The sequence below is a fragment of the Pseudodonghicola sp. genome (genome assembly GCF_048268305.1).
In the GTDB taxonomy this organism is placed as follows: domain Bacteria; phylum Pseudomonadota; class Alphaproteobacteria; order Rhodobacterales; family Rhodobacteraceae; genus Pseudodonghicola.
Genome location: NZ_JBLWVT010000007.1, coordinates 57672 through 114111, shown reverse-complemented (window position 1 = coordinate 114111; position 56440 = coordinate 57672). Strand labels below are relative to the sequence as shown.

Here is a 56440-nt window from a genome sequence, read left to right as displayed (position 1 = left end):
CGGCTATGACAACTCCGTCGCAGTGGTCACCGGCGGCTCGTCCGGCATCGGGCTGGCGACGGTGCGGGTGCTGCTGGAATCCGGCGCCCGCGTCGCGCTCTGCGCCCGCAACGAATCCCGGCTCGAGGACGTGGCCGAGGTGCTGCGCCGCGACTTCGGTGCCAACCGGGTGCTGGCGCGGGCGTTCTCCGTGCTCGAAGAAGATGCGGTCAACGCCTTCGCCAATGAGGTGCAGGACACCTTAGGGCGCTGCGACCTCCTGGTGAACAACGCCGGCCAGGGCCGTCAGTCGACCTTCGAGAATACCTCGAACCAGGACTGGCGCGATGAGTACGAGCTGAAGATCTTCAGCCAGGTGCTGCCGATCCGCGCCTTCCTGCCGATGCTGCGGGAGGCCAAGGGCGCCATCGTCGCCGTGAACTCGCTGCTGGCCTATCAGCCGGAAAGCCATATGGTCTGCACCTCCTCGGCCCGGGCCGGGGTGCAGAACATGCTGAAATCCCTCAGCCTGGAACTGGCGCCCGACGTGCGCGTCAATTCGGTGCTGATGGGTCTGATCGGATCGGGGCAATGGACCCGCCGCTTTGCCGCCCGTGAGGATCAGAGCGTCAGCCGCGAGCAATGGTATCGCGACCTGGCCGAACGCAAGGGCATTCCGATGAAGCGTCTGGGAGACGCTGAAGAGGCCGCCAATGCCATCGCCTTCCTCGGGTCGCGCGCGGCCAGCTATATCACCGGTGCCCAGCTCGACGTGTCGGGCGGCTTGAACCGGCACATCTAAGGGACACAGAAGAGACGTGAGCATGAAACACGAAAATATCCAGCAGGCCGCCACCGTTGGCGATTTCATCGCTCAGGCCCTGGCCGATGTCGGCGTGACGACGATCTTCGGCGTCATCTCGATCCATAACATGCCGATCCTCGACGCCGTGGCGCGTCAGGGCCGGATCCGCTTCGTCCCCGCCCGGGGCGAGGCCGGGGCCATGAACATGGCTGACGCCTTCGCCCGCGCCTCGGGCGGGCTGGGGGTCTGCCTGACCTCGACCGGCACTGCCGCCGGCAATGCCGCCGGCGCCCAGGCCGAGGCGCTGACCGCCGGCAGCCGGGTGCTGCATCTGACCAGCCAGGTCGACGCCAACTATGCCGACCGCGATCGCGCGCCGATCCACGACGTGCCGAAACAGGCCGAAATGCTGCGCGGCGTGTCGAAATCCGTCTTCCGCATCTGGGACGCCAATGGCGCCCTCGGCACCCTGAGCGCAGCGATTTCCGCCGCCCTCTCCGCCCCTTCGGGTCCGGTCAGCCTTGAGGTGCCGGTCGACGTGCAGCGCAGCCCGGTGACCACCACAGCGCGCATCCACGCCCCGGTGATCCAGCGCCCGATCGCCCCCGACAGCGTGATCGACGAGATCGCCGCGCATCTGAAGGCCGCCAAACGCCCGCTGATCTGGCTGGGCGGCGGCGCCCGCAACGCGGTGGCCGAGGCGACCGAGCTGATGCGCCGTGGTGTCGGCGTCGTCAGCTCGACCAACGGGCGCGGCGTGATCTCGGAGGAAGAGGCCGGCACCCTTGGCGCCTTCAACATGGGGCCGGATGCCTCTGACCTCTATCAGACCTGCGATCTGATGCTGGTCGTGGGCTCCCGCCTGCGCGGCAACGAGACGCGCAACAACCAGATGCCGCTGCCCCGGCCGCTGTTGCAGATCGACGCCGACGCCGGCCAGGGCGGGCGCAACTATCCGGTCGATGTCTTCGCCCATGGCGACGCCGCCGACACGCTGCGCCGGCTGCTGGATCGCCTGCCCGAAAAGCTGGACACCGATCCGCAGCTGACCTTCGACATCGCCCGCGCTCGGGCCACCGCCGAGGGCCGGCTGCGCGATCAGCTTGGCGCCTATCGCGTCGTCGCCGACGCGATCAGTGCCAAGGTCGGCGAAGGCAAGCACGTCTGGGTCCGCGATGTGACCATCTCGAACTCCACCTTCGGCAACCGCTATGTCCGGCTGGCCGAGCCGACCCAGGGCGTTCACGCGCTTGGCGGCGGCATCGGTCAGGGCGTGGCGATGGGCGTGGGTGCGGCGCTGGCCTGCGAGGGCCGCAAGGCGATCACCCTGATCGGCGACGGCGGCACCATGCTGGGCCTGGCCGAGATGATCACCGCCGTCGAAGAACGCGCGCCGCTGGTCTATGTGCTGATGAACGATCAGGCCTATGGGGTGATCCAGAACATCCAGGACGCGCAATACGACAGCCGCCGGCATTATTCGCAACTGCATGTCCCGGACTTCAAGGCCTTCTGCGGCTCGATCAACATGCCGCATGTTCGGGTGGACGACGTGGCCGATTTCGAAGCCACGCTCGAAGCCGCCATCGCCGCCGAGGGCCCGCGTCTGATCGAGGTCGACATGTGCGCGATCGGCCCCTTCGCCCAGAGCTTCGCCGGCCCGCCCGCCGGTGCCGCCGGCAAGGCGGAGTGATCGGCCATGCATCTTGGTGTGATCGGATACGGCAATATCGCCCAAACCCTGCTTGAGCTGCTGAGCCGGCCAGGCGCCCCCGCCGTCACCCGCGTGACGCTGCTGGTGCGCCCCGGCAAGGCAGAGGCCACGGCAGAGGCGACCGGCGGGTTTGCCCTGCCCGTCGCGGCGGTCGAGACCAGCGAGGCGCTGATCGCCGGTGCCCCCGATCTGGTGGTGGAATGCGCCGGCCACGCCGGCGTCACCGCCCATGTGCCCGCCGTCCTGCGCGCCGGGATCGACACGGTGGTCGTGTCGATCGGGGCGATGTCGGACGATGCGCTGACGGCGGAGCTGAAGGCCGCCGCCAAATCCGGCGGCGCGCGGATCGTGCTGCCGGCCGGCGCGGTGGGCGGGATCGACCTTCTGTCCTCGCTCTCCGCCTCGGGGCCCGTCGAGGTCACCTATCGCGGCATCAAGCCGCCCAAGGCCTGGGCCGGCACCCCGGCGGAAGCGGTCGCGGATCTCGATACCCTCGATCACGCGCTGGTCTTCTTCGAGGGCACCGCGCGCGAGGCCGCCTCGCAATTCCCGAAGAACGCCAATGTCGCGGCAACGCTGGCCCTGGCCGGCGCCGGCCTCGACGCCACCCGGGTCGAGCTGATCGCCGATCCGGCGGCAGCGGGCAATATCCATGCCTATGAGGTTCGCTCGAGCGTGGCGAACTACAGCATGAAAATCGAAAACCTGCCCTCCAAGGGCAACGCGAAGACCAGCGTGTCGACGATCTATTCCGTCCTGCGGGAGATCCGGAACCGGCTGGCAGTGGTGGCAATCTGATGGATACGACTTTCGACGGGATGCCGGACGGGCGGCTTTATCTGGCCGGCGAATGGCGCGAAGGCACCGGGGCCGAGATCACCTCGGTCTTCCCGGCCGACGGCAGCGTCAACCGGGTGCTCAAGGGCGCATCGCGCGCCGATGGGGAAGAGGCGATCGCCAAGGCCAAGGCGGCGCAGGCCGATCCCGCCTGGCAGGGACTGAAGCCGCATGAGCGCGCGCGTTACCTCTATGCCATCGCCGACGGGATCGAGGCGAATATCGACCGCATCTCGCAAATCCAGACCCGCGACACCGGCAAGACCCTGCGGGAGACCGCGGCGCTCGCCGCCTCCGCCGCCGGCACCTTCCGCTATTTCGGCGCGGTGGTGGAGACGATGGACGAGGATCTGACCGTGCAGCGCGGCACCGCGCTGACCATGTCGGTGCATGAACCGCTGGGCATCGTCGCCGCGATCACGCCGTGGAACTCTCCGATCGCGTCGGATGCGCAAAAGGTGGCCCCGGCGCTCGCCGCCGGCAATGCGGTGATCCTGAAACCCGCCTCCTGGTCGCCGCTGACGGCGCTGGAACTGGCCCGCATCGTCGATGAGGCCGGCCTGCCCAAGGGCCTGTTCTCGGTGCTGCCGGGCTCGGGCCGCGAAATCGGCAACCTGCTGGTGGAACACCCCGATATCGCTCGCGTCAGCTTTACCGGCGGCACCACGACGGGGCGGGCGCTGGCACGCCAGGCCGCCGACAAGCTGATGCCGGTCAGCCTGGAGCTGGGCGGCAAATCCCCCACCATCGTCTTCGAGGACGCGGATCAGGATCAGGCGCTGGCCGGCATCCTGTTCGGCATCTTCTCCTCCTCGGGGCAAAGCTGCATCGCCGGCTCGCGGCTCTTCGTGCAGAAAAGCATCTATGACAGCTTCGTGCCGCGCCTGGTCGAGGCGACCAAGCGGCTGAAGGTCGGCCATCCGTTCGACGCCGACACCCAGGTCGCGCCGCTGATCCACATGGACCACCGCGCGGAAGTGGCCGATCACGTCGCCCGCGCGATTGCCGAGGGGGCCGAACTGCTTTGCGGCGGCGCCATCCCCGAGGGCGATCTCTATGCCAAGGGCAGCTATTACCTGCCGACCATCCTGGCCGGCGTGAAGAACACCGATCGCATCTGCCGCGAAGAGGTCTTCGGCCCGGTGCTGGTGGTGATGCCCTTCGAAGACGAGGCCGAGGTGATCGCCCTGTCGAATGACAACGACTATGGGCTGGCCTGCGGCATCTGGACCCGCGATTTCCCGAAAGCCTGGCGGATCGGCCGCGCCATCCGCTCCGGCACCATCTGGCACAACACCTACAAGCAGTTCTCGATCTCCACCCCCTTCGGCGGGGAAGACGACAGCGGCGTGGGCCGGGAAAAGGGCCGTCAGGGGCTGCGCGCCTATATGGCGCAGAAGAGCTTTTACACCGATCTCACCGGCCAGATGCACCCCTGGGCCGCAGCGACCGTGGAGGGGTTATGAGCACAGGCAAGATCGCCATCGTCGGCGCCGGGCCTTCGGGCTGCTTTCTGGCGCAATCGCTGCTCAAGGCGGCGCCCGATCTGCAGGTCGATCTGATCGACCGGCTGCCGGTGCCCTATGGTCTGGTCCGCTATGGCGTGGCCGCCGACCATCAGGGCACCAAGGCCGTGGCCCGGCAATTCGCCCGCGTCTTCGGCCGGCAGGGGGCGGAGTTTCATGGCAACGTCACGCTGGGCGCGGATGTGACGCTCGAGGCGCTGCAAGGCGCCTATGACGCGGTGGTCCTTGCCGCCGGTCTCAGCAACGACCGGCCGCTCGGCGTGCCGGGGGCGGAACTGCCGGGCGTCTGGGGCGCCGGGCTGATCACCCGCGCGCTTTACGAGCACCCCGACGCCGGCACCCTGCCCGATCTGGGCCCGCGCCCGCTGATCGTCGGCAACGGCAATGTGGCGATCGACCTGCTGCGGCTGCTGGCGAAACAGCCCGACGAGCTGGAGGGATCCGACCTCGGCCCCGTCGCCACCGACTGGCTGAGCCAGAGCGGCATTGAGGAGATCACCATCACCGGCCGCTCGCCCGCCGCGCAGGCGAAATTCGACACGGTGATGATCAAGGAACTCTCCAAGCTCTCCGGCGTCACCATCCATGTCGAGGGCGCGGGGTCCAGCGAGGACGCTGCCGAGGCCAAGAAGATCGAGGCGGTGCTGGCGCTCCACGGTCATGCCACCGGTCCGCGCCGCGTCACCTTCCGCTTCGGCCTGGCGCCGCTGGCGGTCGAGGGCGACGACCATGTCACCGCCATGCGGTTCCAGACCGCAGCGGGAGAGGAAACCCTGCCCTGCAGCTCGGTCCTGACCGCCATCGGCTTTTGCGCCGACGGGCAATTGCCGCGCGACGCGCTGCTGTCGGAGGCGCAGGATGTCGAGGCCGGCGTACTGGCCCCGGGGCTTTACGCCACCGGCTGGTTCCGCCGAGGCCCGCGCGGCACCATCCCGGAAAACCGCGCCGATGCCCAGGCTCTGGCGGGCCGCATTCTGGCCGATCTCAGCCCCGATCCGGCGAAACCTGGCCGGGCCATCCTGGCCGATCTCGACGCCCGGGTGGACTATGCCGGCTGGACCCGTATTGATGCCCATGAAACCGCCACGGCGCCCGAAGGCCGCGTCCGTGCCAAGATCGCGCGCCGCGAGGAGATGCTGCGCCGCGCCCGCGAAGAGGAAAGCTGACCCATGAAGATCACCATTCTTTACGGCACCGAAACCGGCAACGCCGAGATGCTGGCCGAGGATATCCAGTCGGAGCTGGACAACGACCATGAGGTCGAATGTCTGAACCTGTCGGATATGGGCGCGGGCGATTTCGATCCGTCGCGGTTCTATCTGGTGGTCTGCTCGACCTATGGCGACGGCGAACTGCCGGCCTCGGCCAAGCCCTTTGCCGAGGCGGTGGCGGCGGAAAAGCCCGATCTCTCCGCCATCAAGTTCGCCATCTTCGGTCTTGGCGACAGCGAATATGAAGAGACCTTCAACTTCGGTCCGAAACATCTGGCCGAGCTGCTGCAAGCCCAAGGCGCCACCCAGATCGGCGAGCGGGTCGCGCATGACGCCTCCGGCCCCGACATGGCCGAAGATCTCGCCTTCCCCTGGGCGGAAGCCGTGATCGCCGAGGCCGCCGAGGCGATGGGCGAGGCTGCCTGATGACACCGGATGACATCCGCGCCCGGCTGATCGTTCCCTGGAAACACGGCGAATTCGTCGATCTTCGGGGCATCACCTGCGACGGGCCGCTCGATCTCAGGGACTGCCTGCTCACCGGCGTGGATTTCACCGGCGCGCATTTCGCCGGCGGCATCGACGCCCGCGGCGCCCGGTTCGACGGGATCAGCTGGTTCCGCGATGTCACCTTCGACGGCCCGGCCCGGTTCGACCATGCGAGCTTCATGAACGATGGCCGGTTCGAGGGCAGCCGCTTCAACGGGGCCGCCAGCTTCACCGGTGCGGAATTCCGCGGCATCGGCCGGTTCGATGCCACCCGCTTCGAGGATGGCGCCGATTTCTCCGGCATGGTGAGCTATGGCAACGTCTCGTTGCAGGGGATCGAGGCGCGTGGCACCGTCAGCTTTCACGGCAGCGAATGGCTGGGCGGGCTCTGGTGCCAGGATGCCCACCTGCCCGAGGGCACCGATCTGAGCGAGACCCAGGTGCATGGCCGGCTCTGGCTGCGCGACGCCCGACGCGGCAACGCCGCGCTCGAGACGCAGGATTTCGGCATGTCCTTCGGCTATACCTACCTGTAAACGACGGCCGCCTACGGGCGGCCTGTCGCCTAGCCGCGCCGCCCTGCGAAGAAATCCTTCAGCAGCGCCTCGGCCTCGCGCGCGGCGATGCCGTCATAGACCTCGGGCTTGTGGTGCGCCTGCGGGTGCGAGAACACCCGCGCCCCATGCGCCACGCCGCCCGATTTCGGATCCCCTGCCCCGTAATAGACCCGCGCAATCCGCGCCGCCGAGATCGCAGCGGCGCACATGGCGCAGGGTTCCAGCGTGACATAGAGATCGCAGCCCAGCAGCCGTTCCGACCCCAGCGCGGCGCAGGCCTCGCGGATCGCCAGCATCTCGGCATGGGCGGTGGGGTCGTTCAGTTCCCGCGTGCGGTTGCCGGCGATGGCCACAACGCGGCCGTCGGGGCCGATGACGACGGCGCCCACCGGCACCTCGCCCCGCTCGCCCGCCGCCCTTGCCGCCGCAAGCGCCCGATCCATATGAGAGGTAAATCGCATTCCCCTTCCCTGCCCCGCATTCCCCGCTTTCGCAAGCCCACGCGATGAGCTAAGGCGCAAGACATGAGCAAAGCCCCCGAGACCCCCGCCCCCGAAGGCGATCGCATCGCCAAGATCCTGGCCCGCGCCGGCGTCGCCTCGCGCCGCGAGGCCGAGCGCCTGATCGAAGAAGGGCGGGTCAACGTCAACGGCAAGCCGATCGACAGCCCGGCGCTGAACGTCACGGCGAAGGACAGCATCACCGTCGACGGCAAGCCGCTGGCAGAACCGGAACCGGCCCGGCTCTGGCTTTATCACAAGCCTGCGGGGCTGGTGACCACGGCGCGCGACGAACAGGGGCGCGAGACCATCTTCGATACGCTCCCCGAGGAGCTGCCGCGGGTGATCAGCATCGGCCGGCTCGACCTCAATTCCGAAGGGCTGCTGCTCTTGACCAACGACGGCGGGCTCAAGCGACAGCTTGAACTGCCTTCGACCGGCTGGCTGCGCCGCTATCGGGTGCGGATCAACGGCCGCCCCGCCGACAAGGATTTCGACGTGCTGCGCAAGGGCGTGGTGATCGAAGGCGAGAAATTCCAGCCGATGATCGTCAGCATCGACCGCCAGCAGGGCGCCAACGCCTGGCTGACCGTCGGCCTGCGCGAGGGCCGCAACCGCGAGATTCGCCGCGCGATGGAGGCGGCAGGTTTCACCGTGAACCGGCTGATCCGGATTTCCTATGGCCCCTTCCAGCTTGGCAATCTGAAGCCGGGCGAGGTCGAGGAGGTCCGCCGCCGGGTGCTGCGCGACCAATTGGGCCTTGAGGCCGAGGCGGAGCCCGAGGCTCAGCCGAGCGGTGCGCCCCGACCGGCACGCGGCGGCAAGCCCGCCCCGAAAGCCGGTGCCAAGCCGCGAGACCACGCGGGCGAGCGGCGCGAGGGCAAGCCGGGCGAACGGCCGCGCGGGCGGTCTGGCGACACGCCCTATCGCAAACCCGAGAGCGGCGCCAAACGCCCGCCGCGCGACGAGCGGGACGAGAAGACCAACGAAGGCAGGCCGCCGCGCAAGTTCACCGCCAAGACCGGCGGCAAGCCTTGGGATGTCTCGGGAGACCGCCGCGACGACCGCAAGGATCGCAAGCCGGCCTCCACCGCGGGGAAACGGCCACCACGGGGCGCCGGGACCGAGACCGAGGAGCGATCGGGCCGCACGTTCGCGGCGCGACCTGGCGGCAAGCCGGCCACGAAATACGCGCCGAAATCGGGATCGAAACCTTGGGAGAAATCCGGCGACCCGCGCGACGAGCGCGGCGGTGACCGGACCGAGCGCAAGCCGGCGACGCCCGGCGCGAAACGACCGTCGCGAGGTGGCGGCGGCGCCGCCGGAGAAACCTCGGCGCGTAAGTTCACCCCCAAGCCGGCGGCGAAATTCGCTTCGAAATCGACGGCGAAACCCGGTCAGACGGAACGCCCGACGGGGGGCAAGTCGGCGAGCAAGTCGGGGGGCGGCAAGCCCGCAAAGCCGTCGCGGAAACCCGATGCGACCACCGCCCCGAGCGGCAGGCCGCCCCGGTCCAATCCCGCCGCGAACCCTGGCGCCAGCCTGCGCGGGCATCGTCCGGGGAAGCCCAAGCGCGGCTGATCCGCCGGCACTGACGTGCCGAGCTGTCGGTTCCCCCTAGAATGCGCGCCGCGCATGACCTACCTTGCAGAGGTCTTTCACATCTCTGGGACGACCGATGTCACGGACGGGACTACAGAAATTCGCCTATATCGCCCTGCTGGTCCTGCTCTTCGGGGTAACGACCGGCTGGCTCGGGGGGCTCTGAGCCATGGCGCAGCGCTTTGGCGGCAAATACAGCCCCACCCCCGGCGCCGCCGGTGAGCCCGTCACATCCGACCCCAAGGCCGCGCTGCCTCCGCCGGGCGCCTATGCCGGCGCCAAGGTCGATCCGGCCGGGGCCCGGGTCAACACCCTGTTCCTGCCCGCCGTGGTATTGGGGCTGATGTCGCTGACCAGCGGCGCCATCGGCATGGCCACCGGGCTGATCGGCGCGGGCCTGCTGGCCGGGGCCGCCTTCATGACCCGCGAGGGGCTGAGGGCCGAGGCCGCCTATGATGCCCGCAAGGTCGCCCGTCGCCCCGCCCTGCCGCGCAAGATGATCGCGAGCCTCCTGACCGGGCTCGGCGCCGGGATGGCGGTCTGGCAGCACGAGGGCGGCGTGATCGCCCCCGCGCTCTATGGCGTCGCCGCGCTGGTGCTGCACGGGCTCGCCTTTGGCATCGACCCCTTGCGCGACAAGGGAACCGAGGGCATCGACGGCTTCCAGCAGGATCGCGTCGCCCGCGCGGTGGAGGAGGCCGAGGCCTATCTTACCGCCATGACCAAGGCGATCGCCCGCACCGGCGACCGGCAGATGGAAACCCGGGTGGAGCGGTTCCAGAAGACCGCCCGCGACCTCTTCCGCACGGTCGAGGAAGACCCGCGCGACCTGACCGGCGCCCGCAAGTACATGAGCGTCTATCTGATGGGTGCGCGCGACGCGACGGTGAAGTTCGCCGATATCTACACCCGCGGTCACGATGCCCAGGCGCGCAGCGACTACACCGCGCTGCTTGACGATCTGGAGCAGAATTTCGCCGCCCGCACCAAGGCGATGTTACAGAATGATCGTAGCGACCTGACCATCGAAATCGACGTGCTGCGCGACCGGCTGCAGCGCGAAGGCGTCCGGCTTGACTGACCGGCAAACATCTTCAACGAGGAACCCGTTACATGTCCGACATCATCCAGAAACAGGCCCAGAGCACGCAGACCGAGGTCGAACAGATCACCGGCACCGTCTTGCCTGAGCCCGGCGGCGAAATCGTGCCCCTGCAGGAGGCCAGCCCCGCAGCCGGCGCCGAAATCCGCAAGCGGATGTCCGAGATCAACATGGGCGACACCAATTCCATCGTCTCCTTCGGGTCGGGCGCCCAGGCCGAGCTGCAGGAGATCAGCCAGGCGATGCTGGCCGGCGTGCGCAACAAGGACGTGGGCCCGGCCGGCGATTCCTTGCGCAATATCGTCACCACGATCCGCGGCTTTTCGGTCTCGGAACTCGACGTGCGGCGCGAACGGACCTTCTGGGAAAAGCTGATCGGCCGCGCCGCCCCCTTCGCCAAGTTCACCGCCCGCTATGAGGAGGTGCAGAGCCAGATCGACAAGATCACCGACGACCTGCTGAAGCACGAACATACGCTGCTGAAGGATATCAAGTCGCTCGACCTGCTCTATGGCAAGACGCTGGATTTCTATGACGAGCTGGCGCTCTACATCGCCGCCGGCGAGGAGAAGCTGGCCGAGCTCGACCGCGCCGACATCCCCGCCAAGGAGGCCGAGGTGCAGGCGGCGGCGGAGAACGATCAGGTGATGAAGGCGCAGGAGCTGCGCGACCTGCGCGCCGCCCGCGATGATCTGGAGCGGCGTGTCCACGACCTGAAGCTGACCCGCCAGGTGACCATGCAATCGCTGCCCTCGATCCGGCTGGTGCAGGAGAATGACAAGAGCCTGGTCACCAAGATCAACTCGACCATGGTGAACACCGTGCCGCTGTGGGAAACCCAACTGGCCCAGGCGGTGACCATCCAGCGGTCGGCCGAGGCCGCCTCGGCGGTGCGCGCGGCCAATGACCTGACCAACGAGCTGCTCACCGCCAACGCCAAGAACCTGCGCGAAAGCAACAAGGTGATCCGCCAGGAGATGGAGCGCGGCGTGTTCGACATCGACGCGGTGAAGAAGGCCAACGAGGATCTGATCGGCACCATCCAGGAGAGCCTGCAGATCGCCGACGAGGGCAAGGCCAAGCGCGCCGCCGCCGAGGAGGAGCTGAAGAAGATGGAGGCCGAGCTGCGCGACACGCTGGCCGCCGCCAAGGCCAAGAAGACCGGGCTGGGCGATACCGCCGGCACCGCGGTTCCGAACTGAGGAACCGCCATGCGGCCGAGGCGCATAGAGAGGCGGCGGGGCCCGCTGGCCGGTCTGGGACTGGCCATGGCCCTGCTGGCCGGCTGCGAGCAGGAGCTGCCGCGCAGCTCTCCGCCGCCACAGGCGCGGCCGGTGGCGCTGCAGCCGCAGGCCCCTCACCCGCCCTCGGACAAGAGCCAGGCGCTCGCCCGCTATTATCGCAAGGTGCAGAACGATCTGCTGACCCGTGGCCTGCTGCGCACCGACGGCGGCGGGCCGGACACCCCGTTCACCGCCGACGATCTGGTGCGCGATTTCATCAATATCGCCTTCTTTGACGAATATACCCGCGGCCCGCTCTCCGGCGGGGGCCATGGCGCCGGCGCGCTCAGCCGCTGGGAAGTGCCGGTCCGGGTCAACGTCGAATATGGCGCCAACGTCCAATATGGTCAGCGCACCCGGGACGCCAACAACATCACCGCCTATGTCAACCGGCTGGCGCGGGTCAGCGGCCATTCGGTCAGCATGGCGTCCAGCCCGGCAGCGGCGAACTTTCACGTCTTCGTCGCCGGCGAGGATGACAGCGTCTTCATGCAAACCCGGATCAAGCAGTTGATCCCCACCATCAGCACGCCCGAGCTGGACCTCTTCGCCGATCTGCCGCGCGGCTTCTATTGTCTGGTGATCGCCGTGGCGGCGCAGAACAATCCCAATACCTATGTCAACGCCGTCGCCCTGATCCGGACCGAGCACCCCGAGCTGGTGCGCCAGGCCTGTATTCACGAGGAGCTGGCGCAGGGCCTCGGCCTGCCCAACGACAGCCCCGAGGCGCGGCCGTCGATCTTCAACGACGACGACGAATTCGCCCTGCTGACGCGGCACGATGAACTTCTGCTGAAAATGCTCTACGATCCCAGGCTGAAACCCGGCATGACCCCGGACCAGGCCCGTCCGATCGCCCGGATCATCGCCCGCGAACTGATGGGGCAGGCACTGTGATCGCCGCCCCCGCCCGTTTTTGACGAAAGGACTGAACGAATGGGTATCTTCGATTTTCTCTCCGGCCAGTTCATCGACGTCATCCATTGGGTCGATGACACCCATGACACCATGGTCTGGCGGTTCGAGCGCTACGGGCATGAGATCAAATATGGCGCCAAGCTGACGGTGCGCGAGGGGCAGGCCGCGGTCTTTGTCCACGAGGGGCAGATCGCCGATGTCTTCACCCCCGGTCTCTATATGCTCGAGACCAACAACATGCCGATCCTGACGACGCTGCAGCATTGGGATCACGGGTTCAAATCGCCGTTCAAGTCCGAGATCTATTTCGTCAACACGACGCGGTTCAACGATCTGAAATGGGGCACCAAGAACCCGATCATGCTGCGCGATCCGGAGTTCGGCCCGACCCGCATCCGCGCCTTCGGCACCTATACGATCCGGGTGAAGGATGCGGCCCGCTTCCTGACCGAGATCGTCGGCACCGATGGTGAGTTCACCATGGACGAGATCAGCTTCCAGATCCGCAACATCATCGTGCAGGAGTTTTCCCGGGTGATCGCCGGATCGGGGATCCCGGTGCTGGACATGGCAGCGAACACTGCCGATCTGGGCAAGCTGATCGCCACCCAGGTTTCCCCCACGCTGGACAGCTACGGGCTGGAGATGCCCGAATTCTATATCGAGAACATCTCGCTCCCCCCCGCGGTCGAGGCGGCGCTCGACAAGCGGACTTCGATGGGGCTCGCCGGCGATCTGGGCCGGTTCACCCAATATTCGGCGGCAGAGGCGATGACCTCGGCGGCCACGAACCCGGCGGGTGGCGGCATGGCCGCCGGCCTTGGCGCCGGCATGGGGATGGCGATGGGCAGCCAGATGGCACAGCAGACCGGCCCCTGGGGCGCCGCCCCGGCCCAGCAGCAGCCGGCGCAGCATGCCGCCAGCCCGGTGCCGCCGCCGCCCCCGGTTGAACATGTCTGGCACCTGGCCGAGAACGGCCAGACCAGGGGGCCGTTCTCGCGTGCCGATCTGGGCCGGATGGCCAGCGCCGGAGAGCTGAAGCGCGACACCTATGTCTGGACCGCCGGACAGGACGGCTGGAAGCGCGCGGAAGAGGTGCAGGAACTGGCGCAGCTTTTCACCATCCTGCCGCCGCCGCCCCCGCCGGGCGCCTGAGCCCCGACCAGCCCCCTGCCCCTTTCGCAAGACAAGACCCGCCATGACCGCAACCCCGCCCCCACCGCCTCCGCCCGGGGTGCCCCCCGCGCCGCCGATCCCCCCGGCGGCGTCCGCCCCAACGCCCGAGGCCCAGCCCGGCGGCGAGCATCGCTTTCCCTGCGAACAATGCGGCGCGGATTACCGGTTCGACCCGGCTCAGGGCCGGCTGGTCTGCGACCATTGCGGCCATAGCCAGGCGATCGAAACCAGCCCCTGGGGCAAGGCCAAGCTGAAGGAGCTGGATTTCGAGGCCGCCCGCGCCCATCGGCTGCCGGCCTCGGACAGCGAGGAAACCCGCACCGTCACCTGCCCCAACTGCGGCTCGCAATTCGAATTCGACCCGGCGACCCATGCCGCCGAATGCCCGTTCTGCGCCACCCCGGTGGTGACCGATACCGGCGTCAGCCGACAGTTGAAGCCGCGCGGGGTGCTGCCCTTCGCCCTGGCCGAACGCGACGCCCACAAGGCGATGACCGACTGGCTGGGCCGGCTGTGGTTCGCGCCCAATGGGCTGAAGGATTATGCCCGCAAGGGGCGCAAGATGCAGGGCATCTATGTGCCCTATTGGACCTTCGACGCCGACACCCAGACCAGCTATCGCGGCGAGCGTGGCGATACCTATTACGAGACCCGCACCGTCATCCGCGACGGCAAGCAGGTGCAGGAACAGGTGCCGCGCATCCGCTGGACACCGCGATCGGGCCGGGTGGCGCGGTTCTTCAACGATATTCTGGTGCTGGCCTCGAAAAGCCTGCCGAAACGCTATACCGACGCCTTGGAGCCCTGGGATCTGGCCTCGCTCGAACCCTATCGGCCGGAATACCTGGCGGGCTTTCGGTCAGAGGCCTATACGATCGGGCTGGAGGAAGGCTATGATCAGGCCCGCGCCTATATGGCCCAGGTGATCGAACAGGACGTGCGGATCGACATCGGCGGCGATCAGCAGCGGATCCATGCGCTGAATACCCAGATCTCGGACGTGACCTTCAAGCATGTGCTGCTGCCGGTCTGGCTGGCGGCCTACAAGTACCGTGGCCAGACCTATCGCTTTGTCGTCAACGCGCGCACCGGCCGGGTGCAGGGGGAACGGCCCTGGTCGGCGATCAAGATCGCCATCGCGGTGATCCTCGGGCTGATCGTCGCGGGCGTCGTCGGCTATATCGCGTCGCAGAACCAATAGCCCCGCGAACAAAGGCGGCGGAGCCTGCCGCCGCCTTGCCGAGCGGCTGGCTCACTCCTTGGCGATGTCGATCTTGCGGGCGGCTTTCGCCTCGGCCCCGGCCTTTTTCGGCACGCTCACATGCAGCACGCCATCGACCATCTTGGCGCTGGCCTTGTCACCATCGGCGTCCTCCGGCAGGCGGAAGGACCGGCGGAAGGCGCCATACTGGCGTTCGCTGAAATACCAGGTGTCGCCCTTCTTCTCTTCCTGGGTCTTCTTCTCGCCCCGGATGGTGACGACGCCATCCGCCACCGTCAGTTCGATATCGTCGTCCGAGACCCCCGGCAGCTCCATGCTGATGTCATAGGCATCGCCGCTGCTCGATGCCTCGGTCGCCGGGCTCAGCCAGTCGGCGATCCTGGTCCCGAACATGCGGAATGGATCGTAGAGACTGGGCCAGAGCCCTCGGTGTTCGGATTTTTCGATCGTTTCGGACTTTTCAACCATGATCAATTTCCTCCTGCTAACACGCGGGAAACGCCCCTCGTCGCCTCGACTCATCGGGGCCCGATTTCCCGCAAAGATTGTATAGCAAAAATTTCGCTCTCCCCCAATCCGACTTCGCCCCCCCCTGTCGTCCGCCCCTTGCGCCCGCCTTGCGCCAAGGCCATTCTGCGCCGCATGACCACGGAAGACTTGGGGGCGAAAATGACCTTGGATGAGCTGGACGCGCTGATGAAAGCGCGGTTTTCCTGCCGCGCCTATCGCCCCGATCCGGTCCCGCGCCAGACGATCGAGGCGATCGTCGACACCGCCCGGCGGGCGCCCTCCTGGTGCAATGCCCAACCCTGGCAGCTCACCATCACCTCGGGGGCGGAAACCGCGGCGTTTCGCACCGCCTTGAGGCAACAGGCGATGTCCGGAGCGCATGACCCCGACCTGACGTTCCCGGCCAGCTATCCCGGGGTCTATGGCGACCGCCGCCGCACCTGCGGCTGGCAGCTTTACGATGCGGTCGGGGTGAAGAAGGGCGATCGCGAGGCCTCCGCCCGGCAGGCGATGCGCAATTTCGATCTGTTCGACGCGCCGCATTGCGCCATCGTCTCTTCTCCCGCCGAACTGGGCGCTTACGGGGCACTTGACTGCGGCGGCTTCGTCACCGCCTTTTGTCTGGCGGCAGAGGCCGCCGGCGTCGCCACCATCCCGCAGGCGGCGGTGGCCAGTTTCGCGCCCTTCCTGCACAGCTATTTCGGCATTCCCGAAGACCGGCTGATCCTCTGCGCCATCTCCTTCGGCCATGCTGACATGAGCGATCCCGCCAACAGCTTCCGCACCGATCGCGCCCCGGTCGGGGACATCGTGGAGTGGCGCGGATGACCGGCCCGGCGATCCTCTGCTGCGGCGAAGCCGTGCTTGATCTGGTGCCCGCCACGCTGGCGGACGGCGCTCAGGGCTTGCGTCCGGTCCCCGGCGGCGCCGCGCTTAACACCGCCGTGGCGCTGGCCCGTCAGGGGGTGAGCGCCGGCTTTGTCGGCGCGCTTTCCACCGACCCGGCGGGTGAACGGCTGGCGCAGGCGATGGCGGCGGCGCGGGTGGATCTGTCCCATGCCAGCCGGTTCGATCGCCCCTGCCCGCTGGCCCTGGCGCAGTCCGTTGGCACCGGCACCCGGTTCGACCTTTACGACATCGGCACCGCCGGCGCGCTCTATGCCCCCGCCGATCTGCCCGACCGGCTGCCGAAATCCACTCTGGCGCTGGTCTTCGGCGGCATCAGCCTGATCGCCCCGCCGGCAGCGGAAGCCTTTGAAGACCTCGCCCGGCGCGAAGCGGCCGATCGGCTGATCTGGCTCGACCTCAATATCCGGCCCCTGCTGGTGCGCGACACGGCAGACTATCGGGCGCGGCTGAAACGCATGGTCGCGCTGGCCGATGTGGTCAAGGTCTCCGACGAGGATCTGGACTGGCTGGGTCCCGATGCGCTGGAAGAGCTGCGCGAGGTGGCGCCGCTGCTGCTGCACACCCGGGGCGCCGCCGGCGCCATCTGCTGGCGCGGGCTCGAGGTCTTCGTGATGCCGGCCCCGAAGGTGGCCGAGGTCGTCGATACCGTCGGCGCCGGCGATATCTTCGCCGCCGGCACGCTGGCGCATCTGGCCCGGTCCGGTCATCTGGCCAAGCCGCTCGCCCCGCCGGAAGAGGCGCTGCGCCATGCCGTGGCCCATGGGCTGACGGCGGCCAGCCTCAGCGTCCAACGCCCCGGAGCCGATGCCCCCACCTGGAAGGAGACAGTCGAATGCGCGCATTGATCCAGCGGGTCTCCGAAGCCCGGGTCAAGGTCGATGGCGAGACCATCGGAGAGATCGGCGTGGGCCTCTTGGTACTGATCTGCGCCATGCAGGGCGATACCGAGGCCAATGCCGACAAGCTGGCCGCCAAGATCGCCAAGCTGCGGATCTTCAAGGACGAGGCGGAGAAGATGAACCGCTCGCTCCTCGACGTGAAGGGCGCCGCGCTGGTGGTCAGCCAGTTCACCCTGGCCGCCGATACCCGCAGCGGCAACCGGCCCGGGTTCTCCACCGCCGCCCCGCCGGCGGAGGGAGAGCGGCTTTATCAGTACTTCGCGGGCCAGCTCGCCGCCCAGGGGGTGCCGGTCGAACGTGGCCGCTTCGGAGCCGACATGAAGGTCGGGCTGATCAACGACGGGCCGATCACCATCTGGATGGAGGTCTGAATGGACCCCAAGGCGCAGGTGCTGGCGATCTGGCGCGCCGGGGTGGCCGCCGTGGATGGTCATGCCGCGACGCAAAGGGCGCTGACCGGGGCCGAGGCACCCGATCGCATTCTTGCCGTCGGCAAGGCGGCCGCCGCCATGGCCCGCGCGGCGATGGAGCGGTTCCCCGGCGTGCCCGCGCTGGTCGTCACCAAGGACGGCCATGGCGCCGATCTGCCGACCGAGGCCGAATTGATCGAGGCCGCCCATCCTGTCCCCGATGCCCGCAGCCTGCGCGCCGGCCGCGCCCTGCGCGAAGCGGTGGAGGCGATGGCCGAGGGCTCCTCGCTTCTCCTGCTGGTCTCGGGCGGCGCCTCCTCGCTTGCCGAGGATCTGGTCGAGGGCCAGACGCTCGACGATCTCGCGGCGCTGAACCGGCGGCTGTTGGCGGCCGGGCTCGACATCACGGCGATGAATGCCGAACGGCGGCAACTGTCGCGGATCAAGGGTGGCGGGCTTTTGTCCAGCTTCCGGGGCGCGCGGGCGCGGGTGCTTGCGATCTCGGACGTGCCGGGCGACGATATCGCGGTGATCGGCTCGGGCATCGGCGCGGCCCCCCCGGCCCGTAGTTTCAATTACGACGCCGAAATCATCGCCTCCAACGCCATCGCCCGGGCGGCGGCGGCGGACCAGGCGCGGGCGCTGGGGTTGACGGTGCTGGCTGAGGAAGAGGCGCTGCATGACGATCTTGAGGCGCTGGCCCGGCGCTGGGGCCCCCGGCTGCGAGCGATGGCGCCCGGCGTGATCGTGCTGGGCGGAGAGCCCACCGTTCACCTGCCAGCCCACCCCGGACGCGGAGGCCGCAATCAGGCGCTCGCCCTGGCACTGGCGCGCGAGATCGCCGGTTGCACGGGGGTCACCCTGCTGGTCGGCGGCACCGATGGCACCGACGGGCCGACCGATGCCGCCGGCGGCATCGTCGACGGCACCACCTGGGGCTTGGGTGCGGAGGCTGCCTTGAAGGCGGCGAACAGCGGAACTTACCTGAGCAAAAACAACAACTTGCTGATCACCGGCCCGACCGGAACCAACGTCATGGATCTGGCGGTCGCCCTGCGCGCTTGACATCCACAAGCCCCCCGGGCGAAAAAGCGCCCCATGGAACTTCTATCCAACGCCCAGCGCGAGATCGAAGAACTGCCCGATCCGGGCATCACCCTGTCAGACGATTGCCGGCTTTCGGCACGAGTCTGGCGGCCTGTTGAGGCGGTGAATGACCCGGTTTCCCTCCCCCTGAGCCATCAGTCCCGTGACATGCAGGGCATTGGCGACGCTCAAGGGCCGATACCGGGCGGGTATCCTGTCGAAGAGCAGGCCAGGGCGATGGAGATGATCGACTGGCTGGCGCGGCCACCGTGGTGCCGCGCCCCTGTCGCCCTGACCGGGCCGCCGTTACCGGCGATCCGAACTGTCCAGTCCACCGTCGACCTCCGGGCCGACGGCCTTTCATCCAGGGGCGGCCACCCAGAGAACGCCCCTGCCGGCTGGCGGGCCCCCATCTGGTCCTGCCCCCGCCGCGCCGCCCATCCGGTGCTGGCGCGCAAGGCCCGGCCCGGGATCGGCGCCAAGCCGCCGAAGTCCGCCCCTCCGCTGCCATCCGCCGATCTGCGTTTCCCTCGGCGCGACAGCCATTGGTCGCCGCTCTCCCCCTTTGCCCGGACCGTCCGTTGCGCCCTTCCGCCCCGGACCGCCGCCGGTCGCCGGCCGATCAATCCATTTGCGGATAACCGAATACCTTCCCACCGGGAGGTCGCGGGCAGCCGTCCGCGCGAGGGGCTTTAACCGCCGCATCCAGACATCTCGCGAGTTGGGGGCAAACAGGCGGCACCTGACGACCCAATCCATCACCCTGCGTTCCAGACGCAGAATGCAAAATTTTTTCTAACGGGAGACATCAATGACCAAGAACCTGAATTATTTCACCAGCCGGGTGATTGCCGGCGCCATGTCGCGACGTGATTTCTTCGGCCGCGCCGCCGCGCTCGGCGTCACCGCCACCGCAGCCCAGGGCCTGCTGGGTCAGGCCGCCTTTGCCGCCGGGCCGCAGAAGGGGGGCACCATCAAGGTGGGGATCGAAGGCGGCGGGTCTTCCGACAGCCTCGATCCGGCCCTGGCGACGAATTCCACCGCGACGATGCTGCTGCGCCTCTGGGGCGAACCGCTGGTCGAACTGGCCCCTGAGGGCGGGCTGGAAGGCCGTGTCGCCGAGAGCTGGAAGGGCTCCGCCGATGCCAGCGTCTGGAGCTTCAAGATCCGCCCCGGCATCACCTTCTCGAACGGCAAGACCGTCACCGCCGCGGACGTGCTGGCGACGATGGAGCGCCATTCCGGCGAGGATACCAAATCGGGCGCGCTGGGGATCATGCGCGGCATCAAGTCGATGAAGGCCGAAGGCGATGTCTTCACCGTCGAATTGGACCAACCCAACGCCGACCTGCCCTATCTGCTGACCGACTATCACCTGGTGATCCAGCCGAACGGCGGCAAGGACGATCCCAATGCCGCCATCGGCACCGGCCCCTATGTGCTGAAGGCGGCTGAACCGGGCGTGCGTTTCGTCGCCGAAAAGAACCCTGACCACTGGGACGACAGCCATGGCCATGCCGCGACCATCGAGATGATCGTGATCAACGACGACACCGCCCGCGTTGCCGCGCTGCAATCGGGTCAGGTGCATATGATCGACCGGGTGCCGCCACGCACCGCCGGGCTGGTCGCCCGCGCGCCGAATATCAACGTCTATTCGAAAAGCGGTCCGGGCCATTACGTCTTCATCATGCATTGCGACACCGCGCCCTTCGACAACAACGATGTGCGCATGGCACTGAAATACGGCATCAACCGGCAGGAAATGGTCGACAAGATCCTGTTCGGCTATGGCTCGGTCGGCAATGACACCCCGATCAACGCCTCCTATCCGCTGTTCACCCCGGCGGAGCAGCGCGAATACGATCCCGACAAGGCCGCCTTTCACATGAAGAAATCCGGCTATGACGGGGCGATCCTGCTGCGCACCTCGGACAACTCTTTCCCCGGGGCGCCGGATGCGGCGGCGCTGTTCCAGCAGTCCTGCGGCAGCGCCGGCATCACGCTGGAGATCAAGCGTGAACCAAACGACGGCTATTGGTCCGAGGTCTGGAACAAGCAGCCCTTTTGCACCAGCTACTGGAGCGGCCGGCCGACCCAGGATTCGATGTTCTCGACCGCCTATCTGTCGACCGCCGACTGGAACGACACCCGGTTCAAGAACGAGAAGTTCGACCAGCTTCTGCTCGCGGCGCGAGCCGAGCTGGACGAGGCCAAGCGCAAACAGATGTATGCCGACATGTCGACCATCCTGCGCGACGAGGGCGGGCTGATCTGCCCGATGTTCAACGATTTCGTCGATGCGGTGTCGGATCAGATCGGTGGCTGGCAGGAAAAGACCGCCGGCTTCGGCCTGATGAACCTCTATGCCCCGGTGAAGACCTGGATCGTCGCCTGACATGATGATGGCGCTCAAACTGGTGGCTCAGCGCGTTGCGCTGAGCCTCCTTCTATTGCTGCTGGTCTCGGCGCTGATCTTTGTCGGAACCAACCTGTTGCCGGGCGACGTCGCCCAGTCGATCCTGGGCCAATCCGCCACCCCCGAGGCGCTGGCCAACCTGCGCCGCGATCTGGGCCTGAACGACCCGGCGCTGACCCGCTATGTCTCGTGGCTGGGCGGCGCGCTGCAGGGGGATCTGGGTACCGCCCTGACCAATGGGCAGGATATCACCCAGGCCATCACCCGCCGGATGGGCAACACCTTGTTCCTGGCCTTCTGGGCGGCGGTGATCGCGGTCCCGCTGGCGATCTTTCTGGGGCTCCTCGCGGTGCGCTATCGCGACCGCTGGCCCGACAGGCTGATCTCGGCGGTCACCTTGGCCTCGATCTCGGTGCCGGAATTCCTGCTTGGCTATGTGATCATGTATTTCATCGCGGTGAAGCTGCGCTGGTTCCCCTCGGTCGCCATGATCAACGACAGCATGAGCCTGGGCGAGAAGCTGGGCGCCATCGCCATGCCGGTGACCGTGCTGACGCTGGTGGTGCTGGCGCATATGATGCGGATGACCCGGGCGGCGATCCTGAACGTGATGCAATCGGCCTATATCGAGACCGCCGAGCTGAAGGGGCTGAACGGGTTTCAGGTGATCGTCCGCCACGCCCTGCCCAATGCCATCGCGCCGATCGCCAATGTGGTGATGCTGAACCTGGCCTATCTGGTGGTCGGTGTCGTGGTGATCGAGGTGGTCTTCACCTATCCCGGGATGGGTCAATACCTTGTCGATCACGTGGCCAAACGCGACGTGCCGGTGGTGCAGGCCTGCGGGCTGATCTTTGCCGCCGTCTATATCGGGCTGAACATGATCGCCGATATCGTCGCCATTCTGTCCAACCCGCGTCTGAGGCATCCGAAATGAACATGAGGATCCCCCTCGCCGCCGCGGTCGGCCTTGTTCTCACCGCAATTTACTTTCTCATCGCGCTGCTCGCTCCGCTCATCGCGCCCTATGGCATGGCCGAGGTGGTCGGGGATGTGTGGGAGCCGTCCTCTGCCGCCCATTGGCTGGGCACCGACAATATCGGCCGCGATCTGCTGACCCGGATGATCTATGGCGGGCGCACCACCATCCTCATCGCCACCGCCGCCACGGCGCTGAGCTTTGCCACCGGCGCGGTTCTCGGGTTCCTGGCCGCGGTGCTGGGTGGCTGGGCCGATCAGCTGATGTCGCGCGCGGTCGATCTGCTGATGTCGATCCCGACGCTGATCTTCGCGCTGGTGGTGCTGTCGGTGATGCCGGTCACGGTGCCGGTGCTGATCCTGGTGATGGGTCTGCTGGATTCCACCCGGGTCTATCGGCTGGCCCGCGCGGTCGCGGTCGATATCAACGTGATGGATTTCGTCGAGGCCGCCAGGCTGCGCGGCGAGGGGCGTGGCTGGATCATCTTCCGGGAAATCCTGCCCAACGCACTGTCGCCGCTGATCGCCGAGATGGGAATGCGCTTCATCTTCATGGTGCTCTTCGTCTCCACCCTCTCCTTCCTGGGGTTGGGCGTGCAACCGCCCGCCGCCGACTGGGGCGGCATCGTGAAGGAGAACAAGGATGGCATCGTCTATGGCATCCCGGCGGCGCTGTTGCCGGCCGTCGCCATCGCGACGCTGGCGATTTCGGTCAATCTGGTGGCCGACTGGGTGCTGAACCGGACCACATCGCTGAAAGGAGGGCGCGGTTGATGACAGGAGCATTGCTTGAGGTGCGCGATCTGAAGATCGGCGCCACCGCCTATCCCCCCGGCGAGCCGCCGCAGGAGATCGAGATCGTCCACGGCGTCTCCTTCACGCTGGAGAAGGGCAAGGTGCTGGGGCTGATCGGTGAATCCGGCGCCGGCAAATCCACCATCGGCCTTGCCGCGCTCGGCTATGGTCGCGGTGGGGTGGAGATCACCGGCGGCGAGGTCTGGGTGAACGGCCGCGATATCCTGAAGGGCGGGCTCAGGGGACTGCGGGCGCTGCGCGGCGCCGAGGTGACCTATGTGGCGCAATCGGCCGCCGCCGCCTTCAACCCGGCCAAGAAGCTGATGCAACAGGTGACCGAGGCCGCGATCCTGCACAAGCGGTTCTCGCGGCAGGAGGCCGAGGCGCGGGCGGTGGCGCTGTTCCGCAAGCTCGGCCTGCCCGAGCCGGAGAGCTTCGGCGATCGCTATCCCCACCAGGTCTCGGGCGGGCAGTTGCAGCGGGCCATGACCGCGCTGGCGCTTTGCCCCGAACCCGATCTGGTGATCTTCGACGAACCGACCACCGCGCTCGACGTCACCACCCAGATCGACGTGCTGGCGGCGATCAAGGAGGCGATCCGCGACACCGGCGTCGCCGCACTCTATATCACCCACGATCTGGCGGTGGTGGCGCAGGTCTCCGACGACATCATGGTGCTGCGCTATGGCGACATGGTGGAATACGGCCCCACCGACCAGATCATCAATGCCCCGCAAGAGGAGTACACCCGCGAGCTGGTCTCGGTCCGGTCGATCCGGCACGAGGAAAAGGCCCCGACTCCGGAGGCGGTGCTGACCGTCGAGACCGTCACCGCGCGCTATGCCGGCACCGATTTCGACGTGCTCAAGGATATCTCGATCGAGCTGCACCCGGGTCAGACCCTGGCGGTGGTGGGCGAAAGCGGTTCAGGCAAGTCGACGCTGGCGCGAGTGATCACCGGGTTGCTGCCGCCCTCGCAGGGGACCATCCGGTTCGACGGGCGTGAGGTATCGGCGGCGCTGTCGGGCCGGTCACGCGATGATCTGCGCGAATTGCAGATGATCTATCAGATGGCCGATGTGGCGATGAACCCGCGCCAGACCGTGGGCACCATCATAGGTCGGCCGCTGGAGTTCTATTTCGGCCTGAGGGGCAAGGCACGGCGCGACCGGATCATCGAGCTGCTGGAGAAGATCGAACTGGGGGCGGAGTTCATCGACCGATATCCGGCGGAACTGTCGGGCGGCCAGAAACAGCGGGTCTGCATCGCACGCGCCCTGGCCGCCAAGCCCAGGCTGATCATCTGCGACGAGGTGACATCCGCGCTCGACCCGCTGGTGGCGGATGGCATCCTCAAGCTGCTTCTGGCGCTGCAGAAACACGAGGGAGTGGCCTATCTCTTCATCACCCACGATCTGGCGACCGTGCGCGCGATCGCCGATTCCATCGCGGTGATGTATCGCGGCGAGGTGGTCCGCTATGGCTCAAAGACCGAGGTGCTCAGCCCGCCATTCGACGATTACACCGACCTGCTGCTAAGCTCCGTTCCCGAGATGAAGCTCGGCTGGCTGGAAGAGGTGATCGCCCATCGCAAGATGGAAAGCGCCGGCAACTGACCGTGCGACGCGAGGGGGCTGTCGGCCCCCTCTTGCCCCCGGAGGGGGCAATTCACCCCCCGAGGATATTTCGGGCTAGAAAAAGGCGCCGGGACGGAGGCAATCTCCGACCGGCAAGGACAGGCCGAGAGGGCGATATGAACGGAAAGCTGTTGCTGATCATTCTGGACGGGGTGCCCTGGCGCAACTGGCGCCGGCTGTTCGGCAATCTGGAGGGCTGGGTCGACAGCGGCGAGGCGCGGGTGTGGAAACTGCGGTCGGTGCTGCCGTCGATCTCGGCCTCCTGCTATGCCTCGATCCACACCGGGGTGGCACCGGCGGAGCATGGCTGCACCGGCAATGGCAATGTGTTCCGGCTGAGCCATCCTGATGTATTTTCCCAGGTCCGGCAGGCGGGCGGCATCACCGGCGCGGTGGCCCATTCCTTCTGGTCAAGCTTCTTCAACCGCCATCCCTTCGATCTGGTCCGCGACATCGAATATGACGAACCGGAGAGCGAGACGATCAACCACGGCCGGTTCCACACCATGACCGGCTATGGGCTGATCAACCAGATGACGCCCTCCGACGTGGATCTTTTCGCCACGCTGACCAATCTCTGCCAGCGGTTCGGGCTCAGTTACGGCATGCTGCATACCTGTACGCTCGACAGCATGGGGCATCGGTTCTTTCATGATTGTCAGGAGATGGACAACGCCTGCGCCATGATGGACGAGATGCTGGCGCCCTTCATCCATCAGTGGCGCGCCATGGGCTATGAAATCATCGTGACCGCCGATCACGGCCAGGACGAGCGCGGCCATCACGGCGGCCGCAGCCCGCTGCAGCAGGAGGCCGCGCTCTATTATTTCGGGCCGGCCAAGGGGCCGGCGGAGGATCAGGTGATCGACCAGTTGCAACTGGCCCCCACCATCCTGAGCCGTCTGGGCGCGCCGATCGCCGGGACCATGAAGGCGGGATCGTTTCTGAGCTGACGCCATCGCGGGCCGGAGGTGCCGCCGCCGGCCCGGCGTCGATCACATGCCGGGATCGACCGGTTCGACCATCGGGCCGGCAGCGGCCTTCCAGGCCTCCAGCCCGCCCATGTTATAGACCTCCCGATAGCCCATGTCCTTCAACAGCTTGCCTGCCAGGGCGGCGCGCCCGCCAGAGGCGCAATGGATCACCACCGGACGTTCCGGATTGAGTTCGGGGTCGTGGAACGGGCTGGCCGGATCGGCACGAAAATCCAGCATGCCGCGGGGAATGTGATGGGCCCCCAGCGCATGACCGGCCTTTTGCAGTTCGGGCGCGTCGCGCACATCGAGCAGCAAGGCACCATCGGCCACCAGCGCCTGTGCGCGGGCGCCGTCGATGCGCGGCACCACGGCATTGGCAGCCTCCATCAAATCCTGCAAGGTCAGGGCCATATCGGGTCTCCGTTCTGATCTGAATGTGGTTGGAGGTCTCAAGGTCGTGTCAGACTAGCACGCCTGACCGATCTCGGAAGCGTCAAAGATGCCAGCGAAAGACCACCGAAGGGGAAGAGGCTGGTACGGGCGGTGGGACTCGAACCCACACGGGACAAAGCCCTTCGGATTTTAAGTCCGATATGTCTACCATTCCATCACGCCCGCGAAGGAAAGCCTGATTGGTTTAGCCTCCCCCTTTGCCGGGTACAATGTGGTTTTCGACCTTACCCCGCCTACTCCATCGGGCTGAGCGGGCCGTCCTCCTTCACCGCCTGCATCGCCACATAGGTCGAGGTGCTGGCGACATGCGGCAGGGTCGAGATTTTCTCGCCCAGCACCCGGCGGTATTCCGACATCGAATGGGTGCGCACCTTCATCAGATAGTCGAAATTGCCGGCGATCATATGCACCTGCTCGATCTCGCCGATCTTCGCCACCGCGGCGTTGAAGGCCGCGAGCGCGGCCTCGCGGGTGTCGGTCAGCCGCACCTCGACAAAGGCGACGTGATCGAGGCCCAGGCGGATCGGGTCGATCAGGGCGCGATAGCCGGTGATGATCCCCTCGGCCTCGAGCCGTCTGAGACGGGCCTGGGTGGGGGATTTCGACAGACCGATCCGGCGGCCGAGATCGGCGATGGACAGCCGGCCCTCCTCGGCCAGAACGCTCAGAATCGCGCGATCGAAACGGTCAAGTTCCGGAAAGTCAGATTGCATCGAAAACCTTGTGAAATTCAGTCCATTTGCCTGCAAACTTCACATCATCAGGCCGCTGACCCTCAAATTTGCATATACTAAGGCGGAAATCCATCGGAGTTTCCCATGCCCCTCTCCTATGCCGACATGCGCCGCACCATCGACGCCCAGACCTATGCCGACCCGCAAGCCGCGCTGGCGCGTCTCACCGCCCAGGCCGCGCTGACCGAGGCCGATCGTGCCACCATCTGCGCCACCGCCGCGCAATTGGTGCGCGATATCCGCGCCGCGACCGCCCCGGGGCTGATGGAAGTGTTTCTGGCCGAATACGGCCTGTCCACCGACGAGGGCATCGCGCTGATGTGCCTGGCCGAGGCGCTGTTGCGGGTGCCGGATGCCGAGACCATCGACGCGCTGATCGAGGACAAGATCGCCCCCAGCGACTGGGGCCGGCATCTGGGCCGATCGACATCCTCTCTGGTCAATGCCTCGACCTGGGCGCTGATGCTGACCGGTCGGGTGCTGGATGATCGCCGCCCCTCGCCCGTCGGCGCGCTGAAGGGCGCGATCAAGCGGTTGGGGGAGCCGGTGATCCGCACCGCCGTCGGCCGCGCGATGAAGGAGATGGGCCGCCAATTCGTGCTGGGCGAGACCATCGGCGGCGCGATGAAGCGGGCCGAGGTCATGCAGGCCAAGGGCTTCACCTATTCCTACGACATGCTGGGCGAAGCGGCGCGGACCGAGGCGGACGCGGCGCATTACCACCTGTCCTATTCCCGCGCGATCACCGCGATCGCCGAAGGCTGCACCCATGACGATATCCGCGACAACCCGGGCATTTCGGTCAAGCTCTCGGCACTGCACCCGCGCTATGAGGTGGCGCAGGAAGCGAACGTGATGGCAACCCTGGTGCCGCGGCTGAAGGCGCTGTCGCTGCTGGCCAAGGCCGCCAACATGGGGCTGAACGTCGACGCGGAAGAGGCCGACCGGCTGTCGCTGTCGCTGGAGGTGATCGACCGGGTGATGTCCGATCCGGCGCTGGCCGGCTGGGACGGCTTCGGCATCGTGGTGCAGGCCTATGGGCCGCGCACCTCTTTCGCCATCGACGCGCTCTATGAGATGGCCGAACGCTATGATCGCAAGATCATGGTGCGGCTGGTCAAGGGCGCCTATTGGGATACCGAGGTCAAGCGCGCCCAGGTGATGGGGATGGAGGGCTTTCCGGTTTTCACCCAGAAGGCGGCGACCGACGTGTCCTATCTGGGCAATGCCCGCAAGCTGCTGGAGATGACCGACCGCATCTACCCGCAATTCGCCGGCCACAATGCCCATACGGTCAGCGCCATCCTGCATATGGCCGGTGACAGGCCGTTCGAATTCCAGCGCCTGCACGGCATGGGCGAGACGCTGCACAATCTGGTCAAGGATCAGCACGGCCACCGTTGCCGCATCTATGCACCGGTGGGGGCGCATCGCGATCTGCTGGCCTATCTGGTGCGGCGGCTGCTGGAAAACGGCGCCAACTCCTCCTTCGTCAATCAGATCGTCGATGACAGCGTACCGCCCGAGGTGGTGGCCGCCGATCCGTTCGAGACGGTGAAACAACCGGCAAAACCGCTTCCCAGCGGGGCGGAGCTGTTCCTGCCGGAGCGGCGCAATTCCATGGGCTTCGATCTGCGCGACCTGCCGACGCTCGACCGGATCGAAGCGGCGCGGGCGCCCTTCGCGACGCATCACTGGCAGGCAGCCCCCCTGCTGGCGGGCAAGGCCGCGCCAGAGGCGCCGCAACCGGTCGCCAACCCCGCCCTGCCCGGCGATATCCCCGGCTCCGTCGCCTGCGCCAGCGCGCGGGATGTCGAGACCGCGCTGTCCCTCGCCCGGGCCTGGGACGCCCCCGCGACAGAACGGGCAGCGGTGCTGAACCGCGCCTCAGACCTTTACGAGGCGCAGTTCGGCGAAATCTTCGCGCTCCTCTCCCGCGAGGCCGGCAAGAGCCTGCCCGATGCGGTGGCCGAACTGCGCGAGGCGGTGGATTTCCTGCGCTATTACGCGGCGCATATCCCCGATGCGGCCCCGACCGGCAACTTCACCTGCATCAGCCCCTGGAACTTCCCGCTGGCGATCTTCACCGGCCAGATCGCCGCGGCGCTGGCCACCGGCAACGCCGTGCTGGCGAAACCCGCCGAACAGACGCCGCTGATCGCCCATCGCGCGGTGCAACTGCTGCATGAGGCAGGCGTGCCGCGTAGCGCACTGCAACTGCTGCCGGGCTTCGGCGATATCGGCGCCGCGCTGACCTCCGACCCGCGGGTGGGTGGCGTCGCCTTCACCGGATCGACCGAGACGGCGCTGAAGATCCGCGCCGCCATGGCCGATAACCTGCGCCCCGGCGCGCCGCTGATCGCCGAGACGGGAGGGCTCAACGCGATGATCGTCGATTCCACCGCGCTGCCGGAACAGGCGGTGCAGGCGATCGTCGAAAGCGCCTTCCAATCGGCCGGCCAACGCTGTTCCGCCCTGCGCTGCCTCTATGTGCAGGAGGATATCGCCGATGACCTGCTGACCATGCTGAAGGGCGCGATGGAGGTGCTGCGGCTGGGCGATCCCTGGCAGCTCTCGACCGACGTGGGCCCGGTGATCGACCTTGAGGCGCTGACCGACATCGCCGCCCATATCGACCGCGCCCGGGCCGAAGGGCGGGTGCTGAAGGAACTGCCGGTGCCGCAGGGGGGCACCTTCGTGTCGCCGACGCTGATCCGGATCGACGGGATTGGGGATCTGGAAAAGGAAATCTTCGGTCCCGTCCTGCATGTCGCCCGCTTCCGTGCCGGCGAGCTGGACAGGGTCATCGCCGAAATCAACGCCACCGGCTATGGGTTGACCTTCGGGCTGCAGACCCGGATCGACGACCGGGTCCAGCATGTGACCGAAAGCATTCATGCCGGCAATATCTACGTCAACCGCAACCAGATCGGCGCCATCGTTGGCAGCCAGCCCTTCGGCGGCGAGGGGTTGAGCGGCACCGGCCCCAAGGCGGGCGGGCCGAACTATCTGCCCCGCTTCGCCGCCGCCGACCGGCAGCAGGTGACCGCCGCCTGGAGCGAAGAGATGACGACGCTGCCCGCCCCGGAGGGGACCAACGCCACCTTGTCGCCGACCACCCTGCCCGGGCCGACCGGGGAATCGAACCGGCTCATGCTGGTGCAGCGCCCGCCGATCCTCTGCCTCGGACCGGGCGAGACGGCGGCAGAGGCGCAGGCCAAGGCGGTGCGCGCCCTCGGCGGTCAGGCGATCCGCGCCACCGGCCGGGTCGATCCGGCGCGGCTGACCGACTGCGGCCCGCTGGGCGGTGTGCTCTGGTGGGGCGACGAGGCGACGGGGCGGGCCTATGACCAGGCGCTGTCGAAACGGTCCGGCCCGATCGTGGCGCTGATCCCCGGCCAGCCCGATCTGGCCCGGGTGATGGGAGAACGCCACGTCTGTGTCGACACCACTGCCGCCGGCGGCAATGCCGCGCTGCTGGGCGGGATGAGTTGACCGCCCGGGCAAAGGCCCAAAAAGCGAAAGGCGGGGACAAAACCAGAAATGTCCCCGCCCCGCCAAGCTGAAAATCCCAAGGGTTTACCGTCAGGGAACCCCCTCCAAATTACCCTGAAAGATCACCCTAATTTCAGCTTAAACACCTATGTAACACTCTATCGCCGAAAGGCGGAAAGCAGCCCCCGGAAAGAGCACCCCCATTGCCGCTGCCAGCACCTGCCCCAGATGCGGCCCCTCGCCCGATCTGCGGCCCGTCTCGCCGATCCTCCGCCCGCGTCTGTCCCTCGGACAATGGAACCTGCCACAGGATCGCATGATCTGTGACCAGCCGTTCAAAAACCAGGCAGGTAAATCGCACGACAAAATAAGATAGTCTACTTCGACAAAACAGAGAGGCAATTTCTCGAAAAACCAACAAATGCCAAGAGCACATTTCGCTTTTCGATTCTCACCTCCATTTCTTCGAATTAAGCAAAACAGGAGAGCAATCTCAACGATCCATTTCGGAAAAAGCTCAACGAAAACATAACGGTCTAGATGTATGAAAATGCCGGCCCGGCGCGAACCACCCTTGACGGCCGGCGGCGCAGACCGCAGCTTCGGCCCATGTTTCCGATCCGCGATCACAACCCCTCGGGGCGCACGCCCTATGTCGTCTATGCCCTGATCGCGATCAACATCGCGGTCTTCCTAAGCTATTGGTCGCTGCCCGAACCGGAAATCCAGCGCAATGTCTATGCCCCCTATGCGCTGATCCCCGCACGGCTGAGCCAGGGCGAAGGCTATGCCACGCTGCTCACCTCGTTGTTCCTGCATGGCGGTGTGATGCATATCTTCGGCAATATGCTGTTTCTATGGATCTTCGGCGACAATCTCGAAGACGAGATGGGGCACTTTGGCTTTCTTCTCTTCTATCTCGCCTGCGGCGTCGGCGCCGGCCTGGTGCATGTAATGACGGCGCCGGGATCGACCATGCCGACCGTTGGCGCCTCCGGAGCGATCGCGGGGGTGATGGGGGGCTATCTGCTGCTCTACCCGCGGGCGCGGGTCGATATCCTGATCATTCTGGTGGTGTTCTTCCGCATCTTCACGGTTCCGGCCTGGCTGATGCTGGGTTTCTGGGCCGGCATGCAGTTCCTCGGCGGGCTCGGCGCCGATCCCAACCAGGGCGGCGTCGCCTATTGGGCCCATACCGGCGGCTTCGCCGTCGGGCTGATCCTGACCCTGCCGATCTGGTTCAGACGCGGGGCGGGCGGATATTGGAACCGCAACAGCGGCCGTCCACCGCATCCGCAGGGCCAGTTCCGCTATGGCCAGAGCCATATTCCCCGAGTGCCGAGGCAAAAATGACCGAACTGCCCGCTGATCCCGAAACCCGGCTGGCGCGCTGCCATTGCGGCGCCGTGGTGATCGAGGCCTTCCTGCCCGAGGGGCTCGCCTCGGCCCGGCGCTGCGATTGTTCACTGTGTCGCAGGCGCGGCCCCGGGGCGGTCACCGCGCTGACGGCGCGGGTCAAGGTGCTGCAGGGCCAGGGCAATCTCGGCCTCTACACCTGGGGCACCCATACGGCGCGGCATTACTTCTGCAAGACCTGTGGAATTTACACGCATCATCAACGCCGGTCGGACCCGGCGGAATGCGGCATCAACATCGGCTGTCTCGACGGCATCGACCCGCGCGATTTCAGCGACATCCCCTGGACCGATGGGGTGAATTACCGGCTGAATGGCCCGAACTGAACGTCCGGGCCGCAAGGGATCAGCCGCGGATCACTTTCGAGAAGGCGTTGAAGATCGGCTCGTTCGCACAGATCACGTCGCCGTCCTCCAGGATATCGCCCTCGGGGTCGAGCGGCTGGATCATCCCGCCCGCCTCGCGCACCAGGATGACGCCGGCGGCAACATCCCAGGGGTTCAGCCGGCGTTCCCAGAAACCATCATAGCGGCCGGCGGCGACATAGGCCATGTCGAGCGCGGCAGCCCCCCAGCGGCGCACGCCGGCGCAGGTGGGCAGCAGACGCGCCAGATCCTGCAGCGTTGCCGGCAGGTCGGAACGGCCGCCGAACGGCAGGCCGGTTGCGAAGATCGACTCGATCATCCGGTGCCGGCCCGACACCCGCAGGCGCATGTCGTTCATCCAGGCGCCGGCGCCCTTTTCGGCAAAGAACATCTCGTCCTTGGCGGCGTCGAAGATCACGCCGGCGACCACCTGCCCCTTGTGCTCCAGCGCGATGGAGACGGCCCAATGCGGCAGCCCGTGCAGGAAGTTGGTGGTGCCGTCCAGCGGATCGACGATCCAGCGCCGGGTCGGATCCTCGCCGGCGATCTCGCCGCCCTCTTCGGCCAGCCAGCCATAGGTCGGGCGGGCACCAAGCAATTCCTGCTTGAGGATCGCCTCGGCGGCGATATCGGCCTTGGACACGAAATCGCCCGCGCCCTTCATCGAGACCTGAAGGTTTTCCACTTCGCGGAAGTCCTTGACCAGCGACCGCCCCGCCTTGCGTGCGGCTTTGATCATGATGTTGAGGTTGGCACTGCCAATCATCGTTCCGGCTCCTGTGTCGGTCAGGTCGCGCATCGGATTGCGCGGAGCATCTGGGGATCAGATCGCGCGTATACGCGTGCTCGCCGGGCTTGCCAACCGCAAAACACCGCCAAACAAGGGGATCGGGTGGCCATCCTGCCGTTACGTCAGCCCCCCTGCCGCTTGCCAAGTCAGCGACTGCCCGGCACCGTGCGACAAATTTTGCGCGAAGAGGAGACGCCGCAATGACCGATCAGATGTACCGCGTGGCCCTGGCCAGCCGCCCCAGCGGCGCCCCCACGGCCGAGAACTTCCGCTATGAACCCGCCCCGATGCCGGAACCGGCTGAGGGCGAGGTGCTGGTGCGGGTCCATTACATGTCGCTCGATCCTTACATGCGCGGGCGGATGGACGACGCCAAATCCTATGCCGCCCCGGTTCCGGTCGGCGGCACCATGGAGGCCGGCGCGGTGGGCGAGGTGATCGCCTCGAACTCGCCTGCCTTCAAGCCCGGCGATTTCGCATTCGGCATGTTCGGCTGGGCGACCCATGGCTGTCTGCCGGCCAAGATGCTGCGCAAGATTGACCCGGACCAGGCACCGATCACCACATCGCTCGGCGTGCTGGGGATGCCCGGCTTCACCGGCTGGCAGGGGCTGATGGAATACGGTCGCCCCAAGGCCGGCGAAACCCTGGTGGTGGCGGCGGCGACCGGGCCGGTGGGCTCGATGGTCGGTCAAGTCGCCCGGCTGATGGGGCTCAGGACCGTGGGCATCGCCGGCGGCGCCGACAAGTGCAAGATGGCGACCGAGACCTTCGGCTTTGACGAATGTCTCGACCACCGCGCCTATGCCACCGCGAAGGAACTGCGCGCCGCCCTGTCCCAGGCCTGCCCGGACGGCATCGACATCTATTTCGAAAACGTCGGCGGCAAGGTGCTCGAGGCGGTGATCCCGCTGATGAACAATTTCGGTCGCATTCCGATCTGCGGCATGATCGCCTGGTACGATGCCGGCGCGCTTGGTGCCGGGGCCGCCGCCGAGGGGCTGACCGCCCCGGCGCTCTGGCGCAATATCCTGGTGAAGTTCCTCTCGGTGAACGGCTTCATCATCTCGAACCATTGGAACCGCTTCCCCACCTTCCTCAACGAGATCGCGCCGAAGGTCGCCAGCGGCGAGATCAAATATGTCGAGGATGTCGCCGAAGGGCTGGAGAATGCGCCCGCCACCTTCATGTCGATGCTGAAGGGTGGCAACCACGGCAAGCAGATCGTCAAGGTGATTTGATCACCTCCGGGGCGGGCGCAGGTCGCCCGCCCCCATCTGCGGCTCGCCATCGCCTGAAATCCTGCTAAAGTCGGTCGGACAAGTAGGCAGGCGAATACGGATGATCACGCAGAAGACCAAATACGCGCTCAAGGCCCTGATGGTGCTGGCCGATGAAAAGGCCCAGGATGGCGAAGCCCTGAGGATCGAGACCATCGCCGAACGATCCGGCGCGCCAAAGCGGTTCCTTGAACATATCCTGCTTGATCTCAAACGCGCCGGGCTGATCGGCAGCCGCCGCGGCCGCAACGGCGGCTATGAGCTGATCAAGGAAGCGCGCAGCGTCTCGCTGGCCGAGGTGCTGCGGCTGATCGACGGCCCGCTGGCGCCGCTGCCCTGCCTGTCGCGCAAGGCCTATCAGCGCTGTGAGGATTGTGTCGACGAAGAGACCTGTCGCATCCGCGCCGTCTTCAGCGGATTTTACTGGAGCTATCTGGTGATGATCGAATCCCTGACGCTCGCCGATCTGCAGATGGATGCCGAGCCGCTGGAACGCTTCGCCCGGCAGAGCCTGGCGCCCGAGACGCCGGAGGGCTGAGCCCCCGGCGCCGGACGTCACGATCAGGCCGGATCAGAACGGCCCGATCAGAACGGGAAGAACAGCGGCAGGATCACCACCGCCACCACCGCGAAGATCACGTTCAACGGCAGACCGACCACCAGGAAGTCGCGGAAGCGATAGCCGCCGGCGCCATAGACAAAGGTATTGGTCTGATACCCGATCGGCGTGGCGAAACTGGCCGAGGCCGCGAACATCACCGCCATGATGAAGGGCCGCGGGTCCAGCCCGAGTTGATGCGCCAGGGCGATCACGATGGGGCCGATCAGCACCGCCACGGCGTTGTTGCTGACCATTTCGGTCAGCGCCGAGGTCAGCACATAGACCACCGCCAGGATCGCCACCGGCCCCACCCCTTGCACCAGCCGCACCACCTGCTCCACGATCACCCGGGCCGCGCCGGTCTGCTCCATCCCCTGAGAGAGACCCAGCATGCCGAAGATGAGGAACAGAATGCGCCAGTCGATGGCGTCGAAGGCGTCCTCGGGGTCGATGCAACGGGTGACCATGACGACCACCGCGCCGATGATCGCAAGCCCCGCGATCGGCATCACCCCGAAGGCCGCCAACAGCATCACCCCCAGGATGGTGGCAATGGCGATCGGCGCCTTGGCCCGGCGCACCGGCCGTTCGTTCAGCGTCGACAGGTTGACGATGCCGCCGTCTTCGAGCAGCCGCCCCAGCCCCTCGGGCGGCCCCTCCAGCAGCAGCGTGTCGGCGAACTGCAGGCGCACCTCGTCGATATTGTCCGACAGGCGGGTGTCATTGCGGTGCACGGCGACCACATAGACCCCGTATTTCCGCCTGAGCTTCAGTTCGCCCAGGGCCCGGCCACGCAGGTGGGAGTTCGGGCCGACGCTGGCCTCCATCGTCACCATGGCGTCGGCGGTCACCGGCTCCACCCCCTGGTCGGAGATATCGCGGAACTCGACCTGGCCGTTTTCCTTCAACCCGAGGATTTCGCCGGTGCCGGTCTTCAGCACCAGCCGGTCGCCGGGCTCGAGCACCAGACCGACGAGGCCACGCCGCAGCGACTGTTCCCCGCGGATCACGTCCAGAACCCGCGTCTCGGCGGTGTTGAAGGGCAGATCCTCAAGCCGCTTGCCGATATAGCGCGAATCCGCAGGGATCAGCAGCCGCGCCATGAAGCGGCGCCGCCCGCCCTGCCCCAACAGCGTGGCGAGCGAGGCCCGATCGGGCAGCAGATAGCGACCGGCGAACAGCATGTAGACCATGCCCACCGCCGCAAAGATCGCCCCGGGGCCGGTCATCTCGAACATGCTGATCGCCGGCTCGCCCGCATCGCGGGCGACCCCGCTCATCAGGATGTTGGTCGAGGTGCCGACCAGCGTCAGCGTGCCACCGAAGATCGCCGAGAAGGACAGCGGGATCAGCAACCGCGATGGTGCCACGCCAACACTGGAGGCGACCGAGATCATCACCGGCGTCATCAACACCACCACCGGCGTGTTGTTCATCAGGGCAGAGGCCAGAACGGTGCCGACCATCATGATCAGGATCGCCCGCCGGTAGGACCCGCGCGCCTGCTTGCGTAGCAGATCGCCCAGAACCGCCAAGACCCCGGTCCGCTCCAGCGCAGCCGAGATGATGAACATCATCGCGATGGTGATCGGCGCGCTGGAACTGAAAACTTTCAGAAAATCCCGCGTCTCGATGATTCCCGTTGCCAGCAACACCGCGGCGGCGCCCAGTGCGGTCACTTCGGGCGGGTATATCTCTTTGAAAAAACTTAGAAAGACGGCCCCAACCAGTATCAGGACCAATATCTGCTCGAATGTCATCGGGTATCCTTTCGCGTCACACCCTCATAACCCTATATAGACGATCTTCTTTATCGTATTAAAATGAAAACCTCGCTCTCCCGACTGCCGCCATGTCGCAGTCGGGAATTTCAGCGCATCGGGACGGGATCAGAGCCCTTGCAGCCGGCGCGCCTCCTGCCGGGCCAGGGCGATCAGCTCGCGCATGAAGGGCTTGTCGCGGTCCTCGATCCGCACAGCGGCATAGAGGCTGCGCGTCAAGCCGGCCTTGGTCAGCGGCCGGGTGACGTAATCACTGCTGTATTTCACCTCGCGCACCACCCAGTCGGGCAGCACGGAAATCCCGCGGTTGGACGCGACCAGCAGCAGGATCATCGCCGTCAGTTCGACCTGTCGCACCGCCGCCGGCTCCACCTTGGAGGGGATCAGGAGCTGGCTGAAGATATCCAGCCGCGACCGGTCCACCGGATAGGTGATCAGGGTCTGATCGCGGAAATCCTCCGCCTCGATCCAGGGTTTTGCAGCCAGGGGGTGGGTGGAGGCGGCGACGAAGACCGGCGCGTAATCGAACAGCTCTATGAATTCGACCCCGGTCAGATCCTCCGGGTCGGAGGAAACGACCAGATCGACCTCTTCCTTGATCAGCGCCGGCAGGGCGTCAAAGGCCAGACCCGGGCGGATGTCGACATCGACCTCGGGCCAGTTCTTCCGGAAGGCCTCCAGCACCGGGAACAGCCATTCGAAACAGGCGTGGCATTCGATGGCGATATGCAGCCGCCCCGCCCGCCCGGTCTTCAGCGCCGAGAACTCCGCCTCCATCGCCTCGACCTGCGGCAGCACCTGCTCGGCCAGCCGCAACAGCCTGAGCCCGGCCGCCGACAGCCGCATCGGCTTGGAGCGCCGCGCGAAGAGTTCGATCCCGGCCTGATCCTCCAACCCCTTGATCTGGTGGCTCAATGCGCTTTGGGTGATGTGCAGTTGCTCGGCGGCACGGGCCAGCCCGCCGCAGTCATGAATGGCCTTGATGGTCCGCAGATGGCGGAACTCCAGATGCAAACCCACAGTTCAACTCATGTTGTTGTTGAGAATTATGAGTTTGTCTCACAAAGTGAAATATGCGACAAGGGCGGAAATCCAGAGGAAAGCCGCAGATGACCGCCGCCGAGACCGATATCAACGCCAAAGTGCCCGAAGTTTCCTTCGAATTCTTCCCGCCGCAGACGCTGGAGGCCTCTTTCCGCCTGTGGGATACCGTGCAGACCCTGGCGCCTCTGGGGCCGCGCTTTGTCTCGGTCACCTATGGCGCCGGCGGCACCACCCGCGATCTGACCCGCGAGGCGGTGGCGACGCTGCACAAATCCTCGGGCCTGAACGTGGCCGCTCATCTGACCTGCGTGAACGCCACCAAAGAGGAAACTCTGGCAATCGCCGACAGCTTCGCCAAGGCCGGGGTGAAAGAGATCGTCGCGCTGCGGGGCGACCCGCCCAAGGGCGAGGGGAAATTCACCCCCTACCCCGGCGGTTTTGCCAATTCTGTGGAACTGATCGAGGCGCTGGCCGCCACCGGCCAGTTCAGCATCCGCGTCGGCGCCTATCCCGATGTCCACCCCGAGGCGGCGAATGCCCAGGCCGATGTCGACTGGCTCAAGCGCAAGCTCGACGCCGGCGCGAACGAGGCGCTGACCCAGTTCTTCTTCGAGGCGGAAACCTTCTTCCGCTTCCGCGACGCTTGCGAAAAGGCCGGGATCGACGGGGCGAAGATCACCCCCGGCATCCTGCCGATCGAGAACTGGAAGGGCGCGCGCAATTTCGCCCGCCGCTGTGGCACCCATATCCCGCAATGGGTCGAGGATGCCTTTGACAAGGCCACCCGCGACGGGCGCGAGGATCTGCTGGCCACCGCGATGTGCACAGAACTCTGCACCGAGCTGCTGGAGGGCGGCGTCGACCGGCTGCATTTCTACACACTGAACCGGCCGGAGCTGACCCGTGACGTCTGCCACGCGCTCGGGGTCACGCCGAAGGCAGGCCTGCAGAACGTCGCGTAACGACTTGTCCCCCGACGCCGGGCTGCTAGCGTCCCGGCGTCAAGAGGAGGACGCGCGAATGACATTTGCCCAAAGTCTGGATGATCTGCTCAGCCCCGAGGAACTCTCGAAGATGTCGGGGCTCGAGTTCATGGAAGCGATGCGGGACGGCCGCCTGCCGGCACCGCCGATCTCGCAGACTCTCGGATATACCCTGCACGAGATCGAAAAGGGCCGCGTGGTGTTCCGCGGCACACCGCAATTCGCCTTCACCAACCCGCTCGGCACCGTGCATGGCGGCTGGTACGGCACGCTGCTGGACAGCTCGATGGCCTGCGCCGTGCAGACCATGGTCGACCGCGGCGCGACCTATACGACGCTGGAATACAAGATCAACATCCTGCGCTCGATCCCCTTGGGGATGGAGGTGGACTGCATCGGCATCGCCGATCACGTCGGCCGCTCGACCGGGGTGGCGCATGGGGAAATCCGCGGCGTCGCCGACGGCAAGCTCTATGCGACCGGCTCGACCACCTGCATCGTGATGCGGCTGCCGGCATAGGCCCCGGCACCGGAAACTGCCGCGGCGACCCGCACAGGGCGCCGCGCCCGCGGCCAGGACCGCCCGTTCAGGACAGCCAGCCGATCGGGATGCGCGCGTTCTCGCGCAGGAGCGCAAGCAATTTGCGGCCGGCCTGGTCAACTTGCATAATCGTTATGTCACTTTGACGAAAACCCTTGGTCGCATCGTCAGGATGACGCATGAATTCCGCCAAAGACAAGGCCAGCTTGGGAATAACACATGCGCGGTATCCCGATGAAGCAACTGGCCACGCCTTGGGCGGATCCCGAAACCTATCTGGTGCGGATGCGGCCCGACCACCCGGTGCTGTTCCTCTCTCCCGCCGTGCTGCAGGAAACCGCGCGGCGGTTCCAGGCGGGCTTTCCCGGGCTGGTCAGCTATGCCGTCAAGGCCAATGAGCGGACCGAGGTTCTGGCCAATCTCGACGCCGCGGGGCTGACCGCCTTCGATGTCGCCTCTCCCGCCGAGATGCGGGCGGTGCGCGCCGTCAACGCGGCGGCGGTGCTGCATTACAACAACCCGATCCGCAGCCCGGCAGAGGTTTCGACCGGCATCGACATCGGCGTGGCGAGCTGGGCCGTCGATCACGGCTCCGAGCTGAAAAAGCTGGGCGAGGTGCCGCGCAGCGCCGAGATGGCGGTGCGTTTCGCCCTCCCCGTAAAGGGCGCGGCCCATGGCTTTGGCGAGAAGCACGGCGCCAGCCCCGACCGCGCCGTCGATCTTCTGCGCCAGGTGGCGGCATCGGGCTGGCGTCCCGCGCTCAGCTTCCATCCCGGCACCCAATGCGAGGATCCGGCCGCCTGGGTCGCCCATATCACCGAAGCCGCCCGCATCGCCGAGGCCGCCGGCGTGCGGATCGGGCGGCTGAACGTCGGCGGCGGCTTTCCCGCCCATCGCGCCGGAGAGGCGCCCGACCTGACCGGCATCTTCGAGGCGATCGGCCGGACCACCGCCCGGGCCTTTCCCCACCACCGGCCGGACCTGGTCTGCGAACCCGGTCGCGCCATGGTGGCCGAAGCCTTCACGCTGGCCACGCGGGTGAAATCCCTGCGCCACGACGGCCACATGGTCTATCTGAATGATGGGATCTATGGCGGGCTGGTCGATCTGCGCGACATCGGCCTGCCGGGCCGGGTCCGGGTGCTCGGCCCGGCGGGCGAGCCGCGCAAGGGGGGGCGATTGCCCCGGTCGGTCTTCGGGCCGACCTGTGACAGCCTCGACCGGCTGCCCGACGGCCTGGCGCTGCCTGCCGATACCCAGCCCGGGGACTATGTGCTGTTCGAGGCGATGGGCGCCTATTCGATTGCCATGTCGACCGGCTTCAACGGCTATGGCGTGCGCAATGTCGTGACCGTGCTGGGGCTTACTGGACATTCCGGCGAGGGCGACTAGGCTGCGCCGCGAGAGCTATCAGAGCAGGGGCGCGCCATGGAAAAATTCGGGAAAAGCCAGCCGGTCACGCGGGTCGAGGATCAGCGCCTGCTGACCGGCCAGGGCCGCTATGTCGACGATATCGTGCCCGAGGGTGCGCTTTACGCCTATCTGTTGCGCTCGCCGGTGGCGCATGGGGTGATCCGCCATCTCGATGTCTCGGACGCGCGCGAGGCCGAGGGCGTGCATCTGGTTCTGACCAATGATGATCTGGAGGCCGCCGGTATCACCGCCGGCATGGCCGGGGTGCTGGTGGACAATCGCGACGGGTCGAAAGGCGCCGCTCCGCACCGCCCGGTGCTGGCCAAGGGCAAGGTCACCCATGTGGGCGAACCCATGGTGCTGATCGTGGCCGAGACGCTGACCCAGGCGCGCGACGCCTCGGAGATGATCGAATTCGAGTTCGACGATCTGCCCGCCAAGCTTGACCTCGCCCGCGGTGGCGAGACGATCCACCCGGAGGCGCCCGATAACCTGGCCTTCGACTGGGGGCTGGGAGAGGAGGCGGCGACCGAGGCCGCCTTTGCCGCCGCCGCCCATGTGGTCAGCCTCGAGGTTGGCGACAACCGGATCATCGTCAACCCGATGGAGCCGCGCGGCTGCTATGCCGAATGGGACGGCGCAAGGCTGCACCTGGCCTTCGGCGGCCAGGGTGTCTGGGGCATGAAGGGCGAACTGGCGCGACTGCTGAACCTCGACAAGGAAGCGGTGCGCGTCACCAACCCCGATGTCGGCGGCGGCTTCGGCATGAAGGCCGCGCCTTACCCTGAATATTTCGCCGTGGCCCAGGCGGCGCGGGTGCTGGGCCGGCCGGTGCGCTGGATGGCCGACCGGACCGAGGGCATGCTGTCGGACCACGGCGGCCGCGATCTGGTCTCGGTCGCCGAGCTGGCCTTTGATGCCGATCACAGGATCACCGCCTATCGGGTCAAGACCCGCTGCAATCTCGGCGCCTATAACTCCAACTTCGGGCAGGCGATCCAGACCCGGCTGTTCTCGCGCGTGCTGATGGGCGTCTACGACGTGCAGACCACCTGGCTGCAGGTGGAAGGGTATTACACCAATACCACCCAGGTGGACGCCTATCGCGGTGCCGGCCGGCCTGAGGCGATCTATGTGCTGGAACGGGTGATGGACCGCGCGGCACGCGAACTGGGGCTGGACCCCTGGGAGCTGCGGCGCAAGAACTTCATCCGCCCCGAAAGCTTCCCCTATACCTCCGCCACCGGGGAAACCTATGACGTCGGCGATTTCGACAAGGTGATGCGACGGGCAATGATCCAATCCGACGCCACCGGTTTCGCGGCGCGCCGGGCGGCGGATGCGGCGCGCGGGCTGCTGCGCGGTCAGGGCATCGGCTATTACATCGAGAGTATTCTCGGCGACCCGAGCGAAGGCGCCAAGGTCGAATTCTGCGACGACGGCAGCGTGAACCTCTATGTCGGCACCCAGTCGAACGGCCAGGGGCATGAGACGGTCTATGCCCAGTTCCTGTCCGATCAGACCGGCATCCCGGCGCATCTGATCCATGTGGTGCAGGGCGACAGCGACCGGATTGCCAAGGGCGGCGGCACCGGCGGATCGCGGTCCGTCACCACCCAGAGCACCGCGACGCTTGCCACCGTCGACACCATGATCGCGGCCTTCGTCCCCTATCTCGCCGACAAGATGGGGGTCGAGCCCGAGGCGGTGAGCTTCGATGACGAACGTTTCCGCGCCCCGGGGTCGAACCTGACGCCCACCGTTTTGGAAGCGGCGGAGATGGCGCGGACGGATGACCGCGCCGATCTGCTGACCCATGAGGCCCGCGCCACCCTGCCCGGCCGATCCTATCCCAACGGCTGCCATGTGGCCGAGGTGGTGATCGACCCCGAAACCGGCAAGGCGACCGTCGACCGCTATACCGTGGTCGATGACTTCGGCAATCTGATCAACCCGCTGCTGGCCGAAGGTCAGGTACACGGCGGCGTCGTGCAGGGGCTGGGCCAGGTCTTTGCCGAACATGTGGTCTATGACGAGGATGGCCAGCTCCTGACCGCCAGCTTCATGGACTACGCCCTGCCCCGGGCCGAGGATGTGCCGATGATCGGCTTCACCTCGGAACCGGTTCCCTCCACCGCCAACCTGATGGGAATGAAGGGCTGTGGCGAGGCCGGCACGGTCGGGTCGATGGCGGCCGCCGCCAATGCGGTGCAGGACGCGCTCTGGCCGGTCGGCGTGCGGCAGGCGGACATGCCGTTCACGCCGCTGAAACTCTGGGAGCTGATCCGCGATGGTGCTGAGGCGGCTGCGTAACAGGATCTTCGGCTGGTTCGCCCGGCCGTTTCGATCCGAACACTCCGCCGAGACCCGCCACCGCGGGCCACTGACGCATGTCATCATCCTCGACGGCACCATGTCGACGCTGGAGCCGGGGTATGAGACCCATGCCGGCATGACCTACAGGCTCTGCGCCGAGATGGGCGCGCGCGTTTCGGTCTATTACGAGGCGGGGGTGCAATGGGCCAATTGGCGCAACTCGGTCGATGTGGTGATGGGACGCGGCATCAACCGGCAGATCCGCCGCGCCTATGGCTATCTCGCCTCGCGCTATCACCCGGGCGACCGGATCTATCTGATCGGCTATTCGCGCGGCGCCTATGCGGTGCGCTCGCTCGCCGGGGTGATCGACCGGGTCGGGCTGCTGCGCGCCGATTGCGCCACCGAACGCAATATCCGCACCGCCTATCGTCACTATCAGGGCGAGGCCGGGCATGAGGCGACGCGCGCTTTCGCCCGCGCCCATTGCCATCCCGAGGTGGGGATCGAGATGGTCGGCGTCTGGGACACGGTGAAGGCGCTGGGGCTACGGCTGCCGCTTCTGTGGATGCTGACGGAGGATTCCCACGCCTTTCACAACCACCACCTCGGCGCCTCGATCCGCAACGGGTTTCATGCGCTGGCCCTCGACGAGACCCGCGAGGTCTTCGAACCGGTGATGTGGGATTGCCCGGCGGGCTGGCCCGGTCATGTCGAACAGGTCTGGTTCCGCGGCGCCCATGGCGATGTCGGCGGCCAGCTTGGCGGCTTCGAGGCGGCGCGGCCTTTGGCCAATATTTCCTTCATCTGGATGCTGGAACGGGCGGAGGCCTGCGGCCTGCCGTTGCCGGCAGGCTGGAGACTGCGGTTCTACACCGATGTCACCGCGCCCTCGGTCGGCACCTGGCGCGGCTGGGGCAAGCTGTTCCTGCTGCGCAAGCGCCGGCTGGTCGGGCGCGATCCCTCTGAGCGGCTGCATGAGAGCGTGACGGGCAGCCTGACGGAAAAGACCGCCTGACCATCTCCCGCGGGCACAACCGCGCCTTACTTGTTCAAGAGCCCCAACCGCCGGAACAGCCAGCCCAGCAGCACCCCCATCACCACCAGCAGCAGGCAGACCAGCCAGAAGGCCAGCGGCGAATGCTCTCCCGGGATGCCGCCCACGTTGATGCCGAGAAGCCCGGTCAACAGGCTCATCGGCAGGAAGATCGCCGCCACCACCGAGAGGACCAGCATCTGCCGGTTCATTGCCTCGGCGCGCAGATCGGTGATCTGATCCTGCACCACCTGCGCCCGGTCACGGATCGCGTCCAGCTCTTCCGCCAGCCGGGTGACCCGTTCGGTCGCCTCGCGCAACCGGCCTCGGTCGCGTGGAGAAAGCCAATCCAGATCCTCGATCTCCAGCGTCGACAGCGCATCGCGCTGCGGAAACATGTAGCGGCGCAGCAGGATCGACTCGCGGCGGATATCGGCCAGTTCGGCGCGTTCCTCCCGCCCCGGCCCCTCCGGAGCATCCACCGCGTCCTCGAGATTGTCGGCGCGTTCGTTCAACGCCGCCACCACCGGTTCGGCCCGGTCGGCGAGCCGGAGCGCCAGCCGCGCGATCAGATCGCCGGGCGATACCGGCCCGGCGCCACGGTCGAGAGAATCCATCAGATCATCGACCGCCTGCAGATCCCGGATCTGGGTCGAGATCACTACATGTTCCGAGACATAGAGCCGGAGCGAGATCATATCCTCGGGCTCGGCCCCCGGGGTCAGGTTGACGCCGCGCAGGTTCATCAGGGCGATATCGCCATGGACGGTGCAACGCGGCCGGGTTTCCTCGGCCAGCATTGCCTCAAGCTCCATCGGATCCATGGCCGCCGCCTGCAACCACTTGCGCCCCTCCGGCGTCCAGCCGTCGACATGCGCCCAGACGAAGCCGCTTTCCGGCACCTTGTCGGTGCAGACCTTCAGGGGATCTGGCGGCATAGACCAGGTCTTGCCCTCGCCGTCGAAGCCGTAGATCCGAATCTCAGCCGATCGTCCGGTGCCCATGCCGCGCCTGCCTCCTGTGGTCCTTCGCCCCATATTTGCCCTGCCCCGGCGGGGCTGTCACCCGCTTTCGCCTCACCTGCCCCGGGGTAAAAAGTCACTGCGCCACCTTTCCCTTGGCCCGGCCTTTCGCTAGGAGTTTGCCCTGAACCTAGAGATTTTGACGAGGGGATCCCCCGCATGGCGATGGAAAAGACCTTCAACGCGGCGGAAGCCGAAGAACGTTTGTATCGGGCCTGGGAGGAAGCCGGCTGCTTCCGCGCTGGCGCCAATGCCAGCCGGGCCGAGACCTTCTGCATCATGATCCCGCCGCCGAACGTCACCGGCAGCCTGCACATGGGGCACGCCTTCAACAACACCCTGCAGGACATCCTGACCCGCTGGCACCGGATGCGCGGGTTTGACACCCTGTGGCAACCGGGCCAGGACCACGCCGGTATCGCCACCCAGATGGTGGTGGAACGCGAGCTGGCCAAACATCAGCAGCCCAGCCGCCGCGAGATGGGCCGCGAAGCCTTCACCGCCAAGGTCTGGGAATGGAAGCAGCAGTCGGGCGGCACCATCATCAACCAGTTGAAGCGGCTCGGCGCCTCCTGCGACTGGTCCAGGAACGCTTTCACCATGTCCGGCGCGCCCGGCGCGCCTGCGGGCGAGGAAGGCAATTTCCACGATGCGGTGATCAAGGTCTTCGTCGACATGTACGGCAAGGGGCTGATCTATCGCGGCAAGCGGCTGGTGAACTGGGATCCGCATTTCGAGACCGCGATTTCCGACCTCGAGGTCGAGAATATCGAAGTCGCCGGCCACATGTGGCATTTCAAATACCCGCTCGCCGGTGGTGAGACCTATACCTATATCGAGAAGGACGAGGACGGGAACGTCATCCTTGAGGAAGAGCGCGATTATATCTCGATCGCCACGACACGGCCTGAGACCATGCTGGGCGACGGCGCGGTGGCGGTGCACCCTTCGGATGAACGCTATGCCCCGATCGTCGGCAAGCTCTGCGAAATCCCGGTGGGCCCGAAGGAGCATCGCCGGCTGATCCCAATCATCACCGACGAATACCCCGATCCGACCTTCGGCTCGGGCGCGGTGAAGATCACCGGCGCGCATGATTTCAACGACTATCAGGTCGCCAAGCGGGGCGGCATCCCGATGTACCGGCTGATGGACACCAAGGCACATCTGCGCGCCGACGGGCTGCCCTATGCCGATTGCGCCACCCGGGCGCAGGAAATCTCCAACGGCGCCGCGTTCACCGAGCTGGAAGTCGACACGCTGAACCTGGTGCCGGACGAGCTGCGCGGTCTCGAACGCTCGGAGGCGCGCAAGCGTGTGGTCGAACAGATCACCGCCGAAGGTCTGGCGGTGATGATCACCGCCGAGGATGGCGAGCTGGTGCCGCTGGTCGAGAACAAGCCGATCATGCAGCCCTTCGGCGACCGCTCCAAGGTCGTCATTGAGCCGATGCTGACCGACCAGTGGTTCGTCGATACCGCGCGCATCGTCGGCCACGCGCTCGACGCGGTGCGCGGTGGCGATATCACCATCCTGCCGGAAAGCGGCGAAAAGACCTATTATCACTGGCTGGAGAATATCGAACCCTGGTGCATCTCGCGCCAGCTCTGGTGGGGCCATCAGATCCCGGTGTGGTACGGGCTCGACCTCTCGGCGCCGGGCTTCCGCGATGACGAGGGCGACGGCGCGCTCGACGTGGTGGAGATGGGCCGACTGCTGCTGAACGGGCTGGTCCATATGGGCGACGTGCATCATTGCGCCGCCGATTTCGACGGGGTGATCGACGCCTTCCGTCAGGAGCTGGCCGATACCCCCACCCCGATCGCCGATGCCCGCATCGTCGAGGTCGCCGACAAGGCGGCGGCGGTGGAGCTGCTGGCCTCCAGTTTCGCGCAATACGAGATGGATCAGGATCCGACCAAGCTGGTCTATCCGGTCTGGCGCGATCCGGACGTTCTGGACACCTGGTTCAGCTCGGGTCTCTGGCCGATCGGCACGCTCGGCTGGCCGGAACAGACGCCGGAACTGCAACGCTATTTCCCGACCGACGTGCTGATCACCGGCCAGGATATCCTGTTCTTCTGGGTCGCCCGGATGATCATGATGCAGCTTGCCGTGGTGAACGAAATCCCGTTCAAGACGGTCTATCTGCACGGGCTGGTGCGCGACGCCAAGGGCAAGAAGATGTCCAAATCGGTCGGCAACGTGGTCGACCCGCTTGAGATCATCGACGAATACGGCGCCGATGCGCTGCGCTTTACCAATGCGGCCATGGCCTCGATCGGCGGGGTGCTGAAGCTCGATATGCAGCGGATCGCCGGCTATCGCAACTTCGGCACCAAGCTGTGGAACGCCATGCGCTTCGCCGAGATGAACGGCGTGTTCGAGGTGACGGCGAACAGCATCCCCACCCCGGCGCAGACGGTGAACAAGTGGATCATCGGCGAAACCGCCAAGGTCCGTGCCGAGGTCGACGAGGCGCTGGAGAACTTCCGCTTCAACGACGCCGCCAACGCGCTTTACGCCTTTGTCTGGGGCAAGGTCTGCGACTGGTACGTCGAATTCGCCAAGCCGCTGCTGCAGGGCGAAGACGCCGCCGTCCAGCTTGAGACCAAGACGACGATGAAATGGGTGCTGGATCAATGCCTGATCCTGCTGCACCCGATCATGCCCTTCATCACCGAAGAGCTGTGGCAGATCTCGGGCGAGCGGCAAAAGCCGCTGATCCATGGCGACTGGCCGGAGTATGCGGCGGCCGATCTGGTCGACCCGCAGGCCGATCACGAGATGAACTGGGTGATCGGGCTGATCGAGGCGGTGCGCTCTGCCCGGGCGCAGATGCATGTGCCGGTGGGTCTCTATGTCCCGATGCTGGTGACCGAGATCGACGCCCGCGGCCAGGATGCCTGGGACCGCAACGAGACGCTGATCCTGCGGCTTGCGCGGATCGAGGGTCTTACCCCGGCCTCCAGCCTGCCCAAGGGCACGGTGACGATCCCGGCCGAGGGCGCCACCTTCGGCCTGCCGCTCGCCGGCATCATCGACATCGCCGAGGAAAAATCGCGGCTGGAAAAGGCGCTGCAAAAGCTCGCCAAGGAACTCGGTGGTCTGCGCGGCCGGTTGAACAACCCGAAGTTCGCCGATTCCGCCCCCGAGGAGGTGGTCGAGGAAACCCGCGCCAACCTCGCCGCCCGCGAGGAGGAAGAGACCCGGATCACCGAGGCGCTGGCCCGTCTCGCCGAACTGGAATGATCCCCTGCCCCGGGCGGCCTCTGCCGACCGGGGTAACCGGGCTGCATCAATCGAAGTATCTTCACAAAAAACCGGACCGAACGGATCAGCAAACTGATGCGTCCGGTCCGGCGTGCGAGCGAGGCAAGTTCAAGCAGGACGTTTGGTTTAGGCGCTGGCGGCCTCGGCCGGCGGCGGCGGAATTTCCACCCCGGCCTTTGCTGCCGCCGCCAGCACATGGGCGACGCCGGGGCGACCGCCACTCACCGGGAAGTCCCAACTGTCCTCCGGCACCGGATCGCCGGCCTCCGAGAAGAACACATCATGGATCTGCCCCGGCGCGTTGAAGATCATCAGCCGCCCCGGCGCCTGCCCTGCGTTGGTGAAGGCATGCAGGCTGCCGGAGGGGATCGGCACCATGGCGCCGGTCTCGGCACGGGTCACCTCACCTTCGACCATGAAATCGAAACTGCCCTCCAGCACCACGAAGCATTCTTCCTCTTCGGGATGCCGGTTGGGCGGCGCGCCGGCCCCGGGGGCCACCAACGCCTCGACCATGCAATAACGGCCATTCGTTTCGCTGCTGAATTTGTGGAAGTGCAAGATATTGCCAAGCATATGAAAACGTCTGCTTGCTTTCATGAAATTACTCCTTGAATCAGGTGGGGTAAGCCCGTACCCATAATGAGACATATGTCTCATAAACTCTTGAGGTGTCAAGCGGAGACGCATGAAACACGAACGAAAAGCGCAAAAGCTGAAAACCCGACAGAAACTTCTGGCCGCCGCCCGCGAGCTGGCCGAAGCCGGAGATGAAGTCAGCGTCACTGCCGCCGCCCAGCATGCCGGCATCTCGAAAGCGACCGCTTATCGCTATTTCTCGGATCCGGCCGTACTGGCGAGCGAGGCGATGCTGGACATGGCCGTCAACACGCCGGACGCCCTGCTGGAGGGGGCTGATGATCTGCGCCAACGGGTGCATATCGTGACCGATTATTACCGCGACTTCGGCCGCGACCGCGAACCCGCCTTCCGCAAATTCCTGGGTCAGCTCATGGCCGATTGGACGCCAGAGGGCGCCAACCGGCAACGCGGCGCCCGGCGTATCCCCGCGCTGCGGTTGGCGCTGGAACCGGCGCGCGACACCATAACACCTGGGGAATTCGACGATCTGGTGATGGCCCTCGCCAGTTGCGGCACCGGCTTCGAACAGCATGTGGCGCTGAACGACGTCTGCGGGCTGAACCGCGAGGATGCGGACCGCGTCGCGCGGTCAGTGGTCGATGCGATCCTCGACCACTACCTGCCGGCGGAGGTGCTCAGCCGAACACCGGCTTGCGCCCCTGCATCCGGGCCATGACGACCTCCATCTGCTCGGGCTTGCCGATCACGCTGACCTGTTCGCGGGATTCGGCCAGCAGCACCTCGGCCTGGTCGGCGCTTTCGGCGACCTCGATCAGCCGCTTGGCGGCGCGGATCGCGGCCGGGCTCTGCTCGGCGATATGGGTCGCGATCTCCAGCGCCCGGGCCATCGGGTCATCGGCCAGTTCGGTGACCAGCCCCCAGGCTTCGGCCTTCCCAGCCGGGATCGGCGTGGCGGTATAGGTCAGCAGCCGCAGCACGTCGGACCGCACCAGCCCCGGCAACAGCGCCATGCCGCCCATGTCGGGCACCAGGCCCCATTTCATCTCCATCACCGCGAATTGCGCATCGGGTGCCGCGATGCGGATATCCGCCCCCAGCGCCAGCTGCAGCCCTCCACCGAAGGCAGCGCCCCGGATCGCCGCGATCACCGGCTGCGGCAGGCGGCGCCAGATCATCGCCACCTCCTGCATCTTGTTGGCATCGTGATGGGTGCGGTCCATCAGCCAGCTCTCGATATCCGACATCTGGCCCATCTTGGCGAAACTCGCCATGTCGAGCCCGGCGCAGAAGCTCTTGCCCTCGCCCGACAGCACCACGACGCGCGCGTCCGAGGCCGCCACCTCCTCGCCCGCGGCGAGGATGGCGTCGACCATCGCGTCGTCAAGCGCGTTCATCTTGTCCCCCCGGGTCAAAGTCACCCGGGCAATGTGATCCTGATAATCGACCGATACGCGCGCCATGGCGTCCCCTCCTCTGTTTCCCGCGCCACTCTGCCCCGCCGGAGGGCGCGAAATCCAGTCGAACGTTAGGGCATTCAAATCGCTTGCCCGACGGCCAAATCCCGGCTTATCTGCCCGCCATGACTGAACCTCGCTACACCCCGCTTGTCCGCGCGCTGCCCGCCACCGTGCCCTTCGTCGGCCCGGAAACGCAGGAGCGTCTGCGCGGCGCCCCCTTCACCGCGCGCCTCGGCGCGAATGAGAATGTCTTCGGCCCCTCGCCCCGCGCCATTGCCGCGATGCAGGCCGAGGCCGCCGAGATCTGGAAATACGGCGATCCCGAAAGCCACGATCTGCGCGCCGCCCTGGCCGCGCATCACGGCGTGCGGCCCGACAACATCATGGTGGGCGAGGGCATCGACGGGCTCCTGGGCTATCTGGTGCGGCTGCTGATCGGCGAAGGCGACCCGGTGGTCACCTCCACCGGCGCCTATCCCACCTTCAACTATCACGTCGCGGGCTTCGGCGGGGTGCTGCACACGGTGCCCTATCTCGACGACCGCCAGGATCCCGCCAGCCTGTTCGCCAAGGCGGCCGAGGTCGACGCCAAGCTGGTTTATCTGTGCAACCCCGACAACCCGATGGGCAGCTGGCGCCCGGGGGCGGAGATCGTCGCGGCTCTCGACACCCTGCCCGAGCGCAGCCTCCTGGTGCTGGACGAGGCCTATGTCGAATGCGCCCCCGAAGGTACCGCGGCACCGATCGACGCGGATGACACCAGGGTGATCCGGATGCGCACCTTCTCGAAAATCTACGGCATGGCCGGCGCCCGGGTGGGTTATGCCATCGGCGCGCCGGAGCTGATCTCGGCCTTCAACAAGGTGCGCAACCACTTCGGCATGAACCGGGCGGCCCAGGCCGGCGCGCTGGCGGCGCTGGCGGATGCCGACTGGCTGGCCCATGTGCAGGCGGAAATCGTCACCTCCCGCGACCGCATCGCCGAGATCGCCGCTGCCAACGGGCTGAGTGCCCTGCCCTCAGCCACCAATTTCGTCACCATCGACTGCGGCCGCGACGGCGCCTTCGCCAAATCGCTGGTCGAGGCGCTGGGGCAACGCGGCATCTTCGTCCGCATGCCCTTCGCCGCGCCGCAGAACCGCTGCATCCGGGTCAGCTGCGGCACCCCCGCCGATCTCGACGCCTTCGCCGCAGCCCTGCCCGCGGCGCTGGCCGCCCTGTCGGCTGCTTGAGACCACCGACGACGATCAATCAAAGGCGCCTGCCCTCCTGCCGCAGGCGCCCTTCTTCTCTGCTGAAATACTCCGGGGGAGGCGCCGCAGGCGACGGGGGCGGAGCCCCCGCTGCGGCCAGTGCCCCGCCCACCGCTGCCTGGTCAGACCCCCGGCGGCAGCTTGGCGCGCATCATCTCGCGCCGATCCAGCCGTTCGCCATCGACGATGAAGGTGCCATCACCCACCGCATGCAGCAGCCGCCGCTCCTGCCGCGCCGGGTCGATCCAGGCAGAAACCGCCTGCAGCACCACGATGGTATAGGGTTCGATCACCTCGGCCACACGGCATTCGATATTGGCCAGACACTCGCGGATCAGCGGCGCGCGCACCTCGGCCGCCTTGGCCCGGGTCAGGCCGAAGCGGGCGAACTTGTTGACCTCGGCGCCCGAGCACATGCCGATCCCTACGGCGGTGTCGATCATGTCCACCGTCGGGATCGCGATCACGCATTCGCGCGTCTGCCGCAACGCCTCGAAGGAATGGTTCCAGGGGCCTGTGGTGATCGCCAGCGTGCCGGCAAAATCCATCACCATGGTCCAGGTGATGGTCATGACATTGTCCTTGGCGCCGTCATTGGTGGTGACCAGCACCAGCGGCCCGGATTCCATCAGGGTGAAGACCCTGTGCAGCTCGAGCGGTTCCATCCGCACCTCCATTCAAGAGGATCCGATTCGGGATCAGGCTTTCATCTTACCGCCAGCGCCTCAAGATCGCGCGCGATATCCGCGGCCAGCTCGGCGACGCCCGCCCCCGCGTCGCGGCGTTGCGCATAGGCGCGCAGCCCGAAGACCGCCGCCTGCAACCGGCGCGCCAGTCGGTCGGGGTCAGTGTCCGCCGCGATCTGCCCGGCGTCCCGCGCGGCCCGGAAGGCGCTGGCGAAGCCTGCCTCGATCTCGCGCATCCTCTCCTCGGTCAGCCGGCGCAGCCCCGGATCGTCATCCGGTGTTTCCAGCAGGGTCTTGACCAGCATGCAGGCGCGCGACGGCGGCGCCTTGCCCTCGGGCGGGCAGCCCAGCGCGCGCACATGCGCCGCGAGCCCGGCCAGCGGCGTTGGCGCTTCGGCGATGGTCCGGTCGAACTGTGCCTGCGACCGCTCGGCATAGAGCTTCAGCGTCTCGGCAAAGAGCGCCTCTTTCGATCCGAAGGCAGCATAGATCGACCCCGGGCGCATATCGAGCGCGACCTCGAGATCCTTCAGCGAGGTCGCGTGATAGCCCTTGGCCCAGAACAATTCCAAGGCCTTCTGCAGCACCTCGTCGCGATCATAACTGGCCTTTCGCGCCACCCGGACCTCCTTCGATGACATTTGAGTGATCGCTCAAAATATAATTTGAGTGATCGTTCAAGTAAAGCTAGAGATGCCTCATGTCAATTTGAGTGATCGCTCAAAAATGGAGGACCCGATGACCGATTTCCCCCTGCACACCCCCGAAACCGCGCCCGAGGCGAGCAAACCGCTGATCGAAGCCTCGCAAAAGGCCTTTGGCCGGCTGCCCGGCCTGCATGCGGTGATGGCCGAGGCGCCGGCGCTGCTGGAAGGCTATCAACAGCTCCACCGGCTGTTTGCCGAGGAAACGTCCTTCGACAAGGACGAGTTGACGGTGGTCTGGCAGACCATCAACGTCGAACACAATTGCCATTACTGCGTGCCCGCCCATACCGGCATCGCCAAGCGAATGACGGTGGATGACGCGATCTCCGAGGCACTGCGCAACGAGACTCCGCTGCCCAACGCCCATCTCGAAGCGCTGCGCAGCTTTACCCTGCAGGTCGTGCGTCAGCGTGGCGATGTGAGTGATGATCAGGTCCAGGCCTTTCTCGACGCCGGCTTCACCCAGCGCCAGATCCTCGAGGTGGTGCTGGGCGTGGCGCAGAAGGTGATGTCGAACTACACCAACCATCTGGCGAAGACCCCGGTCGACGCGCCAATGCGGGCCTTCGCCTGGGAAAAGCGCCGGCCAGCCTAAGCCCATCCCCCGCGCCCCGAAAACGACGACGGGCGGCCCGAGGGGACCGCCCGTTCTTTCTCCCTGCCGCGGGAAAGTCCGCTCAGACTTTCTCTTGGGTGTATTTCTTCAGCTCGCTGCGGGCGACCTGACGACGGTGCACCGCGTCGGGGCCATCGGCCAGACGCAGGGTCCGCACATGGGTCCAGGCGGTGGCGAGCGGGGTATCCTGCGACACGCCGGCGCCGCCGAACATCTGCACCGCCTCGTCGATCACCTTCAGCGCGGTGCGGGGCGCCACGACCTTGATCTGGCTGATCCACGGCGCCGCGGCGCGGGCATCGCCCTGATCCATGTACCAGGCGGCCTTCAGGCACAGCAGACGCGCCATTTCGATTTCCATCCGGCATTCGGCGATGATGTCATAGTTGGCGCCAAGCTGCGCCAGCTTCTTGCCGAAGGCCTCGCGATCAAGCGCACGCTTGCACATCTGTTCCAGCGCGATTTCGGCCTGACCGATGGCACGCATGCAGTGGTGGATGCGGCCCGGCCCGAGGCGGCCTTGCGCGATTTCAAACCCCTTGCCTTCGCCCACCAGCAGGTTTTCGGCCGGCACGCGGACATTGGTGAAACGGATATGCATGTGGCCGTGCGGCGCGTCGTCTTGGCCATAGACCTGCATGGCGCGCAGGATCTCGACCCCCGGGGTTTCGGCCGGCACCACGATCATCGAATGGCGCTGGTGCTTGGGCATGTCATCGCCACCGGTCTTCACCATGGTGATATAGACCTTGCAGCGCGGATCGCCGGCGCCCGAGGACCACCATTTTTCGCCGTTCAGCACATAGTGATCGCCATCGCGCACGCAGGACATCGACACATTGGTGGCGTCCGAACTGGCGACATCCGGTTCGGTCATCAGGTAGGCCGAGCGGATCTCGCCGGCGAGCAGCGGCTTCAGCCACTCTTCCTTCATCTTCTCGGTGCCGTACCGCTCCAGCACTTCCATGTTGCCGGTGTCGGGGGCGGAGCAGTTGAAGATCTCGGCGCCAAGCGGCGTCTTGCCCATCTCTTCGGCGAAATAGGCGTATTCGACGGTCGACAGGCCAAAGCCCTTGTCGCTGTCGGTCAGCCAGAAGTTCCACAGCCCCTCGGCCTTGGCCTTGGCCTTCAGCCCTTCAAGGATTTCGGTCTGACGCTCGGTATAGGTCCAGCGATCGCCGGTGGCGACTTCGCGCTGGTATTCCTCTTCCAGCGGCATCGCCTCGTTTCGGATCAGGTCGCGGACCCGCTCCAGCAGTTTCGCGTTCTCCTCGCGAATGGTGAACGAGATGTTCATTCCAGCTCTTCCTCCCGTATCGCCGGCTCCCCGCCGGCCTCAGATTTCGGGCAGAGACTGCGCGGCGATCTGGCAAATGTCCAGCCGGGTCTGGCAGTTTTCTGCCAGCCATCCCCCGAAAATCGCTGTATTTTTCCGATTTCACCCGAGGTCGGAAAGCCGCGGAAATGAATTTCGCCAAGCAAAACAATGACTCATATCGTCCGACGATATCAAAGGATGATGCGACATCTTGGCCGAAATTTTTCCATCTCCGGATCGCTCGCGCCGCCCAAAACCGCCTCAGCAGCCAGCCGGCCGAGGAAAGGGGCGAGAATCACCCCCGGATGCGCCACCGCCAGGAACAGCCCCGGACGCCCCGGCACCGGCCCCAGCATCGGCCAACCGTCGCCGGTGACCGGCCGCGCCCCCACCTGCGGCGGCTGCAACACCACCCTCGTGCCCAGCCCGCGCCCCAAAGCCTCCTCCGCCGCCCGCGCCAGGGCCGGCAGCGCGGCCTCGCCCTCGGGCGGCAGCCACTCGGCCAAGACCGCGCGTCCCTCCGCCCCGACCCGAGCTTCGAAATCCGGCCCACAGAGGATGCGGCCGCTGCCGCCCACCTCCGCCCGCCCCTCGATCAGCACCGCCGGCGACACGCTCACATCCAGTCCCGGCAGCAGCGCCTCGGCGGCCACGCCATTGGCCAGAACCACGGCATCGCCCTCCACCCGGGCGCCATCCGCCAGCACCGCCACGCCCTCCTCCAGCGCCACGACACGGGCGGCGCAGCGCAGGACGACACCGGGCGCATCGGCCAGAACCGCCCGGGCCAATGCCGGCGGCTCGCTCGCCACATCCTGCGGGAACCAGGCGACCAGCTCCGGCACCTCCCGCAGCCCCGGTTCCAGCGCCGCGACCGCCGCGCGATCCAGCGCCTCGACCTGGTTGCCCCGCGCCCGGTGCCAGTCGATCAGCGCCCGGGTCTCTGCCGCGCTGCCACGCCAGACCAGTGCGCCCTGCCCCGAGACCGGATAGCGATCGCCCAGCGCCCGGCGCCACCGGGCATGCTCCGCAACCGCCCGCAGCCGCAACGCAAACAGCTCCAGATCATCCCCCGGCGCCTGCGCCCCGAGCCCGATCCAGCCGAAGGCCCGCGCGGTCACCCCCGTGGCCGGCGCCGCCGCGGCCTCCAGCAGTTCGACCTCGACACCGGCCCGCGCCAGATGCCAGGCGACCGAGACACCGACGATCCCCGCTCCAACGACGACAACCCGCATGGCGTCCCCTCCGTCTTCTCTGTCCAAATGCTCTCACCACAGGCACCGCCCGCAGGGCGGCCCCGGCTCACCTCAAAGCAAAGGGGGCGGCCCCTAAGGCCGCCCCCCCTGTCTCATTCCGCAGCCTCGGCATAATCCTCGACCGGCGGACAGATGCAATGCAGATTGCGGTCGCCCCAGACATTGTCCACCCGGTTGACCGGCGGCCAGTATTTGTCCACCCGGAAAGCCCCCGGCGGGAAACACCCCTGTTCGCGGCTATAGGGACGGTCCCAGTCGCGCACCAGATCCTCCATCGTATGCGGCGCATGCTTCAGCGGGTTGTTCTGCGGATCGGCCCGCCCCGCCTCGATCTCGGCAATCTCCGCCCGGATCGCCAGCATGGCGTCGCAGAACCGATCCAGCTCCGCCTTGGTCTCGCTTTCGGTCGGCTCGATCATCAGCGTGCCCGGCACCGGAAAGCTCATCGTCGGCGCGTGGA

Annotated in this window: 53 protein-coding genes and 1 tRNA gene (2 of these 54 only partly in view); 37 read left to right on the top strand and 17 right to left on the bottom strand. The window is 66.5% G+C overall.

Annotated features, from left to right (window positions below):
• The 7 genes in view from ACN0V4_RS14165 to ACN0V4_RS14135 are tightly spaced (at most 22 nt apart) and all read left to right on the top strand, a layout consistent with a single transcriptional unit that may run on beyond the window.
• On the top strand, positions 1–781 hold the 3' portion of the coding sequence (locus ACN0V4_RS14165) for an SDR family oxidoreductase (RefSeq protein WP_417677187.1). Its footprint begins 8 nt before the window's first position; the window shows 781 of its 789 coding nt (coding positions 9–789); its start codon lies beyond the left edge, outside the window; its stop codon occupies positions 779–781.
• A 22-nt stretch (positions 782–803) separates the two neighbouring features.
• On the top strand, positions 804–2477 hold the full coding sequence (locus tag ACN0V4_RS14160; RefSeq protein ID WP_417677185.1) for a thiamine pyrophosphate-binding protein: 1674 nt from the start codon (positions 804–806) through the stop codon (positions 2475–2477).
• Between the two features lie 6 nt (positions 2478–2483).
• Positions 2484–3296, top strand: a complete 813-nt coding sequence (locus ACN0V4_RS14155; RefSeq protein ID WP_417677183.1) for an aspartate dehydrogenase — start codon at positions 2484–2486, stop codon at positions 3294–3296.
• Positions 3296–4801 carry an aldehyde dehydrogenase gene (locus tag ACN0V4_RS14150; protein WP_417677181.1) on the top strand — a complete coding sequence of 502 codons (1506 nt, stop codon included), beginning with the start codon at positions 3296–3298 and terminating at the stop codon, positions 4799–4801. The genes ACN0V4_RS14155 and ACN0V4_RS14150 overlap by 1 nt, the downstream gene beginning before the upstream one ends.
• Positions 4798–6027 (top strand): FAD-dependent oxidoreductase, encoded by a 1230-nt coding sequence (locus tag ACN0V4_RS14145; protein ID WP_417677179.1) that lies wholly within the window; start codon positions 4798–4800, stop codon positions 6025–6027. Before ACN0V4_RS14150 ends, ACN0V4_RS14145 begins: the two co-directional genes overlap by 4 nt.
• 3 nt (positions 6028–6030) lie before the next feature.
• Entirely contained in the window at positions 6031–6498 is a 468-nt protein-coding gene (locus ACN0V4_RS14140) for a flavodoxin domain-containing protein (RefSeq protein ID WP_417677177.1), read from the top strand.
• Positions 6498–7097, top strand: coding sequence for a pentapeptide repeat-containing protein (locus ACN0V4_RS14135; protein WP_417677175.1), 600 nt, complete (start codon positions 6498–6500; stop codon positions 7095–7097). Before ACN0V4_RS14140 ends, ACN0V4_RS14135 begins: the two co-directional genes overlap by 1 nt.
• Positions 7098–7126: 29 nt before the next feature.
• On the opposite strand, the gene ACN0V4_RS14130 is transcribed toward ACN0V4_RS14135, so the two are convergent.
• Positions 7127–7579 (bottom strand): nucleoside deaminase, encoded by a 453-nt coding sequence (locus ACN0V4_RS14130; protein WP_417677173.1) that lies wholly within the window; start codon positions 7577–7579, stop codon positions 7127–7129.
• Between the two features lie 63 nt (positions 7580–7642).
• Here ACN0V4_RS14130 and ACN0V4_RS14125 point away from each other — a divergent pair, with 63 nt between their 5' ends.
• The 6 genes from ACN0V4_RS14125 to ACN0V4_RS14100 all read left to right on the top strand — a co-directional run bounded on the left by ACN0V4_RS14125 (position 7643) and on the right by ACN0V4_RS14100 (position 14900).
• Complete coding sequence (locus ACN0V4_RS14125) at positions 7643–9199, top strand: pseudouridine synthase (RefSeq protein WP_417677171.1); 1557 nt, start codon at positions 7643–7645, stop codon at positions 9197–9199.
• Positions 9200–9389: 190 nt separating this feature from the next.
• Positions 9390–10301 carry a 5-bromo-4-chloroindolyl phosphate hydrolysis family protein gene (locus ACN0V4_RS14120; RefSeq protein WP_417677169.1) on the top strand — a complete coding sequence of 304 codons (912 nt, stop codon included), beginning with the start codon at positions 9390–9392 and terminating at the stop codon, positions 10299–10301.
• A gap of 32 nt (positions 10302–10333) precedes the next feature.
• Positions 10334–11524 carry a toxic anion resistance protein gene (locus tag ACN0V4_RS14115; protein WP_417677167.1) on the top strand — a complete coding sequence of 397 codons (1191 nt, stop codon included), beginning with the start codon at positions 10334–10336 and terminating at the stop codon, positions 11522–11524.
• Between the two features lie 66 nt (positions 11525–11590).
• Entirely contained in the window at positions 11591–12502 is a 912-nt protein-coding gene (locus ACN0V4_RS14110; protein ID WP_417677165.1) for a DUF2927 domain-containing protein, read from the top strand.
• 39 nt (positions 12503–12541) lie between these two features.
• Entirely contained in the window at positions 12542–13678 is a 1137-nt protein-coding gene (locus ACN0V4_RS14105) for an SPFH domain-containing protein (RefSeq protein ID WP_417677163.1), read from the top strand.
• A gap of 43 nt (positions 13679–13721) precedes the next feature.
• Positions 13722–14900: a TFIIB-type zinc finger domain-containing protein gene (locus tag ACN0V4_RS14100; RefSeq protein ID WP_417677161.1), complete on the top strand. Its 1179-nt coding sequence runs from the start codon at positions 13722–13724 to the stop codon at positions 14898–14900.
• A gap of 51 nt (positions 14901–14951) precedes the next feature.
• Here ACN0V4_RS14100 and ACN0V4_RS14095 read toward each other — a convergent pair whose 3' ends face one another.
• On the bottom strand, positions 14952–15389 hold the full coding sequence (locus ACN0V4_RS14095; protein WP_417677159.1) for an Hsp20/alpha crystallin family protein: 438 nt from the start codon (positions 15387–15389) through the stop codon (positions 14952–14954).
• Between the two features lie 201 nt (positions 15390–15590).
• Here ACN0V4_RS14095 and ACN0V4_RS14090 point away from each other — a divergent pair, with 201 nt between their 5' ends.
• The 10 genes from ACN0V4_RS14090 (at position 15591) to ACN0V4_RS14045 (ending at position 25517) form a co-directional block, all read left to right on the top strand.
• Positions 15591–16259: a nitroreductase gene (locus tag ACN0V4_RS14090; protein ID WP_417677157.1), complete on the top strand. Its 669-nt coding sequence runs from the start codon at positions 15591–15593 to the stop codon at positions 16257–16259.
• A complete protein-coding gene (locus tag ACN0V4_RS14085; protein ID WP_417677155.1) occupies positions 16256–17185 on the top strand; it encodes a carbohydrate kinase family protein in 930 nt (309 codons plus the stop codon). Before ACN0V4_RS14090 ends, ACN0V4_RS14085 begins: the two co-directional genes overlap by 4 nt.
• The gene (gene dtd, locus ACN0V4_RS14080; RefSeq protein WP_417677153.1) at positions 17173–17610 is read left to right on the top strand and encodes a D-aminoacyl-tRNA deacylase; all 438 of its coding nucleotides are present in this window, start codon (positions 17173–17175) and stop codon (positions 17608–17610) included. Before ACN0V4_RS14085 ends, dtd begins: the two co-directional genes overlap by 13 nt.
• Positions 17611–18714 (top strand): glycerate kinase type-2 family protein, encoded by a 1104-nt coding sequence (locus ACN0V4_RS14075; RefSeq protein WP_417677151.1) that lies wholly within the window; start codon positions 17611–17613, stop codon positions 18712–18714.
• A gap of 33 nt (positions 18715–18747) precedes the next feature.
• Positions 18748–19431, top strand: coding sequence for a hypothetical protein (locus ACN0V4_RS14070; RefSeq protein ID WP_417677149.1), 684 nt, complete (start codon positions 18748–18750; stop codon positions 19429–19431).
• 115 nt (positions 19432–19546) lie between these two features.
• A complete protein-coding gene (locus ACN0V4_RS14065; RefSeq protein WP_417677147.1) occupies positions 19547–21133 on the top strand; it encodes an ABC transporter substrate-binding protein in 1587 nt (528 codons plus the stop codon).
• Position 21134: 1 nt separating this feature from the next.
• Positions 21135–22091 (top strand): ABC transporter permease, encoded by a 957-nt coding sequence (locus tag ACN0V4_RS14060; protein WP_417677145.1) that lies wholly within the window; start codon positions 21135–21137, stop codon positions 22089–22091.
• A 2-nt stretch (positions 22092–22093) separates the two neighbouring features.
• Complete coding sequence (locus ACN0V4_RS14055; protein ID WP_417677599.1) at positions 22094–22906, top strand: ABC transporter permease; 813 nt, start codon at positions 22094–22096, stop codon at positions 22904–22906.
• Complete coding sequence (locus ACN0V4_RS14050) at positions 22906–24543, top strand: ABC transporter ATP-binding protein (protein WP_417677143.1); 1638 nt, start codon at positions 22906–22908, stop codon at positions 24541–24543. Before ACN0V4_RS14055 ends, ACN0V4_RS14050 begins: the two co-directional genes overlap by 1 nt.
• A gap of 137 nt (positions 24544–24680) precedes the next feature.
• Positions 24681–25517, top strand: coding sequence for an alkaline phosphatase family protein (locus tag ACN0V4_RS14045; RefSeq protein WP_417677141.1), 837 nt, complete (start codon positions 24681–24683; stop codon positions 25515–25517).
• A gap of 42 nt (positions 25518–25559) precedes the next feature.
• Here the strand turns inward: ACN0V4_RS14045 and ACN0V4_RS14040 are convergent, their stop codons facing one another.
• The 3 genes from ACN0V4_RS14040 to ACN0V4_RS14030 all read right to left on the bottom strand — a co-directional run bounded on the left by ACN0V4_RS14040 (position 25560) and on the right by ACN0V4_RS14030 (position 26707).
• Complete coding sequence (locus ACN0V4_RS14040; protein WP_417677139.1) at positions 25560–25952, bottom strand: rhodanese-like domain-containing protein; 393 nt, start codon at positions 25950–25952, stop codon at positions 25560–25562.
• A gap of 121 nt (positions 25953–26073) precedes the next feature.
• Positions 26074–26159, bottom strand: a tRNA-Leu gene (locus ACN0V4_RS14035).
• A 68-nt stretch (positions 26160–26227) separates the two neighbouring features.
• On the bottom strand, positions 26228–26707 hold the full coding sequence (locus ACN0V4_RS14030; RefSeq protein ID WP_417677137.1) for an Lrp/AsnC family transcriptional regulator: 480 nt from the start codon (positions 26705–26707) through the stop codon (positions 26228–26230).
• A gap of 105 nt (positions 26708–26812) precedes the next feature.
• Here ACN0V4_RS14030 and putA point away from each other — a divergent pair, with 105 nt between their 5' ends.
• The 3 genes from putA (at position 26813) to ACN0V4_RS14015 (ending at position 31965) form a co-directional block, all read left to right on the top strand.
• Positions 26813–30223 (top strand): bifunctional proline dehydrogenase/L-glutamate gamma-semialdehyde dehydrogenase PutA, encoded by a 3411-nt coding sequence (gene putA, locus ACN0V4_RS14025; RefSeq protein ID WP_417677135.1) that lies wholly within the window; start codon positions 26813–26815, stop codon positions 30221–30223.
• A gap of 609 nt (positions 30224–30832) precedes the next feature.
• Positions 30833–31576: a rhomboid family intramembrane serine protease gene (locus tag ACN0V4_RS14020; protein ID WP_417677133.1), complete on the top strand. Its 744-nt coding sequence runs from the start codon at positions 30833–30835 to the stop codon at positions 31574–31576.
• A complete protein-coding gene (locus tag ACN0V4_RS14015; RefSeq protein WP_417677131.1) occupies positions 31573–31965 on the top strand; it encodes a GFA family protein in 393 nt (130 codons plus the stop codon). Before ACN0V4_RS14020 ends, ACN0V4_RS14015 begins: the two co-directional genes overlap by 4 nt.
• 19 nt (positions 31966–31984) lie before the next feature.
• On the opposite strand, the gene ACN0V4_RS14010 is transcribed toward ACN0V4_RS14015, so the two are convergent.
• Positions 31985–32770, bottom strand: coding sequence for an inositol monophosphatase family protein (locus tag ACN0V4_RS14010; RefSeq protein WP_417677129.1), 786 nt, complete (start codon positions 32768–32770; stop codon positions 31985–31987).
• Positions 32771–32994: 224 nt separating this feature from the next.
• Here ACN0V4_RS14010 and ACN0V4_RS14005 point away from each other — a divergent pair, with 224 nt between their 5' ends.
• Positions 32995–34035: an NADP-dependent oxidoreductase gene (locus tag ACN0V4_RS14005; RefSeq protein ID WP_417677127.1), complete on the top strand. Its 1041-nt coding sequence runs from the start codon at positions 32995–32997 to the stop codon at positions 34033–34035.
• Between the two features lie 100 nt (positions 34036–34135).
• Positions 34136–34612: an RrF2 family transcriptional regulator gene (locus ACN0V4_RS14000; protein ID WP_417677125.1), complete on the top strand. Its 477-nt coding sequence runs from the start codon at positions 34136–34138 to the stop codon at positions 34610–34612.
• A gap of 47 nt (positions 34613–34659) precedes the next feature.
• Here the strand turns inward: ACN0V4_RS14000 and ACN0V4_RS13995 are convergent, their stop codons facing one another.
• Both ACN0V4_RS13995 and ACN0V4_RS13990 read right to left on the bottom strand, forming a co-directional pair.
• Positions 34660–36435: an SLC13 family permease gene (locus tag ACN0V4_RS13995; protein WP_417677123.1), complete on the bottom strand. Its 1776-nt coding sequence runs from the start codon at positions 36433–36435 to the stop codon at positions 34660–34662.
• Positions 36436–36564: 129 nt separating this feature from the next.
• A complete protein-coding gene (locus tag ACN0V4_RS13990; protein ID WP_417677597.1) occupies positions 36565–37470 on the bottom strand; it encodes a LysR family transcriptional regulator in 906 nt (301 codons plus the stop codon).
• Positions 37471–37565: 95 nt separating this feature from the next.
• Between ACN0V4_RS13990 and metF the strand changes: the two genes are divergently transcribed.
• Positions 37566–38462, top strand: coding sequence for a methylenetetrahydrofolate reductase [NAD(P)H] (gene metF / locus ACN0V4_RS13985; RefSeq protein WP_417677121.1), 897 nt, complete (start codon positions 37566–37568; stop codon positions 38460–38462).
• A 58-nt stretch (positions 38463–38520) separates the two neighbouring features.
• Entirely contained in the window at positions 38521–39003 is a 483-nt protein-coding gene (locus ACN0V4_RS13980) for a PaaI family thioesterase (RefSeq protein WP_417677119.1), read from the top strand.
• 67 nt (positions 39004–39070) lie between these two features.
• On the opposite strand, the gene ACN0V4_RS13975 is transcribed toward ACN0V4_RS13980, so the two are convergent.
• The gene (locus tag ACN0V4_RS13975; protein ID WP_417677117.1) at positions 39071–39205 is read right to left on the bottom strand and encodes a hypothetical protein; all 135 of its coding nucleotides are present in this window, start codon (positions 39203–39205) and stop codon (positions 39071–39073) included.
• Between the two features lie 53 nt (positions 39206–39258).
• On the opposite strand from ACN0V4_RS13975, the gene ACN0V4_RS13970 reads away from it, so the two are divergent.
• Genes ACN0V4_RS13970 through ACN0V4_RS13960 form a run of 3 tightly spaced genes read left to right on the top strand, consistent with a single transcriptional unit; the run spans position 39259 to position 43771 of the window.
• A complete protein-coding gene (locus tag ACN0V4_RS13970; protein ID WP_417677595.1) occupies positions 39259–40416 on the top strand; it encodes a type III PLP-dependent enzyme in 1158 nt (385 codons plus the stop codon).
• Between the two features lie 36 nt (positions 40417–40452).
• Positions 40453–42750: a xanthine dehydrogenase family protein molybdopterin-binding subunit gene (locus ACN0V4_RS13965; protein WP_417677115.1), complete on the top strand. Its 2298-nt coding sequence runs from the start codon at positions 40453–40455 to the stop codon at positions 42748–42750.
• Positions 42728–43771: a DUF2235 domain-containing protein gene (locus ACN0V4_RS13960; protein WP_417677113.1), complete on the top strand. Its 1044-nt coding sequence runs from the start codon at positions 42728–42730 to the stop codon at positions 43769–43771. The genes ACN0V4_RS13965 and ACN0V4_RS13960 overlap by 23 nt, the downstream gene beginning before the upstream one ends.
• Before the next feature lie 26 nt (positions 43772–43797).
• Here ACN0V4_RS13960 and ACN0V4_RS13955 read toward each other — a convergent pair whose 3' ends face one another.
• Positions 43798–44727 carry a zinc transporter ZntB gene (locus tag ACN0V4_RS13955; protein WP_417677111.1) on the bottom strand — a complete coding sequence of 310 codons (930 nt, stop codon included), beginning with the start codon at positions 44725–44727 and terminating at the stop codon, positions 43798–43800.
• Positions 44728–44970: 243 nt separating this feature from the next.
• Between ACN0V4_RS13955 and ACN0V4_RS13950 the strand changes: the two genes are divergently transcribed.
• Positions 44971–48063 carry a valine--tRNA ligase gene (locus ACN0V4_RS13950; protein WP_417677109.1) on the top strand — a complete coding sequence of 1031 codons (3093 nt, stop codon included), beginning with the start codon at positions 44971–44973 and terminating at the stop codon, positions 48061–48063.
• Positions 48064–48210: 147 nt separating this feature from the next.
• Here the strand turns inward: ACN0V4_RS13950 and ACN0V4_RS13945 are convergent, their stop codons facing one another.
• The gene (locus ACN0V4_RS13945; RefSeq protein WP_417677107.1) at positions 48211–48684 is read right to left on the bottom strand and encodes a cupin domain-containing protein; all 474 of its coding nucleotides are present in this window, start codon (positions 48682–48684) and stop codon (positions 48211–48213) included.
• Between the two features lie 88 nt (positions 48685–48772).
• Here ACN0V4_RS13945 and ACN0V4_RS13940 point away from each other — a divergent pair, with 88 nt between their 5' ends.
• Complete coding sequence (locus tag ACN0V4_RS13940; protein ID WP_417677105.1) at positions 48773–49402, top strand: TetR/AcrR family transcriptional regulator; 630 nt, start codon at positions 48773–48775, stop codon at positions 49400–49402.
• Here the strand turns inward: ACN0V4_RS13940 and ACN0V4_RS13935 are convergent.
• The gene (locus ACN0V4_RS13935; protein WP_417677103.1) at positions 49362–50147 is read right to left on the bottom strand and encodes a crotonase/enoyl-CoA hydratase family protein; all 786 of its coding nucleotides are present in this window, start codon (positions 50145–50147) and stop codon (positions 49362–49364) included. The genes ACN0V4_RS13940 and ACN0V4_RS13935 overlap by 41 nt on opposite strands.
• 119 nt (positions 50148–50266) lie before the next feature.
• On the opposite strand from ACN0V4_RS13935, the gene ACN0V4_RS13930 reads away from it, so the two are divergent.
• Positions 50267–51376 (top strand): pyridoxal phosphate-dependent aminotransferase, encoded by a 1110-nt coding sequence (locus ACN0V4_RS13930; protein ID WP_417677101.1) that lies wholly within the window; start codon positions 50267–50269, stop codon positions 51374–51376.
• 143 nt (positions 51377–51519) lie between these two features.
• Here ACN0V4_RS13930 and ACN0V4_RS13925 read toward each other — a convergent pair whose 3' ends face one another.
• Positions 51520–52062 (bottom strand): flavin reductase family protein, encoded by a 543-nt coding sequence (locus ACN0V4_RS13925; protein ID WP_417677099.1) that lies wholly within the window; start codon positions 52060–52062, stop codon positions 51520–51522.
• 41 nt (positions 52063–52103) lie between these two features.
• The gene (locus ACN0V4_RS13920) at positions 52104–52703 is read right to left on the bottom strand and encodes a TetR/AcrR family transcriptional regulator (RefSeq protein ID WP_417677097.1); all 600 of its coding nucleotides are present in this window, start codon (positions 52701–52703) and stop codon (positions 52104–52106) included.
• A 118-nt stretch (positions 52704–52821) separates the two neighbouring features.
• Here ACN0V4_RS13920 and ACN0V4_RS13915 point away from each other — a divergent pair, with 118 nt between their 5' ends.
• Complete coding sequence (locus ACN0V4_RS13915; RefSeq protein ID WP_417677095.1) at positions 52822–53385, top strand: carboxymuconolactone decarboxylase family protein; 564 nt, start codon at positions 52822–52824, stop codon at positions 53383–53385.
• 82 nt (positions 53386–53467) lie between these two features.
• Here the strand turns inward: ACN0V4_RS13915 and ACN0V4_RS13910 are convergent, their stop codons facing one another.
• From ACN0V4_RS13910 to gcvP, 3 genes are all read right to left on the bottom strand, one after another.
• The gene (locus ACN0V4_RS13910) at positions 53468–54703 is read right to left on the bottom strand and encodes an acyl-CoA dehydrogenase family protein (RefSeq protein WP_417677093.1); all 1236 of its coding nucleotides are present in this window, start codon (positions 54701–54703) and stop codon (positions 53468–53470) included.
• 212 nt (positions 54704–54915) lie between these two features.
• Positions 54916–55959, bottom strand: a complete 1044-nt coding sequence (locus ACN0V4_RS13905; RefSeq protein ID WP_417677091.1) for an NAD(P)/FAD-dependent oxidoreductase — start codon at positions 55957–55959, stop codon at positions 54916–54918.
• Positions 55960–56072: 113 nt separating this feature from the next.
• Positions 56073–56440, bottom strand: the 3' end of a protein-coding gene (gene gcvP, locus ACN0V4_RS13900) for an aminomethyl-transferring glycine dehydrogenase (protein WP_417677088.1). 2482 nt of this gene lie beyond the right edge of the window; 368 of the gene's 2850 nt are visible here — the last part of the coding sequence; its start codon lies beyond the right edge, outside the window — the gene reads right to left on this strand; the stop codon is at positions 56073–56075.

Coding starts and splice junctions, on each gene's coding strand:
- ACN0V4_RS14135 (WP_417677175.1), top strand. CDS start 6,498: ATGACACCGGATGACATCCGCGCCCGGCTGATCGTTCCCTGGAAACAC.
- ACN0V4_RS14145 (WP_417677179.1), top strand. CDS start 4,798: ATGAGCACAGGCAAGATCGCCATCGTCGGCGCCGGGCCTTCGGGCTGC.
- ACN0V4_RS14045 (WP_417677141.1), top strand. CDS start 24,681: ATGAACGGAAAGCTGTTGCTGATCATTCTGGACGGGGTGCCCTGGCGC.
- ACN0V4_RS14085 (WP_417677155.1), top strand. CDS start 16,256: ATGACCGGCCCGGCGATCCTCTGCTGCGGCGAAGCCGTGCTTGATCTG.
- ACN0V4_RS13980 (WP_417677119.1), top strand. CDS start 38,521: ATGACATTTGCCCAAAGTCTGGATGATCTGCTCAGCCCCGAGGAACTC.
- ACN0V4_RS14130 (WP_417677173.1), bottom strand. CDS start 7,579: ATGCGATTTACCTCTCATATGGATCGGGCGCTTGCGGCGGCAAGGGCG.
- ACN0V4_RS13960 (WP_417677113.1), top strand. CDS start 42,728: ATGGTGCTGAGGCGGCTGCGTAACAGGATCTTCGGCTGGTTCGCCCGG.
- ACN0V4_RS13975 (WP_417677117.1), bottom strand. CDS start 39,205: ATGCGTCATCCTGACGATGCGACCAAGGGTTTTCGTCAAAGTGACATA.
- ACN0V4_RS13940 (WP_417677105.1), top strand. CDS start 48,773: ATGAAACACGAACGAAAAGCGCAAAAGCTGAAAACCCGACAGAAACTT.
- ACN0V4_RS14055 (WP_417677599.1), top strand. CDS start 22,094: ATGAGGATCCCCCTCGCCGCCGCGGTCGGCCTTGTTCTCACCGCAATT.
- ACN0V4_RS14020 (WP_417677133.1), top strand. CDS start 30,833: ATGTTTCCGATCCGCGATCACAACCCCTCGGGGCGCACGCCCTATGTC.
- ACN0V4_RS14040 (WP_417677139.1), bottom strand. CDS start 25,952: ATGGCCCTGACCTTGCAGGATTTGATGGAGGCTGCCAATGCCGTGGTG.
- ACN0V4_RS14115 (WP_417677167.1), top strand. CDS start 10,334: ATGTCCGACATCATCCAGAAACAGGCCCAGAGCACGCAGACCGAGGTC.
- ACN0V4_RS14060 (WP_417677145.1), top strand. CDS start 21,135: ATGATGATGGCGCTCAAACTGGTGGCTCAGCGCGTTGCGCTGAGCCTC.
- ACN0V4_RS14105 (WP_417677163.1), top strand. CDS start 12,542: ATGGGTATCTTCGATTTTCTCTCCGGCCAGTTCATCGACGTCATCCAT.
- ACN0V4_RS13905 (WP_417677091.1), bottom strand. CDS start 55,959: ATGCGGGTTGTCGTCGTTGGAGCGGGGATCGTCGGTGTCTCGGTCGCC.
- ACN0V4_RS13910 (WP_417677093.1), bottom strand. CDS start 54,703: ATGAACATCTCGTTCACCATTCGCGAGGAGAACGCGAAACTGCTGGAG.
- ACN0V4_RS13930 (WP_417677101.1), top strand. CDS start 50,267: ATGACTGAACCTCGCTACACCCCGCTTGTCCGCGCGCTGCCCGCCACC.
- ACN0V4_RS14050 (WP_417677143.1), top strand. CDS start 22,906: ATGACAGGAGCATTGCTTGAGGTGCGCGATCTGAAGATCGGCGCCACC.
- ACN0V4_RS14110 (WP_417677165.1), top strand. CDS start 11,591: ATGGCCCTGCTGGCCGGCTGCGAGCAGGAGCTGCCGCGCAGCTCTCCG.
- ACN0V4_RS14155 (WP_417677183.1), top strand. CDS start 2,484: ATGCATCTTGGTGTGATCGGATACGGCAATATCGCCCAAACCCTGCTT.
- ACN0V4_RS14070 (WP_417677149.1), top strand. CDS start 18,748: ATGGAACTTCTATCCAACGCCCAGCGCGAGATCGAAGAACTGCCCGAT.
- ACN0V4_RS13970 (WP_417677595.1), top strand. CDS start 39,259: ATGAAGCAACTGGCCACGCCTTGGGCGGATCCCGAAACCTATCTGGTG.
- ACN0V4_RS14005 (WP_417677127.1), top strand. CDS start 32,995: ATGACCGATCAGATGTACCGCGTGGCCCTGGCCAGCCGCCCCAGCGGC.
- ACN0V4_RS14000 (WP_417677125.1), top strand. CDS start 34,136: ATGATCACGCAGAAGACCAAATACGCGCTCAAGGCCCTGATGGTGCTG.
- ACN0V4_RS14090 (WP_417677157.1), top strand. CDS start 15,591: ATGACCTTGGATGAGCTGGACGCGCTGATGAAAGCGCGGTTTTCCTGC.
- putA (WP_417677135.1), top strand. CDS start 26,813: ATGCCCCTCTCCTATGCCGACATGCGCCGCACCATCGACGCCCAGACC.
- ACN0V4_RS14010 (WP_417677129.1), bottom strand. CDS start 32,770: ATGATTGGCAGTGCCAACCTCAACATCATGATCAAAGCCGCACGCAAG.
- ACN0V4_RS14075 (WP_417677151.1), top strand. CDS start 17,611: ATGGACCCCAAGGCGCAGGTGCTGGCGATCTGGCGCGCCGGGGTGGCC.
- ACN0V4_RS13955 (WP_417677111.1), bottom strand. CDS start 44,727: ATGCCGCCAGATCCCCTGAAGGTCTGCACCGACAAGGTGCCGGAAAGC.
- ACN0V4_RS14160 (WP_417677185.1), top strand. CDS start 804: ATGAAACACGAAAATATCCAGCAGGCCGCCACCGTTGGCGATTTCATC.
- ACN0V4_RS14100 (WP_417677161.1), top strand. CDS start 13,722: ATGACCGCAACCCCGCCCCCACCGCCTCCGCCCGGGGTGCCCCCCGCG.
- ACN0V4_RS13945 (WP_417677107.1), bottom strand. CDS start 48,684: ATGAAAGCAAGCAGACGTTTTCATATGCTTGGCAATATCTTGCACTTC.
- ACN0V4_RS14140 (WP_417677177.1), top strand. CDS start 6,031: ATGAAGATCACCATTCTTTACGGCACCGAAACCGGCAACGCCGAGATG.
- ACN0V4_RS14120 (WP_417677169.1), top strand. CDS start 9,390: ATGGCGCAGCGCTTTGGCGGCAAATACAGCCCCACCCCCGGCGCCGCC.
- metF (WP_417677121.1), top strand. CDS start 37,566: ATGACCGCCGCCGAGACCGATATCAACGCCAAAGTGCCCGAAGTTTCC.
- ACN0V4_RS13995 (WP_417677123.1), bottom strand. CDS start 36,435: ATGACATTCGAGCAGATATTGGTCCTGATACTGGTTGGGGCCGTCTTT.
- ACN0V4_RS13925 (WP_417677099.1), bottom strand. CDS start 52,062: ATGGAACCGCTCGAGCTGCACAGGGTCTTCACCCTGATGGAATCCGGG.
- ACN0V4_RS14030 (WP_417677137.1), bottom strand. CDS start 26,707: ATGCAATCTGACTTTCCGGAACTTGACCGTTTCGATCGCGCGATTCTG.
- ACN0V4_RS13915 (WP_417677095.1), top strand. CDS start 52,822: ATGACCGATTTCCCCCTGCACACCCCCGAAACCGCGCCCGAGGCGAGC.
- ACN0V4_RS13965 (WP_417677115.1), top strand. CDS start 40,453: ATGGAAAAATTCGGGAAAAGCCAGCCGGTCACGCGGGTCGAGGATCAG.
- ACN0V4_RS13950 (WP_417677109.1), top strand. CDS start 44,971: ATGGCGATGGAAAAGACCTTCAACGCGGCGGAAGCCGAAGAACGTTTG.
- ACN0V4_RS14125 (WP_417677171.1), top strand. CDS start 7,643: ATGAGCAAAGCCCCCGAGACCCCCGCCCCCGAAGGCGATCGCATCGCC.
- ACN0V4_RS14015 (WP_417677131.1), top strand. CDS start 31,573: ATGACCGAACTGCCCGCTGATCCCGAAACCCGGCTGGCGCGCTGCCAT.
- ACN0V4_RS14095 (WP_417677159.1), bottom strand. CDS start 15,389: ATGGTTGAAAAGTCCGAAACGATCGAAAAATCCGAACACCGAGGGCTC.
- dtd (WP_417677153.1), top strand. CDS start 17,173: ATGCGCGCATTGATCCAGCGGGTCTCCGAAGCCCGGGTCAAGGTCGAT.
- ACN0V4_RS14065 (WP_417677147.1), top strand. CDS start 19,547: ATGACCAAGAACCTGAATTATTTCACCAGCCGGGTGATTGCCGGCGCC.
- ACN0V4_RS14150 (WP_417677181.1), top strand. CDS start 3,296: ATGGATACGACTTTCGACGGGATGCCGGACGGGCGGCTTTATCTGGCC.
- ACN0V4_RS13935 (WP_417677103.1), bottom strand. CDS start 50,147: ATGGCGCGCGTATCGGTCGATTATCAGGATCACATTGCCCGGGTGACT.